51 protein-coding genes, 1 tRNA gene and 1 pseudogene (1 of these 53 running past the window's edge) are annotated in these 57,671 nt (G+C 45.5%); 34 read left to right on the top strand and 19 right to left on the bottom strand.

What is annotated here, in order from left to right; genetic code table 11:
- The 5 genes from H6G17_RS17975 to H6G17_RS17955 all read left to right on the top strand — a co-directional run.
- A protein-coding gene (locus H6G17_RS17975) for a nucleobase:cation symporter-2 family protein (protein ID WP_192159438.1) crosses the window boundary here: on the top strand, positions 1-46 show its 3' end. Its footprint begins 1,406 nt before the window's first position; 46 of the gene's 1,452 nt are visible here — the last part of the coding sequence; its start codon lies off the left edge, out of view; its stop codon occupies positions 44-46.
- A gap of 105 nt (positions 47-151) precedes the next feature.
- Positions 152-1,312 (top strand): FAD-dependent urate hydroxylase HpxO, encoded by a 1,161-nt coding sequence (gene hpxO, locus H6G17_RS17970; RefSeq protein ID WP_192159436.1) that lies wholly within the window; start codon positions 152-154, stop codon positions 1,310-1,312.
- Between the two features lie 99 nt (positions 1,313-1,411).
- Positions 1,412-2,821, top strand: a complete 1,410-nt coding sequence (locus tag H6G17_RS17965) for a nucleobase:cation symporter-2 family protein (RefSeq protein WP_192159434.1) — start codon at positions 1,412-1,414, stop codon at positions 2,819-2,821.
- A 79-nt stretch (positions 2,822-2,900) separates the two neighbouring features.
- A complete protein-coding gene (locus H6G17_RS17960; RefSeq protein WP_192159432.1) occupies positions 2,901-3,917 on the top strand; it encodes a gluconolaconase in 1,017 nt (338 codons plus the stop codon).
- 20 nt (positions 3,918-3,937) lie between these two features.
- A complete protein-coding gene (locus H6G17_RS17955) occupies positions 3,938-4,603 on the top strand; it encodes an SDR family oxidoreductase (RefSeq protein WP_192159431.1) in 666 nt (221 codons plus the stop codon).
- Between the two features lie 38 nt (positions 4,604-4,641).
- Here H6G17_RS17955 and H6G17_RS17950 read toward each other — a convergent pair whose 3' ends face one another.
- A complete protein-coding gene (locus H6G17_RS17950; RefSeq protein ID WP_192159430.1) occupies positions 4,642-5,892 on the bottom strand; it encodes a Zn-dependent hydrolase in 1,251 nt (416 codons plus the stop codon).
- Between the two features lie 369 nt (positions 5,893-6,261).
- On the opposite strand from H6G17_RS17950, the gene H6G17_RS17945 reads away from it, so the two are divergent.
- The gene (locus H6G17_RS17945) at positions 6,262-6,930 is read left to right on the top strand and encodes a response regulator transcription factor (protein WP_192159429.1); all 669 of its coding nucleotides are present in this window, start codon (positions 6,262-6,264) and stop codon (positions 6,928-6,930) included.
- Here H6G17_RS17945 and H6G17_RS17940 read toward each other — a convergent pair.
- Complete coding sequence (locus H6G17_RS17940) at positions 6,910-8,424, bottom strand: HAMP domain-containing sensor histidine kinase (protein WP_192159427.1); 1,515 nt, start codon at positions 8,422-8,424, stop codon at positions 6,910-6,912. The two genes, H6G17_RS17945 and H6G17_RS17940, sit on opposite strands and share 21 nt — an antisense overlap.
- A gap of 264 nt (positions 8,425-8,688) precedes the next feature.
- Between H6G17_RS17940 and H6G17_RS17935 the strand changes: the two genes are divergently transcribed.
- The 4 genes from H6G17_RS17935 (at position 8,689) to H6G17_RS17920 (ending at position 16,508) form a co-directional block, all read left to right on the top strand.
- On the top strand, positions 8,689-10,677 hold the full coding sequence (locus tag H6G17_RS17935) for a hypothetical protein (protein WP_192159425.1): 1,989 nt from the start codon (positions 8,689-8,691) through the stop codon (positions 10,675-10,677).
- Between the two features lie 512 nt (positions 10,678-11,189).
- Positions 11,190-11,921: a peptidylprolyl isomerase gene (locus H6G17_RS17930; RefSeq protein ID WP_192159423.1), complete on the top strand. Its 732-nt coding sequence runs from the start codon at positions 11,190-11,192 to the stop codon at positions 11,919-11,921.
- A 106-nt stretch (positions 11,922-12,027) separates the two neighbouring features.
- Entirely contained in the window at positions 12,028-14,961 is a 2,934-nt protein-coding gene (locus H6G17_RS17925) for a peptidase domain-containing ABC transporter (protein ID WP_192159534.1), read from the top strand.
- A 77-nt stretch (positions 14,962-15,038) separates the two neighbouring features.
- Positions 15,039-16,508 carry an HlyD family efflux transporter periplasmic adaptor subunit gene (locus H6G17_RS17920; RefSeq protein WP_192159421.1) on the top strand — a complete coding sequence of 490 codons (1,470 nt, stop codon included), beginning with the start codon at positions 15,039-15,041 and terminating at the stop codon, positions 16,506-16,508.
- A 28-nt stretch (positions 16,509-16,536) separates the two neighbouring features.
- On the opposite strand, the gene H6G17_RS17915 is transcribed toward H6G17_RS17920, so the two are convergent.
- Positions 16,537-16,609 (bottom strand) — tRNA-Ala (locus H6G17_RS17915).
- A 128-nt stretch (positions 16,610-16,737) separates the two neighbouring features.
- On the opposite strand from H6G17_RS17915, the gene H6G17_RS17910 reads away from it, so the two are divergent.
- Positions 16,738-17,604, top strand: a complete 867-nt coding sequence (locus H6G17_RS17910) for a rhodanese-related sulfurtransferase (RefSeq protein ID WP_192159420.1) — start codon at positions 16,738-16,740, stop codon at positions 17,602-17,604.
- A 32-nt stretch (positions 17,605-17,636) separates the two neighbouring features.
- On the opposite strand, the gene H6G17_RS17905 is transcribed toward H6G17_RS17910, so the two are convergent.
- Both H6G17_RS17905 and H6G17_RS17900 read right to left on the bottom strand, forming a co-directional pair.
- Positions 17,637-18,299 carry a class I SAM-dependent methyltransferase gene (locus tag H6G17_RS17905; RefSeq protein WP_192159418.1) on the bottom strand — a complete coding sequence of 221 codons (663 nt, stop codon included), beginning with the start codon at positions 18,297-18,299 and terminating at the stop codon, positions 17,637-17,639.
- 44 nt (positions 18,300-18,343) lie between these two features.
- Positions 18,344-18,811 (bottom strand): hypothetical protein, encoded by a 468-nt coding sequence (locus H6G17_RS17900; RefSeq protein WP_192159416.1) that lies wholly within the window; start codon positions 18,809-18,811, stop codon positions 18,344-18,346.
- Between the two features lie 449 nt (positions 18,812-19,260).
- Here H6G17_RS17900 and H6G17_RS17895 point away from each other — a divergent pair, with 449 nt between their 5' ends.
- Positions 19,261-20,868 (top strand): alkaline phosphatase D family protein, encoded by a 1,608-nt coding sequence (locus tag H6G17_RS17895; RefSeq protein ID WP_192159414.1) that lies wholly within the window; start codon positions 19,261-19,263, stop codon positions 20,866-20,868.
- Positions 20,869-21,093: 225 nt separating this feature from the next.
- Positions 21,094-21,792, top strand: coding sequence for a glutathione S-transferase N-terminal domain-containing protein (locus tag H6G17_RS17890; protein WP_192159412.1), 699 nt, complete (start codon positions 21,094-21,096; stop codon positions 21,790-21,792).
- On the opposite strand, the gene H6G17_RS17885 is transcribed toward H6G17_RS17890, so the two are convergent.
- The 3 genes from H6G17_RS17885 to H6G17_RS17875 form a co-directional block, all read right to left on the bottom strand.
- Positions 21,789-22,448: a hypothetical protein gene (locus tag H6G17_RS17885; protein ID WP_192159410.1), complete on the bottom strand. Its 660-nt coding sequence runs from the start codon at positions 22,446-22,448 to the stop codon at positions 21,789-21,791. The genes H6G17_RS17890 and H6G17_RS17885 overlap by 4 nt on opposite strands.
- 109 nt (positions 22,449-22,557) lie before the next feature.
- The gene (locus tag H6G17_RS17880; protein ID WP_192159408.1) at positions 22,558-23,247 is read right to left on the bottom strand and encodes a hypothetical protein; all 690 of its coding nucleotides are present in this window, start codon (positions 23,245-23,247) and stop codon (positions 22,558-22,560) included.
- 156 nt (positions 23,248-23,403) lie between these two features.
- A complete protein-coding gene (locus H6G17_RS17875; protein WP_192159406.1) occupies positions 23,404-25,089 on the bottom strand; it encodes a pitrilysin family protein in 1,686 nt (561 codons plus the stop codon).
- Positions 25,090-25,219: 130 nt separating this feature from the next.
- On the opposite strand from H6G17_RS17875, the gene H6G17_RS17870 reads away from it, so the two are divergent.
- The 3 genes from H6G17_RS17870 to H6G17_RS17860 all read left to right on the top strand — a co-directional run bounded on the left by H6G17_RS17870 (position 25,220) and on the right by H6G17_RS17860 (position 27,664).
- A complete protein-coding gene (locus H6G17_RS17870) occupies positions 25,220-25,837 on the top strand; it encodes a TetR/AcrR family transcriptional regulator (protein WP_015153035.1) in 618 nt (205 codons plus the stop codon).
- A gap of 127 nt (positions 25,838-25,964) precedes the next feature.
- Positions 25,965-26,189 carry a hypothetical protein gene (locus H6G17_RS17865; protein WP_192159404.1) on the top strand — a complete coding sequence of 75 codons (225 nt, stop codon included), beginning with the start codon at positions 25,965-25,967 and terminating at the stop codon, positions 26,187-26,189.
- Positions 26,190-26,263: 74 nt separating this feature from the next.
- Positions 26,264-27,664, top strand: a complete 1,401-nt coding sequence (locus tag H6G17_RS17860; RefSeq protein ID WP_192159402.1) for an aminopeptidase P family protein — start codon at positions 26,264-26,266, stop codon at positions 27,662-27,664.
- Positions 27,665-27,851: 187 nt separating this feature from the next.
- Here H6G17_RS17860 and H6G17_RS17855 read toward each other — a convergent pair whose 3' ends face one another.
- From H6G17_RS17855 to H6G17_RS17830, 6 genes are all read right to left on the bottom strand, one after another.
- Positions 27,852-28,604: an SDR family oxidoreductase gene (locus tag H6G17_RS17855; protein WP_192159400.1), complete on the bottom strand. Its 753-nt coding sequence runs from the start codon at positions 28,602-28,604 to the stop codon at positions 27,852-27,854.
- The gene (gene mgtE, locus H6G17_RS17850; protein ID WP_015153039.1) at positions 28,601-29,950 is read right to left on the bottom strand and encodes a magnesium transporter; all 1,350 of its coding nucleotides are present in this window, start codon (positions 29,948-29,950) and stop codon (positions 28,601-28,603) included. The genes H6G17_RS17855 and mgtE overlap by 4 nt, the downstream gene beginning before the upstream one ends.
- A 260-nt stretch (positions 29,951-30,210) precedes the next feature.
- Positions 30,211-31,026 (bottom strand): ABC transporter permease, encoded by an 816-nt coding sequence (locus H6G17_RS17845; RefSeq protein ID WP_192159398.1) that lies wholly within the window; start codon positions 31,024-31,026, stop codon positions 30,211-30,213.
- Positions 31,027-31,103: 77 nt separating this feature from the next.
- On the bottom strand, positions 31,104-31,958 hold the full coding sequence (locus H6G17_RS17840; RefSeq protein WP_192159396.1) for an ABC transporter permease: 855 nt from the start codon (positions 31,956-31,958) through the stop codon (positions 31,104-31,106).
- Positions 31,959-32,097: 139 nt separating this feature from the next.
- A complete protein-coding gene (locus tag H6G17_RS17835; protein WP_192159394.1) occupies positions 32,098-33,378 on the bottom strand; it encodes an extracellular solute-binding protein in 1,281 nt (426 codons plus the stop codon).
- A gap of 13 nt (positions 33,379-33,391) precedes the next feature.
- Entirely contained in the window at positions 33,392-34,573 is a 1,182-nt protein-coding gene (locus H6G17_RS17830) for an ABC transporter ATP-binding protein (RefSeq protein ID WP_192159392.1), read from the bottom strand.
- Positions 34,574-35,168: 595 nt separating this feature from the next.
- Between H6G17_RS17830 and H6G17_RS17825 the strand changes: the two genes are divergently transcribed.
- On the top strand, positions 35,169-35,924 hold the full coding sequence (locus H6G17_RS17825; RefSeq protein ID WP_192159390.1) for a GntR family transcriptional regulator: 756 nt from the start codon (positions 35,169-35,171) through the stop codon (positions 35,922-35,924).
- 37 nt (positions 35,925-35,961) lie between these two features.
- Positions 35,962-36,369, top strand: a complete 408-nt coding sequence (locus tag H6G17_RS17820) for a gamma-glutamylcyclotransferase (RefSeq protein WP_192159388.1) — start codon at positions 35,962-35,964, stop codon at positions 36,367-36,369.
- 12 nt (positions 36,370-36,381) lie between these two features.
- On the opposite strand, the gene H6G17_RS17815 is transcribed toward H6G17_RS17820, so the two are convergent.
- Positions 36,382-37,119 (bottom strand): aspartate/glutamate racemase family protein, encoded by a 738-nt coding sequence (locus H6G17_RS17815; RefSeq protein ID WP_192159386.1) that lies wholly within the window; start codon positions 37,117-37,119, stop codon positions 36,382-36,384.
- Between the two features lie 212 nt (positions 37,120-37,331).
- Between H6G17_RS17815 and H6G17_RS17810 the strand changes: the two genes are divergently transcribed.
- From H6G17_RS17810 to H6G17_RS17750, 14 genes are all read left to right on the top strand, one after another.
- Positions 37,332-37,949 carry a PAS domain-containing protein gene (locus H6G17_RS17810; RefSeq protein WP_192159384.1) on the top strand — a complete coding sequence of 206 codons (618 nt, stop codon included), beginning with the start codon at positions 37,332-37,334 and terminating at the stop codon, positions 37,947-37,949.
- A 187-nt stretch (positions 37,950-38,136) separates the two neighbouring features.
- Positions 38,137-39,321, top strand: coding sequence for an NAD(P)H-quinone oxidoreductase subunit H (locus tag H6G17_RS17805; protein WP_192159382.1), 1,185 nt, complete (start codon positions 38,137-38,139; stop codon positions 39,319-39,321).
- 111 nt (positions 39,322-39,432) lie between these two features.
- Complete coding sequence (locus H6G17_RS17800; protein ID WP_192159380.1) at positions 39,433-40,764, top strand: class I SAM-dependent methyltransferase; 1,332 nt, start codon at positions 39,433-39,435, stop codon at positions 40,762-40,764.
- 635 nt (positions 40,765-41,399) lie between these two features.
- Positions 41,400-42,461, top strand: a complete 1,062-nt coding sequence (locus H6G17_RS17795) for a response regulator (protein ID WP_192159378.1) — start codon at positions 41,400-41,402, stop codon at positions 42,459-42,461.
- A gap of 155 nt (positions 42,462-42,616) precedes the next feature.
- Positions 42,617-43,666, top strand: coding sequence for a hybrid sensor histidine kinase/response regulator (locus H6G17_RS17790; protein WP_199316818.1), 1,050 nt, complete (start codon positions 42,617-42,619; stop codon positions 43,664-43,666).
- Positions 43,663-43,902, top strand: coding sequence for an ATP-binding protein (locus tag H6G17_RS32720; RefSeq protein WP_199316817.1), 240 nt, complete (start codon positions 43,663-43,665; stop codon positions 43,900-43,902). Before H6G17_RS17790 ends, H6G17_RS32720 begins: the two co-directional genes overlap by 4 nt.
- A 2-nt stretch (positions 43,903-43,904) precedes the next feature.
- Entirely contained in the window at positions 43,905-44,333 is a 429-nt protein-coding gene (locus H6G17_RS17785) for a hypothetical protein (RefSeq protein ID WP_242038463.1), read from the top strand.
- A 366-nt stretch (positions 44,334-44,699) separates the two neighbouring features.
- Positions 44,700-45,668, top strand: coding sequence for a hypothetical protein (locus H6G17_RS17780; protein WP_192159376.1), 969 nt, complete (start codon positions 44,700-44,702; stop codon positions 45,666-45,668).
- A gap of 743 nt (positions 45,669-46,411) precedes the next feature.
- Positions 46,412-46,909 carry a DUF2231 domain-containing protein gene (locus tag H6G17_RS17775; protein ID WP_192159374.1) on the top strand — a complete coding sequence of 166 codons (498 nt, stop codon included), beginning with the start codon at positions 46,412-46,414 and terminating at the stop codon, positions 46,907-46,909.
- Entirely contained in the window at positions 46,906-47,502 is a 597-nt protein-coding gene (locus H6G17_RS17770; RefSeq protein ID WP_192159372.1) for a DUF2231 domain-containing protein, read from the top strand. Before H6G17_RS17775 ends, H6G17_RS17770 begins: the two co-directional genes overlap by 4 nt.
- Before the next feature lie 41 nt (positions 47,503-47,543).
- The gene (locus H6G17_RS17765) at positions 47,544-48,530 is read left to right on the top strand and encodes a cytochrome c oxidase subunit II (protein ID WP_192159370.1); all 987 of its coding nucleotides are present in this window, start codon (positions 47,544-47,546) and stop codon (positions 48,528-48,530) included.
- A 91-nt stretch (positions 48,531-48,621) separates the two neighbouring features.
- Positions 48,622-50,331, top strand: coding sequence for a cytochrome c oxidase subunit I (ctaD, locus tag H6G17_RS17760; RefSeq protein WP_192159368.1), 1,710 nt, complete (start codon positions 48,622-48,624; stop codon positions 50,329-50,331).
- Positions 50,328-50,936 (top strand): heme-copper oxidase subunit III, encoded by a 609-nt coding sequence (locus H6G17_RS17755; protein ID WP_192159366.1) that lies wholly within the window; start codon positions 50,328-50,330, stop codon positions 50,934-50,936. Before ctaD ends, H6G17_RS17755 begins: the two co-directional genes overlap by 4 nt.
- 9 nt (positions 50,937-50,945) lie before the next feature.
- Positions 50,946-52,448 carry a GMC family oxidoreductase gene (locus tag H6G17_RS17750; protein ID WP_192159364.1) on the top strand — a complete coding sequence of 501 codons (1,503 nt, stop codon included), beginning with the start codon at positions 50,946-50,948 and terminating at the stop codon, positions 52,446-52,448.
- A 164-nt stretch (positions 52,449-52,612) separates the two neighbouring features.
- Here H6G17_RS17750 and H6G17_RS17745 read toward each other — a convergent pair whose 3' ends face one another.
- Both H6G17_RS17745 and H6G17_RS17740 read right to left on the bottom strand, forming a co-directional pair.
- Positions 52,613-53,044: a universal stress protein gene (locus tag H6G17_RS17745; protein WP_192159362.1), complete on the bottom strand. Its 432-nt coding sequence runs from the start codon at positions 53,042-53,044 to the stop codon at positions 52,613-52,615.
- 86 nt (positions 53,045-53,130) lie between these two features.
- Positions 53,131-54,645: an alanine/glycine:cation symporter family protein gene (locus tag H6G17_RS17740; RefSeq protein ID WP_192159360.1), complete on the bottom strand. Its 1,515-nt coding sequence runs from the start codon at positions 54,643-54,645 to the stop codon at positions 53,131-53,133.
- A 337-nt stretch (positions 54,646-54,982) separates the two neighbouring features.
- Here H6G17_RS17740 and H6G17_RS17735 point away from each other — a divergent pair, with 337 nt between their 5' ends.
- A complete protein-coding gene (locus H6G17_RS17735; protein ID WP_192159358.1) occupies positions 54,983-55,762 on the top strand; it encodes an SDR family oxidoreductase in 780 nt (259 codons plus the stop codon).
- 5 nt (positions 55,763-55,767) lie between these two features.
- Here H6G17_RS17735 and H6G17_RS17730 read toward each other — a convergent pair whose 3' ends face one another.
- Entirely contained in the window at positions 55,768-56,547 is a 780-nt protein-coding gene (locus tag H6G17_RS17730; RefSeq protein WP_192159356.1) for a photosystem II S4 domain protein, read from the bottom strand.
- Between the two features lie 617 nt (positions 56,548-57,164).
- On the opposite strand from H6G17_RS17730, the gene H6G17_RS17725 reads away from it, so the two are divergent.
- Entirely contained in the window at positions 57,165-57,401 is a 237-nt protein-coding gene (locus H6G17_RS17725; RefSeq protein ID WP_192159354.1) for a hypothetical protein, read from the top strand.
- Between the two features lie 6 nt (positions 57,402-57,407).
- On the opposite strand, the pseudogene H6G17_RS17720 reads toward H6G17_RS17725, so the two are convergent.
- A pseudogene (locus H6G17_RS17720) lies at positions 57,408-57,671 on the bottom strand (IS701 family transposase); the annotation flags it as partial.

The raw sequence follows: 57,671 nt of genomic DNA, 5'->3' as shown, positions 1-57,671 counted from the left end.
GCAGGATGATAGTAATGCTGACGAACTTGCAGAGTTAGAAGCATGAGCAAAATGCAAAATTCAAAATTTTGAATTGTTTTGGTCGCTGAGTTGGGACAAGTTACGTAGAGGCAAGTTACATAGGGGCAAGTTACGCAGGGGCAAAGTTACAATGTATAACCTCAAGGTTGTCATCATCGGTGCGGGAATTGGCGGTTTAACCGCAGGTATCGCTCTGCGTCAGGCAGGGTATGAAGTCGAGATTTATGACAGGGTAAAAGAATTGCGTCCGGCGGGTGCGGGGATTTCATTGTGGTCGAACGGTGTAAAAGTCCTCAACCGCCTGGGGTTAGGGGAAAAGATGGCGGCGATCGGCGGCTTGATGGATCGGATGCAGTATCTTACCCTTAAGGGGGATGTATTAAGCGATATCGATCTGCATCCCTTAGTCGAGGAAGTCGGGCAGCGTCCCTATCCAGTCGCCCGTGCTGACTTGCAACAAATGCTCTTGGAGGCTTATCCCGGCGAAGTCAAGCTAGAACATAAATGTATCGCAGTCGAACAAGACGAGAATAGCGTTACGGCAATTTTTGAGAACGGACATCGTACCACAGGCGATCTACTTATAGCAGCAGACGGAGTGCGATCGCTTCTGCGCACGTATGTATTGGGACAAGAAGTGCAACCCAACTACGGTCATTACGTGAACTGGAATGGTTTAGTTCCCACCAGTGAAGATTTAGCCGCAAAAAATTCTTGGGTAATTTTTGTCGGCGAACACAAACGGGCTTCAATGATGCCAGTAGCAGGCGATCGCTTCTACTTCTTTTTTGACGTTCCTTTGCCTAAAGGTACTGTTTCTAGCCCCGAAAACTACCGCGCCGAATTGATAGAACACTTTCAAGGCTGGGCGCAACCCGTCCAAAATTTAATTCAGCGTCTCGATCCCCACAAAACAAATCGTTTAGAAATTCACGACGTGGGACCGATTGACCGGATGGTACGCGGTAGAGTTGCTTTACTCGGAGATGCCGCGCACGCTACCTGTCCAGATTTGGGACAGGGAGGTTGTCAAGCAATGGAAGATGGGTTGGTGTTAACTCAATACCTGCTCACAACAAATATTAGTATGGAATATGCCTTAAAACGCTACGAAGCAGACCGGAAAGAACGGACTAGCGCTGTAGTTGAAAAAGCCCGCAAACGCGCCGAAATGATTCACGGCAAAGAGCCAGAAATTACCCAAAAATGGTATCAGCAACTTGCACAAGAAGAACCAGCAGATGTTAGAGGTGCGATCGCTAAAGTGATTTTAGCTGGACCATTGCGTTGAGGGAATTCAGAATTCGGAATTCGGAATTCGGAATTAAAAAATCTCTTGCCAACTACCAATTACCAATTACCAATTATCTAATTCCTGATATCTGAACGCATGGCACAAATAGAATCACAAACGACTTTAGAAGACCAACAGTTAGAAGCAGTACAGCCCGAAGTTGCGGCGGAATTGATTTACGGCTTAAACGATCGCCCACCTGTCGGTGAAGCGGTTTTTGTAGCTTTCCAGCACGTATTGGCTGCATTTGTCGGTATTATTACACCACCACTGATTATTTCTACTACTTTAGGTCTGTCTCCGACCGAAACAAGTTACATCATCAGTATGTCGCTGTTTGTTTCCGGTATTGCTACTTTTCTTCAGGTAAAAAGATTTGGTCCAGTTGGTTCTGGATTGCTGAGTTTGCAAGGAACGAGTTTTGCTTTTTTAGGTTCGATTGTTGGCATTGGTACGGCAGTAGTACAAGCAGGCGGAACACCACAAGCAGCGCTAGCACGAATTTTTGGAGTCTGCTTTTTTGGCGCATTCGTGCAAATTATCTTCAGCCGTTTTTTGCATCTAGCTCAAAAAATCATTTCGCCGATTGTCTCCGGTACGGTAGTGATGATTATCGGTCTGAGTCTGATTAAAGCTGGAATTATTAGCATGGCGGGAGGATTGGCAGCGCAAAAGAATGGTACGTTTGGCAGCGTGCAGAATCTCGCGTTATCGGGATTGGTACTTGCTGTGATTGTCTTCTTCAGTGTCAGCAGCAATCGCTATTTGAGAATGGGGGCGATCGCAATTGGTTTGATAGTGGGTTATATCATCTCAATACTCTTAGGACTGGTAGATTTCAGTATTTTTGGCAAACTACCTTTAATTAGCGTGCCGATACCATTGCGTTACGGCATGAGTTTTGATTTTGCTTCTTTCATTCCTTTTATATTTCTCTACATCCTCACCTCAATTGAAACAATTGGTGACTTAACTGCAACTTCGGCAATTACGAAACAACCCGTTTCAGGTAGCCTGTACATGCGGCGGATCAAAGGCGGAATTTTGGGTGATGGAATTAATTGCGTGACTGCGGCAGTATTTAATACTTTCCCCGTAACCACATTTAGTCAGAACAACGGCGTGATTCAAATGACTGGGGTAGGTAGTCGTTATGTCGGCTTCTTCATTGCCGGAATTCTCGCTGTGTTGGGTTTATTACCAATTGTCGGCGGCTTGTTTCAATCGCTACCTCAGCCTGTTTTGGGCGGTGCTACCGTAGTCATGTTTGGCGCGATCGCAGTAGCGGGAATGGACATTATTACTTCTGTAAAATTGGATCGTCGCGCTTTAGTTATTGTTGCTGTTTCCCTCGTCTTGGGTTTGGGTGTGGTTTACGTCCCAGAAATTTTTGACGACAAGCCTGCTTTGGTGAAAAATATCTTTTCTTCTGCAACTTCAACTGGGGGACTGACAGCATTGTTACTCAATTGGCTGCTACCGCAGAAAGTTAATACTCAAGAGTAGAGGAGATCGAAATAGCTGGTAGACTTGGCATCAAAGCAACGATTTTGACTTTTGACTTTTGACTTGCTGATGCTTGGCTATGTTGAAAACGCTTTTCTACACAACTGCACTTGCTACTGTGCTGCTTTCTAATGCTAGGGCGATCGCATCTCCCGATCTAACCACTGCAAGCTTAACTCCAGCGCGCGAAATCACTCGCATTGGCTTACCGAATGGGTTTCAATACCCAAATGGCATTGCCCGCGCTAGTGACGGAACGCTATATGTCGGTTCAGTGACAAGCGGCAAAATCCTCCGAATTCAACCAAATGGCAGGATTGAAACTTTCTTCTCGGGAAATAATGAAATATTTGCCGCTAATAGTCTGCGGCTCGACGAGCAACGCGGTATTTTGTGGGGAGCCTCATCAGACTTTTTAGGCGTGCGCGGTGCTAATGGCGAAGTCACTCGCCGTCCCCATCGGATATTTGCACTCGATATTCGTACTGGTAAAGTGTTGCGGGTGATTTTGATGCCAAATGGCGGTTTCGGTAATGATATGGCGATCGATCCCAAGGGTGGAGTTTACCTCACCGATAGCAATCGTCCTCGCATTTACTATCTTGCACCTGGAGCCAAGCAACTTCAGGTCTGGGCTGAAGACGATCGCTTGCGCTCTCAACCAGTTGGTTTAGCTGGGATTGCCAGAGCCGCTAACGGTATCGTAGTTGTGGGGCTATTTTCCGGTGGCAAACTATTCAAAGTGACTCCATCACCACAAGGAACGCAAGTAGAAGCAATTTCACTGCAACGCTCGATTGAAAACCCTGATGGCATGGTAATTGCTCCAGACGGTTCGCTCTTAGTATTAGAAGGTGCGATCGCCAGTGGTAACGGTCGTTTGCTCCGCATCCGCGACATTCTTACACCTGCATCGCAACCAAAAGAGATCGAAGTCTTAGCGGACAAAATGGAATCGCCTGTTAATTTGACTTTAGCAGGTCGGCAAATTTGGGTTACAGAATCGCGCATTCGCCATCGTCTCATACCAGGAAAAGAAACTGCAATTCCCGATCGCTTTTTCATCCGCCGTTTTACGTTACCGTCTTCTAAGTAAAGAATGACGAGGAGAAAAACATGGCAACATATTTAGTCACGGGGGCAAATCGCGGGATTGGTTACGAATATTGCCGTCAGTTGCAAGCACGAGGAGAGAACGTAATTGCGGTCTGTCGTGGTGTTTCGGATGAATTAAAGGAATTAGGCGTACAAATCGAAGCTGGTATCGATATTACCTTAGATGCGTCTGTTATCGAACTACGCGATCGCCTGCAACAAATGCCGATTGATGTGTTAATTAACAATGCGGCGATCGTCGAGCGCGTCACGTTAGAAAATTTAGATTTTGATAGTATCCGAAAACAATTTGAAGTCAATGCCCTCGGTGCTTTACGTGTGACGCATAAGCTACTACCCCATCTCAAAGCGGGTTCCAAAGTCGTGATGATGACTAGCCGCATGGGATCGATTGGCGATAATACTTCTGGCGGTTCCTATGGCTACCGGATGTCCAAAGCTGCATTATCGATGGCAGGTAAGTCTTTAGCACACGATCTCAAACCGATGGGAATTGCAGTTGCTATTCTCCATCCAGGGTTAGTCCAAACCCGCATGACAAACTTTAGTACCTCTGGCATTACCCCGGAAGAATCGGTGCAAGGATTGCTAGCCCGAATTGATGAGTTGTCGTTAGATGATACGGGGACTTTTTGGCACAGCAATGGTGAAGTGCTGCCTTGGTAAACTCACTCGTGATGCCACCAATGACTAATGACCAATGACTAATGACAGCGATATTGCCGATCCAACTCTAAAAACGTATGCAATAAAACATTCGTTCCTTCAGCACACTGTTGTGGCGAAGTAAATTCCGTTTCAGCATGACTGACACCCGCTTTACTAGGAACAAAAATCATCCCCATATCGGTGAAAGTGGCGAGTTCTTGAGCGTCATGGCTGGCGCGACTGGGTAGATGGGTGTAACTCAGCCTTAAATCTTCGCACACTTGCGCGATCGCCTGTTGGATCTGCGGTTTTGCTAAGGCTGGCTCGTTCCGCAAACGAGGTTGTAAATCGATATAAGTCTGAGTTTCAACGGCGATCGTTTCTATCTCTGCTTGCAGTTGTGCCATTAAATTATCGAGATGCTGGCTGGATAAATCCCGAATATCTAAGCTCATCTTCACTAACCCAGGAATGACATTCGCAGCATTAGGTAAAACTTCCATCCAGCCTACGGTTGCTACCTGCTGCCCCCCTGGGGTATGCGCAATTTTATTCACTGCCAGTACAACTCTTGAGGCAGCTACCAAGGCATCTTGTCGCATCTGCATTGGTGTAGAACCCGCGTGGCTGGAACTACCTTTAACGGTAATAATGTAGCGTCTTTGTCCGACAATTCCTTCCACAACACCGATCTGCTTGCCAAGGCATTCTAAAACGGGTCCTTGCTCGACGTGCAACTCGACAAAAGCTGCGATGTCTGCGGCGGTGCGACGTGCTTCTGTCAGTCGCCTCCAATCGCCGCCAACCCGCGTCAAACAAGTTTGAATGTCGATGCCATCAACACGGGGATATGTCGCCGGATCGAGAATGACTCTACCGGACATTGCTTTACTGCCAATCATCGTCCCCTCTTCATCGGTGAAGACAATGACTTCTAGAGAGTGATTCAGTTGAATTTGCTGTTCTTGCAGGACTCTTACCACTTCCAAGCCTGCCAAGACTCCAAACGCACCATCGTAGCGTCCGCCATTCGGTACGGTATCGATGTGGGAACCCGTTGCTAAGGCTGCTGCGTCGGGATATTTGCCGGGATATTTACCGACAATATTGCCAGCCGGATCGATCTTGACGCTCATCCCTGCGGCTTGCATCCATTGTTGCACCCGATCGCGAGCTTGCATATCCGTAGCGCTGTAGGCAATCCGACGCACTCCTCCACCAGGCAAAGCGCCAATTTGCGCTAACTGTTCGATGCTCTGGATGAGGCGATCGCTGTTTATCGACAGTTGGGATAAAGTATCTACCATTGGCACTATCTCAGACTAGAGTATTTATTCCCGACATCTTTGTATACAGTATACTCTACTTTTTAATTGAGATTGTTAATTCAGGTACAAAATTGAGGAAATTCCAATATCGCTCTCCGTTTTTTCTCCTAATCCTTTCAAAATTTAAATGAGATTGCTATAGTATTGATTGTTTACCAAACAATCGAACAAAATTTAGATTAAAAATCCTTGAATTTATTTTTAGAGAGTTCTACGTTACAAGGATTTAATAAAAATAAAAGATGTTTTTTCAGACGGATTTGATGTAAGAAATTGTCTTGTACTATCTCTCCGGTTAGCCAAAGTCATTGCTTAATTTGCTCGGTAGGCGATAATTGATTCTTGCTCATGCCCCCTTCAACAAATACTTTTAGCCTTCAACTTTCCGCTCTACACGTCTTAATTGTGGAAGATGACCCAGTAATGCGTTTGGGTTTAGAGCATCTTTTGGAAGAATATCCTCAATTGCTAATTGTCGGTCAAGTGGAAGATGGTTATTCTGCTATTGAGGCAGCGCTTGAACTGAAGCCAGATTTAGTGATTATGGATATTGGCTTGCCAGAGTTGGATGGCATTGCGGCTACTCAGAAAATTAAAGCTAGCTTGCCAATGGTACGGGTAATGATGCTCACTTCGCATAAATCAGAACAGGAAATTATCGCGGCTCTGTCGAGCGGGGCAGATGGATATTGTGTCAAAGGCTTAGGATTAGAAAAGCTGGTAATGGCGATCGCCTGCATTCGAGATGGAGCCACCTATCTCGATCCTCAAATTGCTCAGTGCGTCGTTAAACACTTGCAGCCTGCGGCTCGTGCTAAACTGGCGAATCCGCTGAGTGAAAGAGAGCGTATGGTGTTAGAGCTAATTGTGGAAGGGCGTAGCAACCCTGAAATTGCATCTACACTGCACATTAGCCTCAGCACTGTAAAAGCCCATATTCGCAGCATTATGAACAAGTTAGCAGTTGATGACCGAGTGCGAGCAGCGGTTGTGGCGCTACGATCGGGTTGGGTATAAGGGCAAGGTGAACCAAAATGTCGATCCTTCACCCAGACGACTAACAACGCCAATTTTGCCACCATGCGCCTCTACAATTCGCTTGCAGAGATACAGCCCTAATCCTAATCCTGGCGTGTATCGTGCCTTTGTCCCACGGGCGTAGAGTTCAAATAAGTGCTGGCATTGCTCTAAAGCAATACCGATGCCGCTATCTTGCACCACACAAAGTAGCATTGGAGCTTGAGGTTGAACGAGTTTCACGCTTTCCACTTCGTTACTCTGCCATACTCTTACCTGCCTCTGGATCTGCCTAGATTCCACCACTTTCGCATCCAACGTTAACTGAATTTCATGAGGGTTGTGCTTAAGTGCATTCCCGATCAGGTTACTAAACACTCGCCAAAGCTGGTTGGTGTCGGCGTTCACAATAGGCAGATCGTCCGTGATGCGATCGATCAGTTGAATGCGTTTTTTGGTTAAATTGTGGTTTAAATTAATGAGGACTGAATCTACTAACGGCTTTAGTTGAGTCGGTTCGCAATGGAGAATAACACCTTGTGTTTCAGCAGTGTGAGCTTCGAGAAGAGAATTAATTAAGGCGAGCTGGCGATCGCTTCCTTGCAATAACCGTTCGATCGTCGATCGCTTGACTATCAGCTTATCGTCTAATTCATTCGTAGCTTTATTCAATAAGCTTTTCAACACGATTGAGCTGCCCACAACTGGAGTTTGTAGATCGTGCGATACAGAATGCAGAAATATTCGTAGTTGGCGATTGGCTTCAAACTCCGATCGCTTCAAGCGTTCGTATAGGTACACTGACAGAATACTAATCGAGCAAGCACAGGCGAGTTGGATAATAAGTTCTCTTGAGTAAAGATCGCGGATTTTTGCATACTCAAGGGTAGCCAGACCAGTTATGGGATAAAAAACCGCATAATAGGCAATGGCTACGGCTTGATAGATGAAATGCAATCTCCAATGCACTGGAACCAGCACTGCAAAAATGAGAAATAACAGGGATGGTGGTGTTTCAGGAAGACTGACGAAAGTGAAAATAATATGTGTAAGACTGCTCAAGGAACAGGCAAAAAGTAGAAATAGCGCTTCGGGATACCGTCGTCCCCAGGTTGTTTTTTGTCCGATCGCACAAGCCAATAAAATGACAACAGCGCTGAGGTAGTAAACAATGGATGCAACTCTCCATCGCTCCGCGATCGATGCATCTCCATAGGTACTGAAGGCAACTGCTCTCAATCTCTCAAACTCAAACAAAACAGAGTAAAGACCTTCAGCCGATACGAGCGACTGCCAAAACAACGCTAACCATAGTCCTAATCGCAATCGCTTTTGTAAAAATTGATGCCGCCAAGTCAAGTAGTCCGCTGAGTCTGGGCGTGATTTAAGGCGGGTCAACCAGTATTGAGCGTGTCGGCTGAGCCAGTGCCAAATTAAGTGCCAAATTAATTGAATAAATTGCAACCATTGACCTGACTTGAGCGATCGCCCCATAAATAAATTTTAGAGATATTCAACTCCATGATGCTATATCACAATCTTCAGATTTGGAATTGACCGATCGGTTAGATCGGGCATCGATGCAAAGGCTGTCATCTAAAGACCCTGACCGATTGGATAAATTCAAGACTAACCGATTGGTTTTACCAATTTGACTGGGCGACCGATTTGCACGCAGTCACTCCATTCGTAGGATAAACACCAACACAGATAGCCCTAGAACAGGTCGTCCAAAATACGAACCAGGATATTACTGCTATGGAAACAAATACAACTCAAGCGCCTTCGTTCCCAACTCCAACTGGTAATTATGCCGTGGGAACAACCTCTCTTGACTTTGCCGATCCAGAGCGAGAAGAACCTTTCACAGAAGAGCCTAATGATAAGCGGGAAATAACGGCAAAAATTTGGTATCCCAGTGAAAAAGTTCCAGGAGCTACGACCGCACCTTACATGAGTGAAGAATTGAGTCGTGCGCTTGCATCTGGGTTTGGAGTACCGCCGCAAGATTTTGTCAACCTTATTCAATCTATTTCTACTCATAGTGTCGAGAACGCTCCAGTTGCAGCAACAGAATCGGAATATCCAGTCCTATTTTTGTCTCACGGCGGTGGCGATCTACCTGAATTTAACACCGTCAGGGCAGAAGAATTAGCTAGTCAAGGTTATATCGTTGTTGCGATTAACCATACTTACGAATCAGCCCTGAATATACTTCCCGATGGGCGAGTTGCTTCCCACTCTCCCCTACCTGATGCAGCCCAAAACGTCGCTGCTAGAGCCAGAGATATCCAATTTGTCTTGGACGAGCTGGAAAAATTCAATACAGGAAACGATCCAACAGGATTGTTTAACGGGAGATTAGATTTGGATCGAGTCGGTGTCTTAGGAGTGTCTACGGGTGGTGCAACTGCCGCTGAGATTTTGTCAATCGATCCTCGTTTCAAAGCAGGGGCAAATTTAGATGGCACGTTGCGGGGTGATACGCCTAATGCTAGCCTCTCTCAACCCTATCTACAGTTCAACAACGTGGCTTTTGGTACAGAAATCAGTTCCGATGAAATATCAAGAGAACCCGACGATAAAGCCTTATTCAATAATCTTCAAAATGAAGGATATGAAGTGACCACTAAGGGGACAACCCACTTGCACTATACCAGTGATGTCCCCTTTCTATTTCCGCTTTTGCGAGATTCTGGCATGGAGCTAGGCGCTCTAACAGAATTCTTGAATTACTTTTTCAATCCTCAAGCGGCTATTGAAACTTACGAACATGAGAACTTTGAACTAATCGATCCCAATCGAGTTACGCAGATTACTAATGACTATCTCACTGCTTTTTTCGATCGCTATCTAAAAAATCGAGAAAGTCCTCTGTTTGCTGATAGTTCCTTTCCGCTTCCAGAAGCCTATCCAGAAGTCATTGCCCAATCTTATAAAGGAGACAATACTCTACCTGACAAAACTGGGGATGATGAGATCTATGGCGGGCAAGAGAATGACTCACTCTATGGCGGTGGAGGTAACGATCTCTTAAAAGGAGGCGATGGCAGCGATGCCTTACACGGAGGTGGAGGGGATAATTCCCTATACGGTGAGAGCGGAAATGATTATTTATTTGGTCATGACGGCAACGATTCTTTACATGGAGGTGAAGCGAATGATTTTCTGCATGGGGATGGAGGCGACGATGTATTAGAAGGGGACAACGGCGACGATTCCCTAATCGGTGCTAATGGCGATGATACGATCGGCGGCGGCAAAGGCAACGATACTCTCAGTGGTGGTGCGGGTAACGATCGCTTAAAAGACACTCAAGGCAACAACATTCTCTACGGCGACGCTGGCGATGATGAGTTGCGTGCAGGTCATGGAGATGACAAACTTGATGGCGATTCGGGTAACGATATCTTGATTGCTGGAGCAGGTGACGATCGCTTGAATGGGGGTACGGGCGACGATGTACTCCAAGGTGGTTCCGGGGTCGATCGCTTCTATTTGAGTAGCGATCGCGATATCATCCAAGACTTTCAGGATGGTCGAGATTTATTGGGGCTACTGACAACGATCGATGGTCCTCCTTTCAGTTTCAGCGACCTTGATATTGTTCAAGTTGGGCAGAATATTGAAATTCGCTGGAAGCTTGAAGGGTTGAACGATGTAGGAAGTCAGACGCACGTAACTATTCTCGAAGGGATTCAAGCTAGTCAAATTACAGTTGATGATTTTGTGCAAATAACACCCTAACCCTCTCGTAGATCTCAAGCAAAGCGCACAAGCGGAGTAACTTCAGCTTACTCCACTTGTTCTAGCCTAGCGCGATCGCACTCGCTACGAGATTCCCTCGATCCCTGCTCCCTGCTCTATGCAAATAAACTTTTATCAAGAAATCCGAAATTCTTGTAACTTTAGTTGTTTTGTCATTTAATTTTCCATAGTTGGAGTATAACGTCATAAGAAAAATCAAAGATTGCCAAAGAAAAGCTAATTCCGCTAAAGGTGACATGGATAAGATGAGATGGGAGTAAATTTAGTATGCAGCTAATGTGGGGAATTTTTACCTATACAGCGCTAATCAAAAGTTAGTAGGGAAGCCAATTGAGTAAAGAATAAAGACTTTTTACCTTTTCCCGCGAGATCGGCTAAATCAAGATTAGTATTAGTATTCGCAAGGACAATTATGAGCAACCCTAGTCGAACACAAATTATGTTATGCATTTTTCAGCTAGGGTTGTAAATTTATATATCTGTATATTGATATGGCACAAGAGTTTCAATTAAACAGCATCATTCCCACTCAAGAAATTCCGTCTCTATTGAGTCGCTATCAATTGCTACCGCAGTTGATGCGGGGAATTGCGATCGATCGCGCGATCGCTCCTTATTTTTGTACCGAAGCCGAACGCCAACAAGCAATCGAGCATTTTGAGAGACAGTATCACATAAACGCTCCAGAGTCAAGAGCAGCTTGGTTAAAAAGAGCTGGCATGAGTGAGGCACAGATGGCAGAAGTCGCCGTGCGATCGCTCCTGATTGAGAAGTTCAAACAAGATACTTGGAGTGCAAAGGTCGAGTCTTATTTTATGAGTCGCAAAGCAGCTTTCGACCAAGCTATTTTTTCCTTACTGCGGACAACAGACGGTTTGCTGGCACAAGAAATTTACTTTCGCATCCTCGAAGGGGAGCAAACCTTTGCTGAAATGGCACAACAATACTCCAAAGGATCGGAGGCAAATACAGCCGGAGTCATCGGACCAGTGCCATTAAGTCAACTCAATCCAACTCTTGCCAAAATTCTCTCCATCGGTCAACCAGGGCAGCTTTGGCGACCGACTCGGATCGAAAACTGGTTTACGATCGTCCGACTGGAAAAGTTGCTACCAGCTCAATTAGATGCAAATATGCGGCAGCGTTTGCTCAACGAAATGTTTGAAACCTGGCTGAACGAACAAATTCAACAGCTCGAACCATTGCAATTTTCTTGGTCTTAGCGTTTGCCCGTAGCCAAGTCAGACCCCGCACAGTATCAAGCCGATCGAGCTGCAAATTCTGATTTTGGCATATTTTGACTTTTAACTTTTGAATTCTGAATTCGTCATGACAGCTACTATTTCTAGCTCTCAATTTCAGGCATTTCTCGCTCAAACAAATTTATTCCATCCGCTGCCAGCAACGACTTTACAGGAATTAGCAACGAAATGTCAATTGTGGCGCTATCGGATCGGGCAACCGCTACTCGTGCGGGAAAAAATGCCGACGCAGGTGTTAGTTATCTACCAAGGTACTGCTAGATTAATAGGCTACGATCGCCGCCAGCAAAGCCCCGTAAGTTTGGGTTTAGTCGAACCGAAAACCGTCTTAGGTTGGGCGGGTTTGATTCGCAACATTCCCTGTGAAACCGCGATCGCCTCTACGGAAGTCATTTGTATCGCAATTCCCGCCGCCGACTTTTTAGCAAGTCTTTCAGCCGAACCGACTTTTGCCCAACACATCAAAGCGCAATTTTCTCATGCGGAATTGTGCGAACTCTTGAGTTTAGAACTCCAACGTCGCGCCGACAGTGCCACGAAACTGAAAGACTTGGTATTTCAACTGAGTCCGTCCGTCGAGGTACTAAATTTAGCCCCAGGGCAAGCAGATGGGACGCGATTGCGTGGCGATCGCACTTGGCTGATTAGTAGTGGAGCGGAGGCGATTGTCGGCAACCGTTTCGAGCTGAACGGTTCAGCCCCCACAATTACAGAGCCAGGGGTGCGGCTGCTGGGCGTGAAATTACCCCAGGAAATCGAACGAACTATGCCCGTCGTACTTGCTCCTACCGATCTAGAAGTTCCCTACGCCCCAGAACAACCCCCAGTAGCCCCAGCAACCAACACCAAATCTGTAAAATATCCCTTCGTGCGCGGACAGGGAGAAATCGGTGCGTCAATGGCTTGCTTCCAAATGTTGTGTCAATATTTGGGCGTATCGTGGCGACGGGACACGGTGCGGCGGGTATTGGAAAATCAGCAGAAATCTCTCGGGACAATTTCTTTGCAAAGCTGCGGCGCGATCGCCGAGATGTTGGGCATGAGCGCCCAATTAATTCAAGTCCCCAGCAAAGCGATCGCGCGGATCAAAACTCCTGCTTTAATCCGCTATCACGATAGCTTGGCAATTCTCTACGCCTGCGACGACAAAGAACTGACGCTTGCCGTTCCCGAAATCGGGATTCACCGTCAAACCCCTGCCGATTTTGCCCGTGCTTGGGGCGAGGGAGGGCAAGTATTGCTGTTACAAGCGCGTCCGGGGGAAACGACGGAAAGATTTAGCTTGCGCTGGTTTCTTCCGGCGATCGCCCACCATCGCGGCGTGTTGATCGAAGTTTTGATCGCGTCATTTTTCGTGCAGCTATTTGGTTTAGCCAATCCCCTCGTTACCCAAGTCATCATCGACCAAGTTTTAGTTAACGGCGCTTTGGATACGTTAAATGTCTTAGGCATTCTGTTGCTTGGAGTAGCGCTATTTGAAGCCTTGCTCACGGGAGTCAGAACTTATTTATTTGTCGATACCACCAACCGCATTGACATTGCTTTAGGTTCGGAAGTGATCGATCGCCTGCTACGTCTACCTTTAAGTTATTTCGATCGCCGTCGTGTCGGAGAATTAGCCTCAAGGATCAACGAGTTAGAAAATATTCGGCAATTCCTCACGGGTACTGCTCTGACGGTAGTATTAGATGCCGTGTTCTCGGTGATCTACATCGCCGTGATGCTCTTTTACAGTTGGATACTGACACTTGTAGCCCTGGCAACAGTCCCAGTCTTTGCCCTGTTGACAATTTTCGTCGCGCCCATCGTCCGCAAGCAACTGCGGGTGAAAGCAGAACGCTACGCCGATACTCAGTCGTATTTAGTGGAAGTTGTTTCGGGAATTCAAACAGTCAAAGCGCAAAACATCGAACTTAAATCGCGCTGGCATTGGCACGAACGCTACGCCCGTTACATCAGCGCTGGGTTTAATACCGTGGTGACTTCCACTACGGCAAGTTCGGTGAGCGGATTTTTCAATAAGTTTTCTGGGCTATTACTGTTGTGGGTTGGGGCATATCTGGTGATTTCCCAACAATTAACCCTGGGACAATTAATCGCCTTTCGGATCATTTCTAGCTACACCACCAGTCCCTTGTTGCGGTTGATTCAACTGTGGCAAAACTTCCAAGAAACTGCTTTATCGATCGAGCGTTTGGGTGATATTCTCGACGCACACCCAGAAGTAGACGAGGCAAACCGGGCGCAACTGCCAATGCCTGAAATTGAAGGGGCAGTCAAATTTGATGGCGTGTCTTTCCGCTTTGGCAACAGCGGTGTGTTTCAACTGACTAATGTAAATCTAGAATTTCCTGCGGGTACGTTTGTTGGGATTGTCGGGCAGAGTGGTTCGGGTAAGAGTACCCTAACGAAGTTGTTACCGCGTCTGTACGAACCGACGACAGGGACGATTCAAATTGACAATTACGATATTAGCAAAGTTGAGTTGTATTCCCTGCGGCGACAAATCGGCATGGTGTTACAGGACACGTTGTTATTTAACGGCACAGTGCAAGAAAATATTGCCCTAACGAATCCAGAGGCGAGTTCAGAGCAAATTATTGCCGCTGCGAAAATTGCCGTCGCCCACGACTTTATTATGTCTTTACCCAACGGTTACAACACCAACGTTGGGGAACGGGGTTCGGCGCTGTCGGGAGGACAGAGACAAAGGATTGCGATCGCCCGTACGGTACTGCAAAATCCCAAATTGCTGATTTTGGACGAAGCCACCAGCGCCCTCGATTACGATTCGGAACGGCAGGTTTGTCAGAATTTGGCAGAAGCATTTCACTCGCGCACCGTATTTTTCATTACCCACCGCCTCGCCACGGTAAAAAATGCCGATGCGATCTTGGTAATGGATAAAGGAGTCGTGGTAGAACAAGGCACTCATCAACAATTAATGGCTTTGAGAGGACGTTATTTCTGTCTCTACCAACAACAGGAATCGCAACTGTAAATATTCCCCTCGTGTAGGGGCGCACAGCTGTGCGCCCCTACATACGGATACCGCCATCGACAACAGGAATCGCAACTATGAATACCGAACCGTTAGCCAAATCTGAGGAACAATTCCTAAATTCATCAGTAGTACTTAACCGTCCTGCTTTGTGGTCGCATTTGTTTATTTGGTTGATTGTCGGTGCGACAACTTCGGCGATCGCCTGGGCGACATTTGCTAAACTCGATCAAACTGTAGTTGCAACGGGCAAATTAGAGCCGCTAGGGGCAGTTAAAGAAATTCAAGCTCCCACGGGGGGAGTGGTGCGAGAAATTCACGTTCAAGACGGTCAGAGCGTGAAAAAAGATCAGCTTTTAGTCACTTTAGACCCGACTTCACCTCAAGCTGACTTAGATTCTCTCACAAAAGTTCGCTCTAGTTTAGTCCAAGAAAATCAGTTTTACGACCAGGCAATTAATAGTAGTAAACCTGTAATTTCTGGAAGTGCCGATCTGGTTTCTCTGTTGAAGTTGCGTGCCGATTTGATGTCGGAAAATCGCTATTTTCAAAATGTTCTAAAGGGTGGTAATATTGCCTCTGGAGAAACAACAGATTTTGCGAATAATCAAAGTCAATTATTGACAGCCAGTCAAAATGAAATTCAATCGAGAGTTCAGGCAGCGCGGAAGCAAGTTCAAGAATTAGAAAAACAGCGATCGCAGACTGCAAAAGAACTAGCAACGGCAAAGCAAATTCTCAAGGTCAACAACCAAATTTTAAAGCGAATTACTCCCTTGGCAACTGGAGAAGGGGCAATTTCTCAAATTCAATACGAACGCCAGCAACAGGAAGTTATTACCAAACAAGGAGAGGTCGATCGCCTAGCAGCCGAACAACAAAAGTTAGCAATTTCTATCGATCGAGCTAAGGAAGAATTACAAAATACAATTGCCACCTCAGCGAAAGAAGTTCATAGTAAAATCGCCGAAAATCACAAAAAAATAGCGGAGATTGATAGTCAATTAAGCCAAAAGCGATTGGAAAATAAGACAAAATTAGCAGAAATTGACGCGCAAATTAGTAAAGCCGTACAATCTGTCAAATATCAGCAGCTTAAATCTCCAGTGAATGGAACTGTATTTGATTTACAACCCCGTGCGGCGGGTTTTGTGATAGGTGATACAAAACCAATTTTAAAAATCGTTCCCAACGATAATTTGGTTGCTTCAGTATATCTGACAAATCGGGACATCGGCTTCGTGCGCGAGGGAATGAAAGTGGAAGTGCGAGTCGATTCTTTTCCTTCTACTGAATTCGGTACACTCAAAGGAAAAATCGTATGGGTTGGTTCCGATGCTTTAGCACCAACTCAAGAGCGACAATACTACGCTTTCCCTGCCAAAATTCAACTAGAATCGCAGAATTTATCGGTGAATGGCAGACCAATTTCCTTACAATCTGGGATGGGAGTCAATGCTGGGATTATTATCCGCAAGCGATCGGTTATGAGTATTTTGACCGATTTATTTGACAAGCAAGTCAGAAGTGTAGAGTCGATTCGGTAGTTGGGATTAAATAATTAGTCATTGAATATGGAGGTTAGCGGACTCGAACCGCTGACATCCTGCTTGCAAAGCAGGCGCTCTACCAACTGAGCTAAACCCCCGCGAGTCATGAACTTGCTGTCGTTTTTTCGACAACTTTGTTATTATAGCTACTCTAAAACAATATGGTCAAGAGCTAAACGAGCAAAATCATCAAAAATATTCCAGAAATTTCTACCAGTTCAGAGCCATGACTCAGGTTGTTGCCACGTTTTACAAGTTTGTCAGCTTACCAGACTGCGCCGAAAAACGCGAATCGTTACTGTCTTACTGCCTTTCTCAAGGGGTGAAAGGGACGATTCTCTTAGCACAGGAGGGAATTAACGGTACAATTGCGGCTGCTTCCCAAATGGCGATTGACTCCGTATTTGCTTTTCTTGGCTCCGATCCGCGATTGGCAGATTTAGAGTATAAGTTATCTCATGCGGAAACACCCCCATTCGAGCGGATGAAGGTGAAGTTGAAGCGGGAAATTGTCACCATTGGAATACCGGAAGCAGATCCGAGTCAGCAAGTCGGTACTTATGTCAATCCTCAAGACTGGAACGCAATTATTAGCGATCCTGAAGTCGTTGTGATTGACACCCGCAATGATTATGAAGTAAAAATTGGGAGTTTTCAAAGAGCGCAAAATCCACAAACTCAGTCATTTCGACAATTTCCTGAATACGTGCGTCAACATCTCAACCCCGACAAACATAAGAAGGTAGCAATGTTTTGTACGGGAGGAATTCGCTGTGAAAAAGCTTCATCGTTCATGCTGTCTCAAGGATTTCAGGAAGTTTATCATCTCAAAGGTGGAATTTTGAAATATCTAGAGGAAGTTCCATCTGAAGAAAATTTGTGGCAAGGAGAGTGTTTTGTATTTGACGAACGGGTAGCTGTACAACAAGGTTTAGCACCAGGTAATCATGAAATGTGTCGTAGTTGCGGACACCCAATTTCAGAATTAGATAAACAATCGGAAAAGTACGAAGAAGGAATTTCCTGTCCTGATTGCTTTGATATTCTTACGGAAGAGAAAAGAAGCCGCCAGCAGGCAAGACTAAACAAGTGAGTAGCAACTAATGACAAATGACAAATGACTAATTACACCTTTCTTGCCAAAGTTAAACCGTCTCCAATTGGTACAAGGCTAAGAGTAATCCGCCGATCTTGATGAAGTTTTTGATTTAAAGAACGTAATTTCTTAGTGCGATTATCTTGGATTTGTGGATCGGCAACTCGTCCCGACCATAAAACATTATCAATGGCAATTAATCCGCCTGGACGTATAAGCTGAAGTGCTTGTTCGTAGTAACTATCGTAATTGCTCTTGTCGGCATCAATTAAAGCAAAATCAAATGTTTCAGATGCACCTGTTTCTATGAGATGATGAAGGGTTTCCTTTGCAGGTGCAACGTGCAAGTCAATTTTATTTGCTACGCCTGCCTGCTGCCACCAGTGACGCGCGATCGCAGCATATTCTTCACTTTTTTCACACGCTACTACTATACCATCAATGGGTAGCGTTAGTGCCATGAATAAAGAACTATAGCCCATAAATACACCAATATCTAAAGCTTTCTTTGCTCCGATTAATTGCAATAATAAGGCAATAAATTGTCCCTGTTCGGGTGCAATTTGCATTTTACCTAATGGGTGTCGAGCAGTTTCTTGACGTAGTTGCGTCAAAATTTCTGGTTCTCGCAATGAAACGGATAATAAGTAATCATATAAATATTGCTCTAATCCAAGAGTTTGCCAAGTCATTGTAGAGTGAGTAGCGAGCAGTGAGTAGTGAGTAGTTACAATAACTAACTAATCTGAAATAATTGTTGAACGTGTTTTTGAAAATCTAATAATCCTGAATCTGAATTCCGATTTTCTTGGAAGATATTCATATTTTCTAAATTGATAACTCTTTCATCTCTCGGAAAAAAGATTTTTTGACCAAATACTTGCTCGTAAGTTGGAGGGTTATGCCAATCAGCAGCCATCCAAACTGCTTTTACCATTCGATAAAGACTAAATTCCGTTGCTGTCAACTCTTTGTACAATTCGTTATCTAAAACTCGAACCACATGAGTTACCCTAGCGTGTTGTCTTAAAATAATGAAATCGTCTTTTTGAGGCTTGCAAGCATTTTCATATTGATTGTACTTCCAGTTTAAACCAAAAATATTTTCTGCTGGTTCAATATATTCAGCTTTGTCTTTGTAAGCCCAATATCTACCATCTTGGTCTTTAACATTTTTCGTCCATTTCAATCCAGTCAAATTCATGTTAAATTCCTCTGAGTAATTTTGCTTAAATGGATAAATTCTCAGGAGTATGAGAAAGCTTATATAAAGCTAGTACGAGCGATTGGTATAGCTTCTATAGTTAAGATGCCCGCCAGCATGGATAAATTTACAACAAATGCAAAATTTCTAATCGTAGGTAATTGTTCTTAAAATTTGGTCTGAGCGATCGCGAATACGACTAACATCATCAACTAGTTAAGTCAAGGTTAATTTTTGCTGCTTGACTGTGGATCGAGATTTGTTTAAATTACTGCCGTAAACTCTTTTTTCTCAAGATTACTTTCACATCATTAACTACTAGCAGGAGAGCGATCGCGCTAAATCGAAGCGCGTAAATTGAGCTTTTTGGTAGTCTATTTTGACTTGTCAAAAATTAAGATTTTCGATATTTTTTCAATTTTTCCCTTACCAAACTAAAGGAAATACTTATGAATTTCAACTTGCGACAAATTAACCGTCGCTCATTTCTGCTCGGTTCGGCTTTCACCAGCGGGGCTGTAGCTGCCAGTTTGTTGTCGCCATCTCGACAAGTGAAGGCGCAAGCCCTAGGAATTGTGACTTCAGACAAAATGCGCCCGACAATCCCTTATGGAGTTGCTAGTGGTGATATCACGGGGAATCGCGCCGTAGTTTGGAGCCGTTGCGATCGCCCCGCACGAGCGATCGTAGAATATAGTACGAGTGAAAATTTTCGCCATGTCCGACGAATTATCGGAGCGCCAGCTTTAGAAGCAACTGACTTTACAGTCCGCGTTGACCTATCAGGACTGCCAACCGACGAGCAAATCTTCTACCGATTTACTTTTCAGGATTTGGACAACTCTAGTATTTCTAGCGTTCCTGTCACGGGAACTTTTCGCACTCCTTCAGCTAAAAAGCGCGACATTAAATTTGTTTGGGGAGGAGACACAGCCGGACAAGGCTGGGGAATTAATCCAGAGTTTGGTGGCATGAAAATCTATGAAACCATGCGACAACTCAATCCAGATTTCTTCATCCACTCAGGCGATACGATTTATGCTGATAACCCGATCTTGGCTGAAGTCAAGCTCGACGATGGTAGCATTTGGAAAAACATCACCACACCAGAAAAAGCAAAAGTAGCAGAAACACTGACTGAGTTTCGCGGCAACTATATTTACAACCTACTCGATGAAAACGTTCGCCGCTTCAATGCCGAAGTTCCTCAACTCGTCCAGTGGGACGACCATGAAACTACAAATAATTGGTATCCAGGCGAGATCCTCACAGATGTCGGTACAGATGCCCGTTATCAGGTTAAAGATGTGGATCTTCTGGCAGAACGGGCAAGACAAGCATTTCTAGAATACCAGCCAATTCGCTTCGATCCTAACGACCCAGAGCGGATTTATCGTTCGTTTCAGTACGGAGCGATGTTAGACATTTTCATGCTCGACAAGCGCAGCTATCGAGGCGCAAACTCGGCAAATCGTCAAACTGAGGCAAGCGACGAGACAGCATTTTTAGGTAAAGCTCAGCTGAGTTGGTTAAAGCAACAATTACTCACTTCAACCGCCACCTGGAAAGTCATTGCTAGCGATATGCCAATTGGACTAGTAATTCCAGATGGGACAACAGCTTATGAAGCGCTATCAAATGGGGATAACGGCGTTCCTCTAGGGCGAGAACTAGAGTTTGCAGATTTGTTTCAGTTCATCCAACGGCAAAATATCCGCAATGTCGTTTGGTTGACAGCGGACGTACATTATGCTGCCGCTCATTACTACGACCCTAGCAAAGCTCAATTTACTGATTTCAAACCCTTTTGGGAGTTTGTCGCGGGTCCTCTAAACTCAGGCACGTTTGGACCTAACGAGCTAGATAATACTTTTGGACCGCAGGTAAAGTTTAACAGCTTACCAGAGGGAACTAAACCAAATCGTCCCCCTTCAGAAGGGTTACAGTTTTTTGGTATGGTCAAAATCGATCGCGACAGTGAAGTAATGACCGTCACTCTACACAATTTAGCCGGGGACACCCTCTACAGCGTGGATTTGCCTCCTGAAGAGAGCTGAGGGAGCTGAGAGAGCTGAGGGAGTGAAAAGAGCAGGGGAGCAGAGGGGCGGGGGAGCAGAGGAGATAAAATAACTAACTGGTCAGGAGTCACCCCACACCCCACACCCTATCAACACGCACCACGCACCACCCGATTACCAATTACCAATTACCAACTACCAACTACCAACAACTCACTAATTCCAGTTACGATCGAAGAGTTTATGCATCCCGAGTGAATTGCCATGACGATCGAACTCTACTACTGGACAACTCCAAACGGACATAAAATTACTATCTTTCTTGAGGAAGCAGAGCTACCTTACGAAATCAAACCCGTCAATATTGCTAAGGGCGAACAGTTCGACCCAGAATTTCTCAAGATCTCACCTAATAATAAAATTCCGGCGATTATCGATCGCGACCCCCCTGACGGTGGCGAACCGATAAGCGTATTTGAGTCGGGGGCAATTCTGCAATATTTGGCAGAAAAAACTGGAAAATTCTTACCAGAAAATTTACGCGATCGCGTCGAGACAATGCAATGGCTGTTCTGGCAAATGGGTGGATTGGGTCCAATGCTGGGACAAAACCACCACTTTGTCACTTACGCACCGGAGAAAATTCCTTATGCGATCGATCGCTATGTAAAAGAAACCGAGCGATTGTATGGCGTACTTGACGAACGGTTGACGAATCTACCTTTTATCACGGGTAGTTATTCGATCGCAGATATGGCAGCTTATCCCTGGATCGTACCCTACGAAACGCAGCAACAAAATTTGGATGACTTTCCCAATCTTAAACGTTGGTTTGAGAGCATAAAAGCACGTCCCGCCGTGCAACGTGCCTATGCTAAGGCTGACGAAATTAGTACTGCGCCATCTGTCACTGAAGAATCTAAAGCGATTTTATTCGGTCAAGGGCGGCGGCGATCGTCTTAAGTGTTTTTGGTCAACTTTTGGCGTTGGCGATGCAGCAGTAAGCCAGCGCCAATCGCACCGACACCAGCCAGCGTTCCTACTCCTCCTGGTTCTGGGACTGTCTCTATTGAGCCAGTAATGACAGCATCACCCTCAAGCGAAAGAACGTTTGGATCTGGGTTGAGTCGATCGACTTGAGTAAAATCTAGCGTTCCAGTCGCGCCTGTGAATATGCCTTCGCCACCTGTAATTGTCAGCGTACCGGAACCAGATCCCGTCAGATTTTCCCGGTCAAGTGTAGCCGTAGCCGTGGCAGTTCCTCGCAATTTGTTATCCGTGCCTTCTCCCTCAAATACAATGTAACCTGGTGGCAGATCTGGTAAGCCAAACGTAGCGGGATTGGTATCAAAGTTAAGCGCACCAGTTGCAGGATCGGTTCGTGCGTAGATTAATCCTTCATACTGAGTTAGACCATAAGGGGCTTTAGGGTCAGAACTCGTAGCTAACTCAATCGATTGAGATAGCTCCTCGTCAATCGGTACGATCTCGATTTTTGTATCGTAGTTACCGTTGAATGGATATATCGTCTGCGCGATCGCTCTTGTCGTATCCAGTCCCACGCTAGCCAATGCGAAAGCGACTGAAATCAGCTTTACTGTACATGAGTGAAGAGTCATTTGCATCCTGGCTTACAGCTATGCAAACAATCCTACAGCGCTAAATTTACAGTTTCTTGTGCTAATTTTTGGGAACATTTGCCGAATCTTTAGCAAATGGATCTTGACTCTAAGTTGCCTTTCTTCGCCTTGCAGCTGTCCGAAGCGGAGTGCGCCTTGCTTTGTGTCTGGTAGCTGGTTTAGCTGGTTTAGCTGGGGGTGGGGCTGTTTCTAGTTCCGGTGCGGGTTCTGGCGCGGGTTCTGGTTCTGGCGCTGGAGATTTAGCAGTTGTCCGAGTTGAAGTTTTCCCCTGAGCTTTAGGCTTAGTAGTCGATTTAGCTGAGGGTTTAGCTGTTTCTGGTTCCGGTGCGGGTTCCGGTGCGGGTTCCGGTTCTGGTGCGGGAGATTTAGAAGTTGTCCGAGTTGAAGTTTTCCCCTTGGCTTTAGACTTGGTAGTAGTTGATTTAGCTGTGGGTGCAGCTGTTTCGGGTTTGACGGTTTCTGGTTCTGGTGCTGGTGGGGGTGTAGACGACACCTCTACAGTTAGAGTACCTTTCGTCTCTGGCGTAACAACAGCTACCACCATTTGAGTTTGGCGATCGTGTGCTTCAAATTGTGCGACTAGATCGGCTAATCCCATTTGTCTTGAATATTTGGGAACAACACTTGCTTTGAGAAATTTTGCCTCCATTTGAGCGATCGCATCATTAGGGTAGTAATTGACGAGTAATACCCCATCTCCCTGTACCGCTGTCATGTCTAAAAAGTATGTACCTAAGCGAGGAAGGTCATCTTGCAGTAATTTTTGTAGTTTGTCCATGTGAATTGGAAATTGGTAATGGGTAATGGGTAATGGGTAGTTGGTAGTTGGTAGTTGTTGATGGGTAAGAGATAATTCAAGAAATTAAAAGTATTTTCATGCACGACTTCCGACCCCTGTACGGGCGGGTTTGGAAACCCGTCCCTACCGACTCCCTCAAGAAGATAATAACCGCCCAACCGTGCGATTTTCGGGGATGAAAGTTTGTCGTGCAACTCGTTGAATATCGGCTGACGACACCTGAGAAATCGCTTCTAGTTCTTTAAATAAATTTTGCCAGGAACCTGTTTTGACTTCGTACTCTAACAATAACTGTGCCATCCCCATATTTGAGTCGAGCGATCGCAATAAATCTGCTTTAGCCTGTGTTTTGACTCGCTCCAATTCCATCGCTGAAACTGGTTCGGTTTTGAGGCGCTCGATTTCTTTTCTCATTGCTGTTCCCACTTCATCAACTGTATGCCCTGGAGCCGTCAAAGCATAAAATAGCATTAAATTTTCATATTTATTCCCCGGAAATCCACTACTACCTTGAGCTGCTAAAGCTAGGCGTTGCTTTTCTACTAAAGATTGATAGAGTCGCGATGTCCGTCCGTTACTCAACAATCTACCAATCGTTTCATAAACTACATAATCTGGATCGTTAATTGCCGGACAGTGATAGCCTTCTAAATACCAAGGTTGAGTTGGTAATTTGAGCGTCACTTCCCTCGTTTTTTGCTGTTTTGGTTCTACTGTTGTCAACTTAGGAGGAGCAGCTTTAGCGCGATAGCGTCCAAAATAAACTTGAGCTAGCTGTTTTACCTGTTGGGGATTAACATCACCGACAATGGCGATCGTTAATTGACTCGGTATGTAATAAGTATCGAAAAACTGCTGCACGTCAGCCCGCGTTAAGTTGCGGATATCTTGTTCGTAACCGATAACGGGACGCTTGTAAGGATGGACTTGATAAGCAGTATCGAGGAACTTTTCCACCATTTGTCCGATGGGTGAATTTTCTACCCGCAGCCGTCGTTCTTCTAAAATTACATCTTTTTCTTTGTAAAATTCTCGAAACACGGGTTCGAGAAAACGTTCTGACTCCAACGACATCCACATTTCTAGTTTGTTAGCGGGAAAGCTGTAAAAATACCGCGTTGCTTCTGTAGAAGTATTGGCATTTAAACCTACACCACCAGCTTGTTCGACAATTTGCCCTAACTCATTTTGTTTGACTAACTGAGCTGCTTCAGCTTCTACTCGCTCAAATTGCGCTTGTAATTTGGTAACTTCTGCCTCTTTTTTCGCTGCTTTAGCTGCGGTAATTTCTGCTGCTAATTTGTCTAATTGTTCTAACAACGGTTTTTCTACGGTATAGTCTCGCGTACCGATCCGCGCCGTGCCTTTAAATGCTAAATGCTCCAAAAAGTGAGCCACACCCGTCTTACCTACTGGTTCGTTAACTCCGCCCACATCAGCATAGGTCAGAAAAGATACAACTGGTGCTTGATGGCGTTCCAAGACAATAAACTTCATCCCATTACTGAGACGAAATTCAGTTAAATCCTGGCTCACCCGTTTGTAGTACGGTTGGATTGACTTCGATGGAGCAGAATTCGGAATTCGACGCGGCTTTAATGACGAGGAAACCTCGTCATCCGCCTGCTTGACTTCGGAATTCGGAATTAAAGCTTCCCTACTCCCTGCTCCCTGCTCCCTGCTCCCTATTTCAGCTAAAGCTGTTTCCGAACAGACAACCCAAAACAAGATAGTTACAATTGTTAATATGGCAAGCAAGCGTTGCCAGATCTTAAATGTGGATAAAATTGAGCGGATAAAACGTACGATCTGATGCATCATAGATTGGAATCAATTGTGCGTTCGAGATAGATCTATTAACGATCTATTAAAGTTTGCCAGTTGTGCAGATGGATGTAAGAGAATGTCCCTACAAGTTGTATTAACATCGATACAACCATAAATACCTTCTATGCAAGTTTTTAACCGTGCTTCACAGCCTGCAGATTCTTCTCGCGATCGCATTTTACAAGCGGCGCAGCGATTGTTCGCGCGTCAAGGGTTCGATGGGACGACGACCCGCGACTTAGCACAAGCTGCTGGTGTGGCGGAAGGTACGCTGTTTCGTCACTTTTCTAATAAAAAAGCAATTTTGGTCGAGGTAGCAACCCAAGGTTGGGTAGAAATTCTCACCGATCTGCTGACAGAATTGAGCGAAATGGGTAGCTATAAAGCTGTAGCACAAGTCATGCAGCGGCGAATGTGGAATTTTCAGAAAAATGCCGATTTGATGCGGGTTTGCTTCATGGAAGCCCAATTTCACCCAGATTTGCGCGATCGCGTTCAATCTGAGGTGATCGGCAAAATGACAGATGTAGCCGAGGCTTTCTTTCAAACTGCAATGGAACGCGGCATTTACCGTCCGATGAATCCGCGCATTGTCGCCCAAGTATTCTTAGGCATGTTTGCCATCTCTGGTTTCAGCCACAACACGTTAATGGAACCCAACGCCTCCCCACAACAAATGAAAGAGATGGCGGAAGGATTGGCAGATATTTTTCTCAATGGGGTTCTAGTAAAAAGTCATTAGTCATTGGTCGTGCGTCATTTGTTGTTGCCAATGACAGATGACGAATAACTATTCATAGATGAACGCAAGATATTAAAATCTTGTTAATAATTAAATATTGATGTGTTCTGCGCCTCGGAGGTTGCGAATGAAAGACCTAAGTAAATGGTTGAACCCTAGAGCGGCGATCGGAAGTTTACTAAGTGTAATCGTTCTGTTGAGCGTAGCAGGCGGACTTGTTAGCTGTACTCCTAGTGGAGATGAAAGGGTCAGAGACACGAACGAAAATGTAGAAGAAGATAACGAGAACGAAGCAGACGACGAGGATGATGGCAACGAAGCACCTAACCAAAATAATCAAGATGACGATTAAATTGGTCATTTGTCCGTAGCTAGTCACCAGCCACTAGTCACCAGTCACTCTTCACTACTCATTACTCCTTTTTAATGACTCATGACATTGATGTGGAAACTCTGCGGCAGCGGCGACAGCATCTAGCGGATCTCCTTGATGTACCAGTTGTACTATGGTCGGGACGCAGTAGCGCGCGTAATTTTCCTGCTAATTGCTTTCCCTTTCGTTCCAGCAGTCACTTTCTCTATTTTGCTGGTCTTCCCCTGGAAATGGCTGCGATTTGCTTAGAAGGGGGGAAAATGACGTTGTTTGTAGACGATCCGAAACCAGAAAGCGCTCTCTGGCACGGAGAAATGCCTAGTAGAGCGGAAATTGCAATTCAGATTGGTGCAGATGCAGCTTTACCCATGAGCGAGTTGGAATCTCATGCTGTGGGGGCAGCTACTATTGCCGCACAGGATACCATGACCGCTCTCCAACAGTCTCGCATCCTTAACCGACCAGTTTCACCAGCTAAGGTATTGCAAGGCATCGATTTGGATTTAGCTCAAGCAATTGTAGCGCTGCGGCTCAGCCACGATCGCGCTGCTTTATCTCAATTACGGCAGGCTGCTGACGTGACGGTACAAGCTCATATTGCTGGTATGGCAGTTACAACTAACGCTTCATGGGAGGCAGATGTGCGCGCCACGATGGAACACGTCATTCTTGCCAATAACATGAGCTGTGCTTATAGCAGTATCGTGACGGTGCATGGAGAGGTGTTGCATAACGATCGCTATCATCACCCGATGCAGTTGGGAGACTTGTTACTGGTGGATGTAGGGGCAGAAACATCAACAGGTTGGGCGGCGGATGTCACCCGCACTTGGGCTGTATCTGGGCAATTCTCAGCCACTCAACGGGCGATTTACGATGTCGTGTTAGCAGCGCACGATGCTTGTATTGCGAAGATTCGTCCCGGCGTAGAGTATCAAGATATACATTTATTAGCGGCGACGGTCATTGCTCAAGGTTTGGTCAATTTAGGCATTTTGCACGGTCAACCCGAAGATTTAGTCGAAATGGATGCTCATGCCCTATTTTTTCCCCACGGGATCGGGCATTTATTGGGTTTAGATGTCCACGATATGGAAGATTTAGGGGATATTGCTGGATATGAGGAAGGGCGCAAACGCAGCGATCGCTTTGGGTTAAATTATTTACGGTTGAATCGTCCCCTCCGTCCTGGAATGTTGGTGACGATTGAACCAGGATTTTATCAAGTTCCGGCAATTCTAAACGATCGCGATCGGCGGGAAAAGTATCGCGATGTCGTCAATTGGGAACGTTTAGCTCAATTTGCCGACGTGCGCGGAATTCGGATCGAAGATGACGTGTTAGTAACGGATAGTGGCAGAGAAGTCTTGACAGCAGCATTACCAACTAAAGCGGAAGCGGTTGAGGCTTTGGTACAGGGCGACTTATCCTCTTTAGAAGCGGCTTATAGTTAAAAATAATTTACGCTTCGGTACAACTTTCTCTTGTCCCCCCCTTTCATAAGGGGAGCCACTTACGTGCGGAGGTGTCCTCCGTTGAGTAAAGTGGCGTGGGTTAGGGGGGATCTTTGAGTCAGTGGCGTAGTTTTTCGATCCCCCAACCCCCTGATTAAGGGGGCTAAGAAAAAAGTTCGCATAGAAATTAATTTAACTGAGCAAACAGCGCTTCCCAATCAGTGATTTCCGGTCTTGCACCAGAATTCACAATTTCAAATGTCTTGCCTACGGTTGCGGGGTAAGATATACACTCTACGCAGGCTGTGGCTACATCTATTCGGCTAGTATCTCCTACCAACGTATCACCCATACCAACAACAACAGCTAATTTGCCGTCAGTTGTCGCCTTTAACAATGTATTCAGGTCGTAAGAAGTATAAGGACCATCAATTAAGCGTCCTGGGCGAACAATCGTGTAAGGCAAACCTGAAGTCGCGATCGCCTCTTCTCCTTCCTGCTTGGCATCGAGTACGCCAAAGGCATTGAGAATACTAAAAGGAAATTGCTTTTTGCGTAAGATACCACAAGAAGAGACAAAAACAAACCTTTGCAAATCTCTCGGTGCGGCTGCAACCAAATTTTTCACACTCATAGCATCAACCTGCTGCGGACTATTTTGGGGTGAGAAGAAGTTTTGAAAATCCCACTTGGCAGAAGGAAAGGCAGTCGTACCAGTACAGCAGATAATGTGCGTCACGTTCTGTACTGCTGCTGGTAGGGTATTGGGTTGACGAATATCGCCTACAGCAACCTCGACGCGATCGCCAAACATCTGTTTTGCTTTGTCAGCTTGACGGGTGAGGACGCGCACGCTAAAACCTTTTTCTAGTGCTTTAGCGACTGCTAGTTGTCCGACTCCGCCTGTTGCACCAGCTACGAGGATTAATGCTGCTGTCATTTTGCCACCATCCGTAAAGCTAAAGAAATTAATGAGAGGAAAGTTAAAAACCCAACGGCATCCAAAATAGTTGTGAGTAGAGGACCGCTGATCAATGCCGGATCGAGTTTCAATCGCTTTAATCCCATCGGTAGCATTGTCCCTAAACTTGCCGCTACAAATACGTTAATTGCCATTACCGAAGCAGCAACAATTGCTACCCAGCGTTCTTGGGGTGGCGACCAAATTAAGGAAAGAATTCCCAAAGCGATCGCCAAAGCTAAGGCTGTTCCTAGCCCAGCTAAGATTTCTTTGCGGAGAATTTTTAACGTATCCAGGGGCGTAACTTCACCCACGCCTAACCCGCGTACCGTCACCGACAAAGCTTGTATGGCAACATTGCCACTCGTGTTAGATAAAATCGGCATAATTACGGCTAACACAGGGACAACAGAAATCACCTGTTGAAAAGGTGCGATCGCGCTAGCTGCCCCAACATACAACCCAATATTTGCTAACAGCCAAGGCAATCGCTTGCGGATCGTTACCTGGGGAGGTGACAAAGCCGCTTCGTCACCACCACTGACCCCTGCTAATTTTTGAATATCTGCCGTGGCTTCTTCTTCTAAAATATCTACCACGTCGTCAACGGTGATGATTCCTACCAAACGATCCTCCCGATCTACGACTGGGATGGCGATCAAGTCGTAGCGTTTCATCAACTGGGCGGCTTCTGCTTGGGGTGTGTCGGTTCTGACTCGCACGACACGTTGACTGGCAATTTCGCGAATTAGGACATCGGGGATAGTAAATAATAATTGCCGCAAGGAAACCACGCTCACCAGTTTGCGATTATCATCGGTGACATAGGCATAGTAAATCGTCTCTTTATCTTCGTCATTGCGTCGAATTTTATTTAAGGCTTCGCCTACAGTTAAACCCTGACGCAAGCGGACGTATTCCGTCGTCATCACCCGCCCCGCCGTACCTTCGGGATAGCCTAAAATCGTTGCTGTTGCCTGTCGTTCTTCCGCACTGAGTTGCTGTAACAACCGCTTGACAACACCAGCAGGTAACTCGTCAAACAACTCTGCCCTGTCGTCAGGACTCATCGATTCTACCAGGTGAAATACCTGGGCATCGTGCAGAGAACCGATTAATTCTTCCTGCACTTCTTGAGGTAGGTATTCAAATACCGCGATCGCCTGATTTTTATTCAGCAAGCGAAAGGCGATCGCTTGTTGCTGGGGAGAAAGTTCCGCAATATAATCCCCTGCATCTACAGGGGGCAGACGGTTTAATTCTGCTTTGAGTAGGTTGAGATCGGTAATATCGGTTAGGGCAATACGTCCTTCTTGAGTGAGCATAAACGCCTCCTAAGTCTCCCCTACTCTGAGAGACTAGTTCGCTCAGCTCAGAGGAGAATGCTACTGTGGGGGGATGGACTTCGATCCGTGTCCATAAAGTTCGAGCAATTCAACATCGATACCCGTTGTGGGAATCGCTACGTTTAATCGTAACCTGCAAGTGTTGTTTTCGGAAGTCCAAAATAAAAATGACCGAAACATTTGTGTATCTCGCTGGTTGTAATATTATCTTGCCCGATTTGCGTTCGAATGAAACATCTTCATCTTGTTTGCTGTCGCGATAGGGAATTAATTGCCACTAATGCGATCGCAATCAAAACAAAAGAAAATAAAGTTGTCAATGTTCCCAAGGCATAGAGTGCGGGAGAAGTGACGTTTGTTGTCATGCCAAAAATTTCTAGTGGCAAGGTGTTAGTTTCCCCTGAAATTAATGACGTGCGGGTAAACTCATCGTAGGAAAGTGTAAATCCTAGCAACCCTACACCAATGACACTAGAGGCAATTAGAGGAAAGACGATTTGCCAAAATGTTGTCGTGTCGCTCGCTCCCAAATCGCGGGCAGCTTCTTCATAAGCAGGGTTAAAACGACCGAATATCCCTAGCATAATTAAGAAGGCAAAAGGTAGAGTCCAGGTTAAATGTCCGGCAAGCGCCGAAGAATACCACTGATTATCTAACCCAACTATACTAAACAAAATTCCAATCCCTAATGAGACTAGAATGCTAGGGACTATTAAGCTAGAAATTGTCAGGTAAAAAATCAAATTCGAGCCGAAAAACTTCCGACGAAATGCTAGCCCTGCCATCACGCTAAAGACAACTGTAATTAGCATGACAATTAACCCTAGCCAAAGCGATCGCCCAAATCCATCCACAAAGTTTCCTACTCGCTGCGGCTCAAACACTGCTTTGAGCCAATGAAAACTAAAACCCCGCATCGGGAAAGTTAATTGTCCTTCGGGTCCCTGCAACGATAAGAGAAAAATAGCAGACATTGGACCGTAAAGAAATAAAACAAATAATCCAAAAAATCCTGCTAGTAGATAGTAAGAAATGGATCGTTTTTTTGCTGTCATGTTAATTAGGGGAGTCGGGAGTCGGGAGTCGGGAAAGAGAGATTACTCCTAATCTTTAACTTTTAACTTTTGAATTTTTACAATTCTTTGCGAATATCAACTACGCGCAAGATGGCAAATACAATTATCAGCGTAACAATCAACAACACGACTGCATTTGCTGCTGCTAGTGGATACTGTAAGCTATCGAGTTGGTTCTTAATTAAATAGCCCACAGAAGAAGACTTACCACCACTCATAATCCGCATCGTGGCAAATTCTCCCATCACCAACGTCACTACAAAAATCGAACCGATCGCAATTCCCGAAGCAGATAAAGGTAGGATAATTTCTTTTTGAATTTGCAATGGAGAAGATCCTAAATCCTCAGCAGCCGTCACCAAAGAGCGATCGATCCGCATCATGCTATTAAATATCGGTGCAACCATAAATAAACAATAGAGATGCACCATCGCTAGAATTACAGAAAAATCAGAAAATAGAAAAATTTCCACTGGCTGATTAGTTATACCTAATCCCATTAATGCCTGATTAATTAACCCCTCTCTACCCAAAAACGGAATCCAAGAAATCATCCGAATAATATTTGATGTGAGAAAAGGCACGGTACAGATTAAAAATAATATTGTTTGCCATTTCGGACTTTTAACGTGAAAAGCCAAAAAGTAAGCAACCGGATAGCTAATCAACAAGCAAATCAACCAAACGAGAAAAGCAAACTTAAAGGTATTGAGATAAGTTGACAAGTAAACTCTCGAACTAAAAATTCCCAAGTAGTTATTTAAAGTGAATCCTGGGGTCATCGCAAAGCCATTAAAATTCCAAAAACTGACAATTGCGATCGCGATAATTGGCAACACCAAAAACAGTAGAAAAACCAATGTCTGTGGAGCTACCAACAAATAATTGCGTAAAGTTTTTGAGTTGTTCATCTGAAAGTGAGGAGTCGTAGGGGCGGGTTTTGAACAAAAATTGAAGGCTATGGTTGTCAATCTCTTTGCTAAACCCGCCCGTACTGGAGTCGGGAGTAGTAAAAATACAAATTACCAATTACCAATTACCAATTACCAACTAAGCCACAATAAACTCAGTCCACTTATAAACGAGATAAACTTGCTGCTGCATAAAAGAGTTCCAACACACGACATTACCCATCCGTTCTGTAAACGAACCGCCATCGCGTACTGCACCTTTAGACTCGATCTTTTTACCAAAAGGATCGATAATATCGATCGCGGCAGGTTTGCCCTCATACCAAAAGTCCCATTCTTCCGGCTTCATGAACTTTCTGGCATTTTGGGGAGCAGCACTGTAGTAACCTTGACGCGAAAGAAATCCGCCTACCCAGCCATCTAACATCCAGTTGAGGTACTCGTAAGCAGCGTCTAGTTTTATTCCCGAAAGATTCTTCGACAAACCCAAACCACCACCCCAACCGCGATAGCCTTCCTTCAAGGGTGCATAAACGCAAGGGATTCCCCTTGCTCTCACAGCAGTTACCGCAGGCGACCACATCGATTGCAGCACCACTTCCCCAGATGACATCAGGTTGACAGACTCATCAAAGGTTTTCCAAAAGGCTCGAAATTGACCTGCTTGCTTTTGCTCGATTAAAAGGTTTGTCACCTTGTCGAGTTCTTCTCTGGTCATGTTACCTTTATCGCCAAACTTCATCTGTCCCGTTGCTTCCATCACCATTGCTGCATCCATAATGCCAATGGAAGGAATATCAAGCAGAGATGTTTTGCCTTTAAATTGAGGGTCAAATAAATCTGCCCAAGATTCAATTTTCTTACCTACTAAATCAGGACGATATCCCAGCGTATCGGCGTTGTACTGAAATGGAATCATCGTCGTCCAGTCAGTCGGTTCTGAAGCAAATTCAGTTGAATCCTTGCCTTTCAGAAACATGACTTTGCGTGGAGCCGTTCCCTGAGAGGTGTTAACTCTTGCGCCTGGATATAATTCTCCAGTCGTGAAGATCGGCGTAATTTTATCGAATTCTTTGATTTTTCTAGTATCAATTGCCTGAAGATTGCCAGAAGGAGCGACTAATGGCAGGGCAAAATATTCACCGTCAAAAATATCGTATTGCTTGGGTTGAGTAATAGCAATTTGAATATTTTCTGCCGTACTCAACGCCCGCATTTGAATTTTGAAACCCAAATCTTTCTCTGCTTGGACGCGAATATCGTTAATTTGTGCCGCACCCGTGCCAATTAATCGCAGCGTCACATCTTGAAGTTTATTAGTAAGAACTGTTGGACCACGGTTGGAACAACTAGCAGCGATCGCAGTTCCCCCTGCTGCCAAACCTGTTTTAAGCAGCTTGCGCCGACTTATTTTTCCCATGATTTTGACTTTTTCATGCGGCTAAGAAAACACAGTTATCTTTCGACCAACTAAGTACGACTAATTGCCCTTCTGCAAGTGCATTTGCATCCCAATCAGTTGTACGGGCTTTATACAATATTTCTTGCCCTGTAGCTTCTGCCATCAAGGAAACTCGCGTTACAAAACCCGTCATTTCTACAGCAACAATTCGAGCTGTAATTTGATTGGCAGCGAGAGAAGACTGGACGGGAACCATAGGTGAATGAGGCTCGACCTGCATTAAATCGGGACGGATCGAACACGCTGCTGTAGATCCTACTGGTGCAGCGTAGCCGCGACAAAATAGCGAGCCAATGCTTTCTACTTCCAGTTGAATTAAATCCAAACTCGTATCGGCAACGCTGTTGATAACTTTACCTGTAAAAATATTGTTGTCTCCCATGAATTTGGCTACAAACTGGGAAGCAGGAGTGTTGAAAAGTTCTGAAGGTGTAGCAACTTGATCGATACGTCCGTGGGTCATCACCACCACCATATCAGAAAGAGAAAAAGCTTCCTCAACGTGATGAGTTACCTGAATGAATGTCATACCAAATTGTTTCTGAATTCGGCGTAACTCTGTCCGCATCCTGACTCTTAAGTTTTCATCCAAGGCGCTTAAAGGTTCATCTAACATCAACACCTGGGGACGGGTAGCTAAAGCTCTCGCTAAGGCGATCCGCTGCTGTTGTCCGCCGCTGAGCATATTCGGTTTGCGCTCGGCAACATGGCTCAAACCTACCATTTCTAGCATTTCTCCCACTCTGGTACGGCGTTCCTGTTCTGCGAGTTTACGCATTTTTAAGCCAAACTCGACGTTTTCCCAAATGCTTTTATGTGGAAATAAAGCATAGCTTTGGAACATCATCGAAGTATTGCGTTTGGCTGCTGGAATATCATTGACGCGGCGATCGCCAATTAAAATATCTCCGCTAGTGACTTCTTCGTGTCCCGCGATCGTTCTCAGTGCTGTTGTTTTGCCGCATCCACTCGGACCTAATAAACAGCAGTAGTTTCCGGCGGGAATATCTAAGGTCAAATTTTCAACTGCTGTAAACGAGCCGTATTTCTTCGTCACCGATCGCAACGATACGCCAGCCGCCGCATCAGCTAAGGCTTGTTGCGTTGCTGAACTCGTTTGGAGGAATTCTTGTCTAACTCCAGTTGTTGTCATGATTAGTTCTGTAGTGCAATTGCTAGCTTGACTCAAACCTGCTGCGAACGGACGATGCTAGAAAGCTGTAATAGTAGTTTGCTCTTGTCTTTGCGCTTTACTCATCAGCAGGTATGCACGTTTGGACTCAGAAGTCGAGCTGAAAACTGTGTATGCTGTATACGATGATATATAAGAATAAATCGAAAAAATAAACTGTATGTTGGACTACAATCTCCCCCGATAGAAAGAGCATGTCTATCTCAGGCGAGGGATCTCGATGGGTAAGAATGTCTATTTATAGCGGTTTTCAATTGGGTAAACACACGATCTGTAGGGGCGCACAGCTGTGCGCCCCTACAAATGTCACGCACGCAATCGAGAATTGCTCTTAATAAATGGAGGTGGCGATCGCTAGCAAAAACTCACGCTCGTCCAGAGAAAAAATGTATACTGTATGCAAAGCCTCTGAAGAGGTCAGGAGCTAGCAGCACAAAATTTATTCTGGCTCCAATCGCCTGACTTCTTCCTCAATAACACGTACAAATACAGTTAAGGGAGATCGTGCCGTCAAAAACATAAAATAAGAATAGCTCAAATATCCCTCTTCAGACAGATGCTAAGGAGTCTCGCTTTGTCCCTGTCTCCTCAGTCGCTCCAGCGACAGCGATCGCTACAAGAACAAGCATATCAGGCATTGCGGAATGCCATACTCTCAGGGGAACTAGCACCAGGAGAGCGGCTAGTAGAAACCAAGTTAGCGAACAAGCTTCAGGTAAGTCGAACGCCGATCCGAGAAGCAATTCGCTTACTTCAGCATGAAAATCTAGCTACAAGCGACCTAGATGGAGTCTTGCGGGTTGCGACGATTTCAATTGTGGATGCAATGCAATTGTACGATTGTCGAATTGCTTTAGAGGAATTATCTGTCCGGGGAGCCTGTCACCATGCGACAGAAATGCAACTGCAAGAACTTGAAAGCATGGTTGAGCAAGCAGAAAAGATAGTGAATAGTAAACCTACACAACTGACTAGCTTTCGCTTATTAGATATTGACTACCGCTTTCATCGGTTATTAGCGCAGAGTTCCGGCAATCCCTGGCTTGTCTCCCTGTTAGATCGAGTCTTCGATCAAATGCAACTGTTAAGGATTCAGACAACCAAACACAATCCTAATGTATTGGAAATTCGTACAGAACATCGACAAATTTATCAACCCATACAGCAGCGAGATGAAAAAGCGGCAGTCGAGGCAATGGTTGCCCACTTAAGAGCAAGTAAAGCGCGAGTCGTACAAGAAGTCGAGCAATTACAGCAAACGAAAGTGAGCCGGGAGTCGGGAGTCGGGAGTCGGGAAAGTTTGGATTTTTGACTTTTAACTTTTAACTTTTGACTTACCAATTACCAATATGACAACAACCAACTCAGGTATGAAGAAAGTTTTTATTTGTGGTTCGGCATTGCGGGGACAACCAGATCATCAGAATCTTCAGTCAGCAAAATTTGTCAAAACAGCAGCAACTCAACCCCGCTATCGCCTTCACGCTGCTGATGACGGTTGGCATCCGGCGATTTATGAAGTAGCAGAAGGTGGAATTTCTATTCCTGGGGAAGTCTATGAAATGACGAAAGAGCAGTTTGAATATTTGTCGGCAAACGAGCCACCAAATATGTATGCAAGCGATATTGTTCTAGAGGATGGAGAAGTCTTGACAGCATTTCTTTATCCGAAAGAATTAATTGAAAAATACAATTGGACTGATATTTCGCATCTTGGTGGGTGGGCTGCTTACAAAACCAGTTCGATCGAAAGTTAAAGGCGATCGCTGTTACTTTTTGGGAGCAAAAGGGGCAAGCATACCAGTATAGGGTTTAGGAATGGGATATGCTAAATCGCCAACTTTGCTAGTACTTAAACCCAAACTTACCAAAGCTTCTACAAATTTGACAGCAGCAGTAACACCATCAATGACGGGAATACCAATCTCGCCGCTAATTTCAGCAGATAAATCAGCCATACCACCACATCCTAAAACGATCGCCCCACAGTCATCTTCAGCTGGGGCAGATTTACACTCTTGAATAATTGCCTTGCGAGCTGGAGATCCTGCAATCTCCAGTTCCAACACGGGGAGATCGATCGCGCGAATATTACGACAAAAGCGACTCATACCGTAGTTTTCTACTAATTGCCGAGCAATGACTTGCGTGCGTTTGAGGGTGGTAACGATGGAAAATCCAGTAGCCACAAAACTCGCAGCGTGCATCGCCGCTTCCGCAATACCGAGAACGGGACCCCGCGCCAGTTCTCGGGCAGCCAGCAAGCCAGGATCGCCAAAACAAGCGATGACATAACCATCTACCCCCGTCGCTTCTCCTTGGTGAATTTCTTCAAGTAAGCCAACTACGCTAAGTGCTTCATCGTAATGTCCTTCGATCGAAACTGGTCCCATAGTTGGATTGCAAGCAATAATCTCAGTGTCAGGACTTGCAACGGCTTTTGCTGCTAACCCGATTTTTTGGGTCATGCTAGCTGTGGTATTGGGGTTGATGACTTGGATTTTCATGGTTTTGCTGGATGGAAAGGGTGGATTTCTGGAGATTTTTGTTTAATGTGCAACTTTCTCTCGTTCTCCCTTTATAAGGCAGGGTTAGGGGGGATCTTGCCTTAACCGAAAAGTATTGAGATAGGAGGTCAGAAGTTGTTTTTTTGTTTTCTATAGCGAATGTCATACTTGCGAGTTAAAGTGTTGTAGAAAAATTGCTATTTTCGCAGACTATGCCAATCAATTCAAATAAGTTTGCTGAGAACACGAGCGAGCTAACGATTCAGTTAGAAGCAATGTGCCGTCGCTTAGAAAATTTGTATATTCGTGCAAAAGAGCCAGCTTGGTCGCCAGCCGAGTTACTGGCAGAATCTTTTAGAGAACTCAGTTGTTCTCTAGAAGAGATTTATGTTGCTATTGAGGAGTTGCGGCAGCAAAATGAAGAATTGGCAGCAGCTAGATTTTTGGTCGAGCAGGAGCGCCAACGCTACCAAGATTTATTTGAATTGGCTCCAGATGGCTATTTTGTCACCAATGCTGCGGGAGTTATTCTCGAAGCTAACCGTGCTGCTGTTAATCTACTGAATGCAGCACCAGAATATTTAGTTGGCAAACCACTTGTCTTGTTTGTCGAACGAGGCGATCGCTCATCCTTTCGTTCTCAACTCAATCGACTATGCTATCAAATTGACCGACTGCAAAACTGGCAAGTCCGCATCCAACCCCACAAATGGGAACCCTATGACGCACTCTTGACGGCAACCGTCGTGCGCGATCGCCAAGGAGCGGCAAGTCATTTACGAATTTGCCTGCGACAGACCGACGAGCAGCAAGTGGTGATCGGCAGCTAAACCATCTATACCAGCAGTTGCCAAAGTTTATGAATATCAGTGGTTTATAAAACTTTTTCGGAGCCGTCAATTCTTATAATTATTAAAGAAACGCAATAAAACTGGTTAGTGGTTAGTAGTTAGCGGTCACAGATAACTGATAACTGATAACTGATAACTGATTGGTCAAGGAGCGATCGCTAAACATATGGCAAGGATAGAAACCAGAACAGAACCCATGGTACTCAACATGGGACCGCATCACCCCTCCATGCATGGCGTGATGCGGTTGATCGTGACTCTGGATGGCGAAGATGTGGTCGATTGCGAACCCGTCATCGGCTACCTGCATCGAGGAATGGAAAAAATTGCCGAAAACCGCACCAACATCATGTACGTTCCTTACGTGAGTCGGTGGGATTATGCGGCGGGGATGTTCAATGAGGCTGTTACTGTCAACGCCCCCGAAAAATTAGCCGATATTCCCGTTCCCAAACGCGCCAGCTACATCCGCGTCATCATGCTGGAACTGAACCGGATTGCCAACCACTTACTCTGGTTGGGTCCGTTTATGGCTGATGTCGGCGCTCAAACTCCTTTCTTTTACATCTTCCGCGAACGCGAGATGATCTACGACCTCTGGGAAGCAGCTACAGGCTACCGGATGGTGAATAACAACTATTTCCGCATTGGTGGTGTCGCCGTCGATCTACCTTACGGCTGGATCGATAAGTGCCTCGATTTTTGCGACTACTTCATGCCCAAAGTAGACGAATACGAGCGCCTGATCACCAACAACCCGATTTTCCGTCGTCGTGTCGAGGGTGTAGGCACGATTACAAGAGAAGAAGCCATTAACTGGGGGCTTTCCGGTCCTATGCTGCGGGCAAGTGGCGTAAAGTGGGACTTGCGGAAAGTTGACCACTACGAATGCTACGACGACTTCGACTGGGACGTTCACTGGGAAACCGTCGGGGATTGCTTTGCGCGTTACTTAGTGCGAATTCGGGAAATGCGCGAATCGGTAAAAATTCTCCGCCAAGCCATTGCCGGACTACCAGGTGGACCCTACGAAAACCTAGAAGCCAAGCGGATGCAAGCTGGTCCAAAATCTGAATGGAGTGGTTTTGATTACCAATACATTAGTAAGAAAGTTGCCCCCACATTCAAGATTCCCAAAGGCGAACACTACGTCCGTGTCGAAAGTGGCAAAGGGGAATTAGGCATTTATATTATCGGCGATGATAATGTCTTCCCTTGGCGGTGGAAAATCCGTGCAGCTGATTTCAACAACGTGCAAATTCTGCCTCACATCCTCCGAGGCGTGAAAGTTGCTGATATCGTCACGATCCTAGGTAGTATTGACATCATCATGGGATCGGTCGATCGGTAAATCGTAAGTCGTAGGGGCGGGTTTACCTAAAATATTTGTCAAAGTTAGAGCAAACTAGTGAACCCGCCCGTACAAAAGTCGTCAGTCAAAAATAATCAATACAAATGACAAATGACAGATGACTCGAATTTAGAGTTGATTAGGGAGATTTTACGTGCGATCGCCTCAAGTTCTCAGCAGCGAATCACTTTTGCTGAGTATATGGAATTAGCGCTATATCACCCGACTTGCGGCTATTACACGACTAAAGCCGTCCAAATGGGCAAGCAGGGTGATTTTTTTACGTCTACTCATCTGGGTGCTGATTTTGGCGAGTTGCTCGCAGAGCAGTTCGTCCAAATGTGGGAAATTTTAGGAAAACCTCAGCCCTTTACTTTAGTAGAAATGGGAGCAGGACAAGGTTTTCTGGCTTTAGATCTGATCCAATACGTCCATCTGAATTATCCAGAGTTTTTCGCTGCACTGGACTACATCATTGTCGAACGATCGCCCGCAATGAAGCAACTTCAGCAGCAGCAGATCTCCAAAATACTCCTTGAGCAGGAGGGCAAAACGATCCCCCCAACCCCCCTTTTCAAGGGGGGCAATGTTCTCTCTACAACCCCTTTTTTAAGGGGGTCGCCGTCGGCGGGGGGATCTATCCGCTGGTGCAGTCTAGAAGAAATCCCAGATAATTCGATCGCTGGCTGTTTCTTTTCCAACGAACTCATAGACGCACTACCCGTACATCAAATTGCGATCGAACGAGATGTGCTGCAAGAGGTGTACGTTGGACAAGGGAGACAAGGGGGACAAGGAAGCAGCAATTCCAGCCACCAGCCACTAGCCACTAGCCACTCTCCTTTTACAGAAATTACAGAGAAACTTTCTACACCCAGATTGCAAGAATATTTCGACTTGGTTGGCATCGATATAACTTCTTCTAATTATCCAGATGGATATCGCAGCGAGGTAAATTTGGCTGCTTTAGACTGGTTGGAATCAGTAGCTCAGAAGTTGCAGCGCGGATATGTATTGACAATTGATTATGGTTATCCTGCAAGTCGATACTACAATCCAGGGCGATCGCAAGGGACTTTACAATGTTACTATCAACACCATCACCACAACGATCCGTATATTAATATCGGACAACAAGATATCACAGCTCACGTTGATTTTACAGCTCTACAACGATGGGGCGATCGCTGCGGATTGCCAACAGTCGGGTTCACCCAACAAGGCTTATTTTTGATGGCGTTAGGATTGGGCGATCGCATTGCGGCACTATCTCAAGCCACAAGCCAATCGCTCCAACAAGTCCTATGGCGGCGTGATGCCCTACATCAACTGCTCGATCCTATGGGTTTAGGCGGGTTTGGCGTTTTGATTCAAAGCCGGGGACTCACTGAGGCAGAAGCACAACAGTCATTAAAGGGACTAGAAGAATTCGGAATTCGGTAGTAAGTGACAACTGACATGAAATCTTAAATCAATAGCTCTTACAATGGCGAGAATTCAATTTTCCCCCACAATGATTAGAGTAGTAAAGTAAGGCTATCAAACAGCAAAATCATGAACGCCCACGATCTATTAACACTAGTAATGCTTTTGACTCCTGGGATTTTGCTTTCAGTAATAATTCTGGTTACATTTGCTGCTGGAGGCTGAATCAGTGACCAGTGACCAGTGACCAGTGACCAGTTATTTTTCTCCCGAGCGCGACCTTGCGCAACCTTGCGCTCTCTTCTTCCCGACTCCCTGCGATCCTTGATAAGGTAATAAAATTGTATCCCCCATAACATAGAGTGGATGACGTGGCTGTCCTTGTAGGGTGACTCCTAGACAATGCAAGATTCGACCCTGACATCATCTGCCTTTTTTAGAAACAATTGTAAGAGATGAGAGCAAGGCAGAGGAAAGGGTTAAACTAAGCCGCCCCCCCACCAGAGCGACTTGGGTTTAACATACTCCTAGATTAGAAGTCGCAATTTTTAACTGCTGAAGTTCTTTTGTACTGCTACGATCGGAGTAAGAATTTTGGGAAACTGTATGAGGCATGGAAGTCAGGTAGGCAGGGGGGAGCCAAGATCTAATTCATGAGCGACGAGAACTTTAGAGGATATATTCAACTGATTCATCAGCAGATGGCAGTTCTGCATAGTTACATAACGCACTTATCTCCTTTGCCACAAAAACAGGTGGCTCAAGTTATCGAGGAGATTACTGCTGCTCTAGGCAATCTCCAACTGATCTATGAGGAGATGGAGACAAGTTTGGAAGCATCAGCCCTTGTTGAGGAGGAGTTGTGTCGGCAAAATCAACAAGCGATGCAAGAGCATCAGCATTATTATGATTTGTTTCAATCATCTCCAGACGCTTACCTAGTCACCGATGCCAATGGATTAATCCTAGAAGCAAATCGGGCGATCGCTACACTACTAAATGTTCCACAAAGCTACCTACCTGGTAAACCACTCGCTATTTATATTACACAGAGCGATCGTCAAACCTTTCGCACTCGTCTGAACCAGCTACCTTTAGTTAGTGGCGTACAAAATTGGGAAATGAATTTATGTCCAAGACATGGTAAGCCGTTTGCGGCTGGGTTGAAAGTTGCTGTTGTCCGCGATAACTCTGGTTTCGTCGAGGCATTGCGAATCGGCGTGCATGACATTAGTGAGTACAAGCAGGTTGTGACTCAACCCGCCTTTGCACTTAACTCTGAGGATATGCCAGCCCAAGTAACTACTCCTATGCCTTCACTACCACAAGCCCTTGATGGCTTACAGGTTCTTGTAGTGGATGACGAAGCCGATGTCCGCGAATTTATTACCGCTGTTTTGGAGTCGCAGGGAATTCGCGTGACGGCAGTAGAAAGCGCAGCAGCAGCATTGGAAGCACTGGAACGATTCCATCCTGATGTTTTGATTTGCGACATTCGGATGCCGGATCGGGATGGGTATAGCTTGATTCGCCAGGTGCGAGAATTGGAGGCACAGCAAGGATGGCATATTCCGGCAGCCGCGCTCACTGCTTATTTAGCAGAGGCTCGAGAGAAAGCAATAGCAGCCGGATTTGAGTCGCATCTGCACAAATTGGCTCAACCCACCCAGATAATTGAAATGGTAACTCAGTTGTCTAGACGTTCACCTACCTAGCCAGCGCGATCTCCCGTTACCTGGTCGAATTGCACTACTGTACAATTAAAGCTAGCTAGCAATGGAGAAGAGTGCAGCGCAACTTTTACCATACTGCTGCCGTTAGCTGCTGCCGAATTGAACGATAATGCCTCAGAGGGAGAGCAGTAAGGACGATGCAGCGACCTCGACGACCGGAGACAGTGACGCTAGATGACGTTGTGATTACCCAGGAGTTATCGCAGCGATCGCCTCGTCCCCCAAACTTGCTCTTAGAAAATCAGGCGTTGCATACATTAGTACGGCAGCTAGTGAATCAGCCGGAAGCGATGCTCCACAATCTAGTTGACATTTCGCTAGACTTATGCTGTGCAGGAACCGTAGGAGTTAGTTTACTCGAAGTGCTGCCCAGTGGGGAAGAAGTCTTTCGCTGGAATGTGATGATGTCCCACCTAGACGGCTTTGGGTTGCTCCAAGCATTACGTGCCGACCCACAAACTAGAGAGATTCCCATCATCCTGCTTTCTGCCCGTGCTGGAGAAGAATCGGTAGTGTCAGGGCTAGAAGCAGGGGCGGATGACTACTTGATCAAGCCCTTCTCTGCTGCTGAGCTGGTGTCTCGTGTCAACGCTCATCTCCAGATGGCACAACTGCGCTCTGTCGCACTGAGTCAGGAAAGAACGATCGATCGCCGGAAAGACGAGTTGCTGTCAACCGTTTCCCACGAACTGAATACACCCTTGGTTGCTATTCTTGGTTGGACGCGGTTACTCCGCAGCTCACCACCTAGTCAATCGATGTTGATGAAGTCGCTAGAGACGATCGAGCGTAATGCTACGCTGCAAGCCAAGCTAATTCAGGACTTGCTGGATATTTCCCGCATTGAGGCAGGTAAACTGCGCTTGAGTCTTGAGCCAGTTGAGTTAACATCAGTCATAGAAGTGGCGATCGCCGCAGTCAAGACTGCGGCGATCGCCAAAGATATTCACCTGGAATGGAAGCGATCGTCGGTTCAAGAAGCCTCTGAGATTAACATTTTGGGCGATCGCGAAAGGCTTCAACAGGTCGTTTGCAATCTTTTGACTAATGCGATTAAATTTACCCCCCAAGGAGGAACGGTAGAGATTTCGCTTCAAAGAGTTGAAGAGGGACAAGGGGACAAAGGGGACAAGGGAGAACAACTACCAACTATCAACCACCAATTACCAATTACCAATTACCGATGACTCAACTTGCCCAGATCGTCATCACCGATACTGGTATCGGCATCAGCCCTGATTTTCTTTCCCATGTGTTCGATCGCTTCCGTCAAGCCGAAGGGGAAAATTCAGCTAAAGGATTGGGATTAGGACTGGCGATCGCCCGTCACCTAGTCGAACTCCACAATGGTACGCTCCACGCCGCCAGTTTAGGAGTTGGGCAAGGCGCAACCTTTACCGTTGGGTTGCCAATTTTTAAATAATTATGAATTTTTCGTTATCAGCTGAAGTTAGCAGGCAAACCTCAAACCATTCGATGAATCTGCTCCCAGCCGAGCCAGAATTTGAAGCCTTATTAGACTACCTCAAGCACAATCGCGGCTGTGACTTGACTGGCTATAAACGCTATAGCTTGGTGCGGCGATTACGAGTGCGAATGCAGAGCATCAACATTGGTAGCTATCAGGACTACTTAAAGTATTTGCAAAGCCATGACTCTGAGTGGATGGCGCTTTTAGATCCAGTTTCGATCGACATCACTGGTTTTTTTCGCGATCGCGACGCTTGGGACTATTTAGCACATGAGATCGTTCCCAAAATCTTTGCCAGCAAGCAACCTGATGAATCAATTCGCGTCTGGCGTAGTTTTAAAGAAATGGGATCGGAACGACAGTTAACTCCTACACTTTCCTGAACTTTTTGGGATTGACAAAGCGTGAGATTACTTCTGAATTGACAAGTTTTTATTATGAGTCGAGAATAAGCCGAAAGTAAAGATGTAGGAAGTCATACTCGCTCACCTATATCTCTATTAGTAGTGATAGGAGTACAAGTTTAGCTATTATGGTTTGAGTTCTTTCTGGACTAGCCGCCTCGGAGCAGTAAATTGCTGCTATACTCAACTAGATTTTTCCATCATCATCGTTTGTCAATACCTTACTTAAATATGTGAATTGTAAAGGGGGAGACTAATGTTAGCTGACACTTGTGATATTTTTCGTCCGATTGCCTGATTTTGACTTTCTGCCAAATACTAATTTTAGGTGTGAGCAAAATGCTGATGCGCGAGCAAAATCTGCTGCTAATAACTCGACTAAAAAGCTGTAGCTACTACTATATTGGCGTACTCAAAAAATATTTATCTAGAACTCCTCAATGGTTATTTATGTATGTATTTGGTCGCTTTAGCTCGATCCAAATCATGATGCTAAATTACTATCAGCGCCAACGAACCGCTAAAGTCTACGAGGAAAAGGATTCGGTGTTTAGTCACCTCAATACTGATGAAGTAGTTGAATCTTTAATCACTGATGGATTGTACTTGGGGATTCATCTACCAGATAGTTGGGTGAGAGAAATCCGTGAGTTTGCAGAGCGTAATAATTGCTACGGAGACGGGAATTTAGGCTTGAGTTTTGCTTATCAAGAAAGGCTAGCGGCGCAGAGTTCATACGGTCAATCTTTTCGATTAGGGAAATATTACAATGCCAGCTTGCTATGTCCAGCAATTGAGAAACTGGCTCGCGACCCAAAGCTATTAAATATTGCTGCGAAATATTTAAAAGTAGAATCGGTTCATGCTGGTAGTTGGCTGTGGTGGAGTTTTCCCCCAACAGCAGCAATTTATGAATCTACTGCTGCGATTGGGCAAGTCTTTCATCACGACCTTGAGGATTACCGTTGTCTTAGATTTTACTTCTACTTAAGTGACACTAACTTAGCTAATGGACCGCATGTATGTATTCGTGGCAGTCATCGTCAGAAAAAACTTGCCTATCTTCTCAGCTTATGGCGGTTGCGTTCCGAGCAAGATGTGATTGATTACTACGGTACTTCTAGGATTGTGACAATTTGTGGTTCGGCGGGGTTTGGCTTTGTGGAAGATCCATTTTGCGTTCACAAAGGATTGCCACCAACGAAGGGAGATCGGCTGATTTTAGCGATACATTTCTCTATTAACGACTACGGGGTGTTAGGCGATCGGGATGACTCTTTGTTGTTGAACTCTAGCCAGCTGACTTCAAAATAGTCTCTACTTTGATGCGACCATACTTAACTTCACGTCTAGAACGAAGATATAAAAGATACATTAAATCGGGAATATTTGAATACAGAATCTATTGCTGGCAATTCTTCCAACTTGAACTTTCTTGCTGCTCAATTATTTATCCGACTATCTATAGGTAATAACAATCCTAAAATTTCTCCTGTTGATATAGCAGTCCTATTTGATTCGTGAAAAAATTTAAGTACAGTAGGGTGTGTTATCGCACCGCGTAACGCACTCCTATACGAATAAGTGGTGCGTTACGCCATCATGCTAACGCACCCTACGTAGATTTCAAAAATCAAATATGAGTCCTATAGTAGTAAATTAATCTTACTTAAGCAGTAAGCTCATGAGTTTTGTCATTGGCTATTCCACTTGTGTGAAGACAAGAGACTACGAATCGAGGCATTCTGATAGGAAGGCTATTCACTCGTTCAAGTGGCAACAATCTCAAGTGCGAAATTATACTGCTGGGCCGGCGTTGGGATTTGAGATATTCACTGTCGTACAGAAACCTAAACAATTAAATTAGAAAGGGATAAGTGTCTGGAGTTGCAAAAGGGGATACTTTAGAAGTAAGTCAAAATTATTGCTCAAATTTTTGGCGTTACTGCCTACTCTGCTTCTACACCAGTAGTTATTCTGCCTTCGATAATTTCTAGCAATACAATTCTTTCATTTAACTATAACTGCTCGCTGTCACTGTATTACTCTGAAAATCTGTGTTTAAGTATCTTCCGCCTCTCAACGAGCATAACCTTCCTTATCCCGATACCATTCACCCAATCGTGGTGCATTTCGCGATCGCTATGGTGCTGTTTGCAGTATTTTGCGATCTCCTGGGGTACTTTACCAAAAATTCCAAATTGTATGAAGTCAGTTGGTGGAATCTGACCTTCGCAACAGTTTCGATCTTCATTGCAATTATTTTTGGACAGATTGAGGCAGGTCTGGCAGAACCTTACGCTGCATCTGTTTCAACGCTGAATGCTCATACAATTTTGGGCTGGTCGCTCTCAGGAATTCTAGCAGTCGTCACCGCATGGCGCTACGTGATCCGGTTGCAGGAAAGACCACAGCTACCCCTTCCTTATCTCGCAGCGAGCGTGCTGCTAGTTGGGCTAGTTTGTCTTCAGACATACCTGGGCAGCTTACTCGTGTGGGTCTATGGCTTGCATACGATTCCTGTCGTAGAGGCAATCAGAGGAGGTATATTATGAATCCAGACTTGCTGGAACAGTGGGGTAGTTTGGGAGTAAATGGGTTGCCCTACCCAATTCCCATCCATCCCAACCTGGTGCATCTAACGCTAGGGTTATTTATTGTAGCGATCGCCTTTGACATTGTAGGGGTGCTGTTTCCCGTCGAGAAAGCAGTTTTTAAGTTTCTAGCAATTCCCGTTACCCGCTCGACGCTGTTTGATGTCGGTTGGTATAACCTGTTGGCATCGGCGATCGTCACCTTTTTTACGGTGATGGCTGGTGTGTTTGAAGTTGCTTTGGCTGTACCACTGGCGGATGTCACCAGCGCCTGGGGGCTTCATGCTCTGGAAACGATGATTCTACACGGTGTAGGGGGGGTGATAATTTTGAGCTTAATTGTGGGAATGACCGTTTGGCGCGGCTTTCAACGCTATCAGTGGCGCAAAGACATGGCAAGACAGGTACAGTTGAGTTATCTTGCTGCTGGTTTATTTGTTTTTGCTCTGATGTTTGTGCAGGGAACGCTGGGCGCACATCTGGGTGCTGAATTTGGCGTTCACATTACGGCGGATCAAATGCTGCGCTTAGGCGAAAATCCCAATCAACTATAGTTCGGATCGGTTAGTTCCTTATTTATTTGGCGATCGCTGTCATGATGAAACTCCGTGCAATTCTAATAATGACGGTCTATGCCATCTTGGTCGCTATGACAAGCTTATGGATGGCGAAGCAATCCTATTCTTGGTTTCCGCCAGAAGCAGCAGCAGAAGCAAAGTTGCTGGACGATCTATTCAGTCTCTTCACTGGGTTAGGCACATTTATTTACTTAGGTGTAATTGGACCTTTCCTCTACTCGTTGGTCTTTCATCGAGCTAGTAAGTACGACATGAGCGATGGTCCCCCGATTGAAGGCAATACCTGGCTGGAAATTGTCTGGACGGCAGTACCATTAGTTTTGGTGTTAACGCTTTCCTTTGTGAGCTATCGGACTTACGAAAAAATGGCGGTGCGGGGTCCGATGGAACTGGTACACTTGCATCTGCCTCAGATGATGCAGCCTGCTTACGCCGAACCCTTTGACAGCAAGCCTCAGCAGGAAATTCAGAATGCAGTAGAAACCGCTCCCATCGAGCAGATTAACGTGACCGCTAAGCAATGGGCATGGATTTTCCATTATCCAAAACAGGATATCACCAGCACTGAGTTACATTTACCCGTCGATCGCCGCGTGCGATTTACCTTGCGATCGCAGGATGTGTTACATGGCTTTTATATTCCAGCATTTCGCCTGAAGCAAGATGTCGTTCCTAACCACGAAATCGATTTTGAACTGACTCCTGTGAAAACTGGAACCTATCGCCTGCGCGATTCGATGTTTAGCGGGACTTACTTTGCCGCAAATCAAGCAGATGTCGTCGTTCAGCCATTCAACGAATATCAACAATGGCTCGCCGATGCTGCTGCTGGGTCGCCCACTCCTGCTTTTAATCGGGCTGCTTTCGAGTACAGCCAAGCAAACGATCGCTCTGGGACAACGAAAGACAAGGTAGCCGTTCGCGGTTGGGACACTATCCCACCTGCATCGCCACCTGTGGTGAATTATGCCCCTAAGCACGAACCTAATAGTCCGCCTGCCTGATGTGACCAAATAATTCGTAATTTGTAATTCATAATTCGCGATCGTGAGTTTTGCAATTTTAACTTTTGACTTTTAACTTGCTTGGGAACTTATGACAAACATCTCGATCGAGGCTCCAGAAGTCGTTCGCGGACAGCCATACCCAGGTGCGCCCGATAACTGGAAGCGATTCTTCACCTTCAGCACCGATCACAAAGTCATCGGCATTCAATACATCGTCACGTCGTTCTTCTTTTTCCTGGTCGGTGGCACGTTGTCGATGATTATGCGGGGCGAACTGATTACCCCCGATGCCGATCTGGTCGATCGCACTGTTTATAACGCGCTGTTCACAATGCATGGCTCGATCATGCTGTTTATGTGGACATTCCCCGTTTTAGTGGGATTGGGAAATTATCTTGTGCCGCTGATGATTGGAGCGCGAGATATGGCATTTCCTCGGCTTAATGCGGTTTCGTTTTGGATGGTTCCTGTAGTAGGCATTCTGATGCTAGCCAGTTTTCTAGTACCAGGAGGTCCATCGCAGTCGGGATGGTGGGCATATCCGCCCGTAAGTTTGCAAAACCCGACTGGCAATCTGCTAAACGGACAGGTGTTATGGATTTTGGCAGTAGCAATTTCGGGGGTATCTTCCATCATGGGTGGGGTGAATTTCGTCACTACCATCTTCAAAATGCGTGCGCCAGGAATGACCTGGTTTAGAACCCCTGCCTTTGTCTGGTCGGTGCTGGCAGCACAGTTAATTCAACTGTATGGACTGCCCGCCCTGACTGGAGGGGCAATCATGTTGTTACTCGATCTCACGATCGGCACTAGTTTTTTTGCTCCAGAACGGGGCGGTAATCCGATCCTATATCAACACTTTTTCTGGTTTTACTCCCATCCGGCAGTCTATGTGATGATTCTGCCAGCATTTGGGATGTTTTCCGAAATTCTGCCCGTTCATGCCCGCAAACCCCTATTTGGCTATCGGGTGATTGCGGCATCATCGATTTTAATTACGGTTGTCAGCGGTTTGGTGTGGGTGCATCACATGTTTGCCAGTGCCACCCCCAGTTGGATGCGGATACTTTTCATGGTGACATCGATGCTGGTTGCCATTCCTTCTGGCATTAAAGTCTTTGGCTGGGTGGCAACGATTTGGGGTGGCAAGATCCGCTTCACCACGCCGATGCTATTTGCGCTCGGTGGCATTAGTAATTGGTTGTTTGCGGGAATTACCGGAATTTTTCTGGCTTCTGTGCCAATCGATATTCACGTCAACAACACTTATTTTGTGGTCGGACATTTCCATTACGTGCTGTATGGCGCGATCGTCATGGGCATTTATGCCGGAATCTATCACTGGTTTCCTAAAATGACCGGACGCATGTATTATGAAGGGCTGGGTAAACTGCACTTTGCCTTGACCTACCTGGGAACGGCGTTAACCTTCCTACCGATGCACCCCCTTGGATTGATGGGAATGCCCCGCCGTGTTGCATCCTACGACCTGGAATTTGCCTACTGGAATGTCATAGCAAGTATTGGCGGTTTTCTATTGGGGCTGTCTACGCTACCATTTATTCTCAACATGGTGAGTTCTTGGATTCGGGGCGAGAAAGTAGGCAACAATCCCTGGCGGGCATACGGTTTAGAGTGGCTTACCTCTTCACCACCAACCGTGGAAAACTTTGAAGAAACACCGCTTGTGGTTTCGGGTCCCTACGGCTACGGTAGGAACCAACCCTTGGTAGGGAACATTCCCAATCCAGGCTTGACTCAATTTCCTGAATCTCTGACGCAGCAGCAAACATCATGACAGCAGAAAGAGCGATCGCACAAGATACTGAAGCTAACGTTCGACAGCACCAGGAGCATGACGCAGCAGGCAATAGTAAGTTTGGCTTTATCGTGTTTCTGCTGTCGGAAAGTGTCATTTTCCTGAGCTTCTTTACGGGTTACATTGTCTACAAAACCACTACCCTAGACTGGTATCCACCAGGTGTGACTGGCTTGGAAACCAGAGAGCCATTCATTAATACGCTCGTGCTGGTATCCAGCAGTTTTGTCATCTACGTAGCCGAGCGTTATTTACACGATAAAAAACTGTGGGGCTTTCGCCTATTTCTATTAATTACTATGGCGATGGGCAGTTATTTCCTCTTTGGGCAAGCTGTGGAATGGCGCAGTTTACCATTTAGCTACCAGTCGGGTTTGTTCGGTGGTACGTTCTTTTTATTAACTGGATTTCATGGCTTGCACGTTCTCACCGGAATTCTGCTGCAAACATTAATGTTGGGGCGATCGTTTATCCCTGGTAACTACGACAACGGTTATTTTGGTGTGGAAGCAACGTCCTTATTCTGGCACTTTGTCGATGTCATTTGGATCGTGTTGTACACGCTCATTTATGTTTGGCAGTAGGAGAGTCCTATGATAATTGACGACCAATACTATGACGTAATTATTGTTGGTACGGGTGCAGGCGGCGGAACGCTGGCGCGAAAGCTGGCATCAACTGGTAAAAAGATCTTGCTGCTCGATCGCGGAGAACTGATCCATCGTGAAAGTTCCGAGTTGGTCGATACAGAAGTTTTTAAGAAAGAGCAATTTCACGCGCCTGAACCCTGGTACGACAATACAGGAGAGCCGTTTTATCCGCAAACATATTACGCCGTTGGTGGCAATACAAAAATCTGGAGTGGCGTTTTGCAGCGAATGCGCGAACGTGACTTTGAGCAAGTGCAGCATCAGGGTGGGGTTTCTCCGGCATGGACGCTGAAATATCAGGACTTTGAGCCTTACTACACCGAAGCCGAGAAGTTGTATCAAGTACACGGTAAAGTCGCAGATGACCCTACCGAGCCGCCCCATAGCGCAGCCTATCCTTTTGGGGAAGTTGCTCATGAGCCGATGGTGCAACATATTGGTGACACTCTTGCTCAGCAGGGGTTGCATCCCGTTCATTTGCCGCTAGGGTTGGGCAATCGCGGTAGAACCGATGCTGAAGACACCGGAATTAGTCCCATCCTCAACAGCGAAAACGTGACGCTTAAAACCTCTGCTCAGGTTGTTTGTCTGCATACCAACCCCTCAGGATCTCAGATCAAAGCAGTTCAAGCAAAAATTGGGGAACAGTCTTATTTATTTTTAGGCAATATTGTAGTGCTTGCGTGTGGTGCTGTGAACTCAGCAGCATTGCTACTGCGGTCTGCCAACGAAAAACACCCTAACGGGATTGCGAATGGCTCTGGTCTGGTAGGGCGAAATTTGATGAAACAACTGCTGTCGGTTGTGGTGCAGTTAACCTCTACCGCTAATTCTGGGTCATTTTCCCGCACGTTAGGGCTAAATGATTTTTATTGGGGAGATAAGGATTTTCCGTATCCGATGGGTCACGTACAAAACTCTGGTGGTATTTTTCAAGATGTCATTTTTGCCGAAGCACCACCAATTTTATCGGCATTGTCTAGGCTGATGCCAAATTTTGGCTTGCGGCAGTTGGCAACCCATTCAATCGGTTGGTGGCTGAAAACGGAAGACTTACCCGATTCCAACAATCGCGTCCGCTATGTGGGAGACAAACTGCGAATTGATTACACGGCGAATAATGTAGAAGCGCACGATCGCCTGGTATATCGTTGGGTTGATGTGTTAAAAAGCGTCGAGCAGTCTCAGCCCAATATATTTAACCGCACAACCCATCCGCGCAGCGATATGCCCGTACAAGTTGTAGCTCATCAGTGCGGCACTTGTCGGTTTGGAGAAGATCCGGCAACATCGGTGTTGGATCTGAATTGTCGTACCCACGATGTGCAAAATCTCTATGTCGTAGACAGCAGTTTTTTCCCTTCTCACGCCAGCGTTAGTCCTGGCTTGACTGTCATTGCCAATGCTTTGCGGGTGGGCGATCGCTTAATCGAGCAGTTGCAGTAAGGCGTTGCTGCATGAAAAATATAGCCTTTTTCAATTCGATGAAATACAAGATCTGTAGGGGCGCACAGCTGTGCGCCCCTACGAATGTATCGCATCATAACGAGAATTGCTATAAAGCAGTTGAGGCTAATCTCTTAGCAAAGTATTAGCCTCAATTGATTGACCTAATTTTTTTTCAACACCACCACAGGACAATGAGCATAGCGAATCACTCGTTCTGCTACCGAACCGAGAAAAAATCGACTCAAGCCAGTTTTGCCATGCGATGGAATCATAATTAAATCGGCATTAATCTCCTTAGCATAGTCGAGAATCTCCGAACTGGGGTCGCCAACAGCAACGCCAATATGAACTCCTTCAAACTCCGAAGCTTGAAATCGTTTGTTCAAAGTCTCTTTTACGTGCTGCTGGCGCGAGCGATCGTCTAAAGTATTCCACATCGCTCCAGGTTCAGCTGGATGCGGGTGAGATAGAACGTGCAGAACATACAAATGACTTGCATCCTTCACAAATTCTCGCGCTGGAGATAGTGCCGCAAAAGACTCTTCTGAAAAATCGATCGGCACTAAAACTCGGTCTTTCTGTAACCAACTCATGATTTTAAATTGGTAATTGGTAATTGGTAATTGGTAGTTGCTCCCTGCTCCCTGCACCGAAGCGCTCCCTGCTCCCTAGTAACTGCTCACTTAAACACGGGCATCTTTCCAGTTTGGAGGCGCTGCATGTAATCTTGTAAATCGGCGGCGACTTTGTTTGACAATAGGAAGCAGCCTAAGATGTTAGGGAAAGCCATTGACAAAATCATCATATCGCTGAATTCTAAGACTGCACCGAGGTTGACGACAGCGCCGACAAACACGAAAAAAACAAACAGTGCCTTGTAAACTAAAGTGGTGCGATCGCCAAACAAGTATTCCCAACTGCGTTCGCCGTAGTAACTCCAAGAAATCATTGTGGAGAAAGCAAATAAGAATACTGCCAGCGCTAGTACGATTGGAAACCAGCTAATCGCGGAAGCAAACGCAGCATTTGTGAGTTGCGCCCCGTCTGCCTTTGTGTCGGTGTAAACACCTGTAATCACCACTACCAGGGCTGTCATGTTACAAATCACGACAGTATCGATGAAAGGTTCGAGTAATGCCACAATCCCCTCGCGAATCGGTTCTTCGGTACGGGCGGCGGAATGGGCGATCGCTGCCGAACCGACTCCTGCTTCATTCGAGAAAGAGGCACGGCGAAATCCTTGCACTAATACCCCAATAAATCCTCCGGCGAGCGCTTGTGGGAAAAAGGCTTCTCGGAGAATTGTGCCAACTGCACTGGGAATCTGAGGTATGTTCGTCAAAATAATGAATAAAGAGGCGAGGATGTAGATCAAGCACATTGCTGGAACCAGTTTCTCCGCCACCGAACCAATCCGCTTGATGCCACCAATAATCACTAAAGCAACTAATACAGCCATGACTAAACCGTAGAGCCAGTTTCGCCCCTGCAACAAGGGTATGACTCCCGATACCGCAGCAAAGGACTGGTTTGCCTGGAACATATTGCCACCACCGAAAGACCCACCAATGCAAAATACTGCAAATAGTGGTGCTAGCACTTTACCCAAAGGACGCAGCCCCAGTTCGCCCAAGCCACGCGATAGGTAGTACATCGCCCCGCCGGAAATGCTACCATCCGGCTTGACAATGCGATACTTCTGTCCCAAAGTACACTCAACGAACTTACTGGACATCCCTAACAACCCTGCGACAGTCATCCAAAACATTGCCCCAGGACCGCCTAACTGAATGGCGATCGCTACCCCAGCAATATTTCCTAAGCCCACTGTTGCCGATAGTGCCGCTGATAGCGCTTGAAAATGAGTGACTTCTCCTGCTTCTGCTGGATTATCGTAATGTCCTTGCACGACAGAAATCGCGTGACCGAAAGCACGGAAGTTGATGAAACTCATGCGGATCGTAAAAAATACCGCACCAATAATCAACCACAGGACGATAAACGGCATTCCGCCAATGCTAAAGAACAGAATTTGAGACAGCGCTGCTACTAGATAGGAAAAGATAGCATCAATTGCCCCTAAGATTCCTGTCGGCTTACCGTCAGCAGCGTAAGCCGTGCTAGGTATGGCTAGTAACGCTAAACAAAGCCAAGGATATTTTCTCAGCCAATTTAAAAGCTTATGGTGATTCATCAGCGTTTCTTAATTGTGAGTGTTAGCAAAAAATCCTTAATTTTAAGAAAATATAACTTTAGGTCGCAATTAAACTGTTCCTAAGACACAATTTTTTAGCATTTATCAAAAATAAGCTGTAGTATATACTTCCAAAGATAGATATATTGCGATGTTTGGGAATTAGTCACTGGTAGTTGGTAACTGATAGTCAAGCGTTAGAATTACTTAAGAACTTGACTGATAGATCGCTCTCACAATTCACTCGTACGGGCGGGTTTCACCGCAGAATTTCCAGTCCTAGACTCGGTATTCTCAACATTAAACCCGCCCCTACAACTCACGACTCACTTTTAATATGCCAACAGCTTTGATTACTGGTGCTTCTGCGGGAATTGGTGCTACTTTTGCCCATGAGTTAGCTTCTCGACAAATGGATTTAGTTTTAGTAGCTCGTTCTGCTGACAAATTGCAACAGCTGGCAGCTCAGTTACAAGCACAAAATCAAATTCAAGTCTACGTCCTCGTCCACGACCTAACTGTACCAGAAGCAGCTACAGCTATCTACAATACGGTAACGGAAAAGGGATTAGAGATCGATCTATTAATCAATAACGCTGGCTTTGGAGATTATGGCGATTTTGCCGAACGAGATGGCGATCGCCAAGTCAGAATGGTACAGTTGAATGTTTTAGCGTTGGTAGACTTAACTCACAAATTTTTACCAGGAATGCGCCAGCGTCGCTCTGGAGGCATTATCAATCTTGCTTCTACTGCTGCATTCCAACCGATTCCCTACTTTTCTGTTTACGCAGCCAGTAAAGCTTTTGTACTCAATTTTAGCGAGGCATTGTGGGCAGAAAATCGCAAGTATGGGGTACGAATTTTAGCTGTTTGTCCTGGTCCCACTGAAACGAAATTTTTCCAAGAGGCTGATTTTCCCTCCACTTTTGCTGAGACAGTATCGAACAACTATACATCTCCTCAGCAAGTTGTCAAAGAATCACTTCAAGCTTTGAAAAAAAACCGTTCTTCGATCGTTCCGGGGCTGACAAATAAAGTCAGTGCTAACGCTTATCGATTTTTGCCGCGCCAAGTTTTAGTTAGTTTGATTGGGAAAGTATTTAAACAAGGATAATTTTCTTACATATATCGCGTTAATTGGACGCGATATCTTTCTTTTTTTGTGACAGCAACTTCTCCTACTTCCAAGCGTCCTTTGCCGCGAATAGCGATTAAATCTCCAGTTTTGACTTGAGTGCTGGATTGGCTAATTTCTTTCCAGTTAACGCGCACGTCTCCACCTTCGATCAAATCTACCATTTTGCTGCGGGACATCCCAAACCCAGCAGAGGCGATCGCATCTAATCGTAAAGAGGCTTCTACTGTTGTTAATTCCTTTTTTTTCGGTTCTTTAATTCTTAATTCGCTCAGCTCGATCTGCTGAATTTTGACGGGAACGGAACGCACTTGCTTTAAATGTATTGCTAAGAACTCTACTAATTCTGGTACAACAATTGCTTGCGCTCCCCGTTCTCCTAACACAATAATATCGCCAGTTTTGTCCCGCACAATCCCCGTACCTAGCATCGCTCCTAAAAAGTCGCGATGGGTAGCAGTGTCAAATAGAAAGTTCCCGGCAATATCTATTGCTGCTACTGTCACTTGGGATGAATCGAGAGGGACTTCCACACGAGCGATCGCTAATCGTTGCCGTTCTGCTTGAGGATAACCGCCCCAAGCTACTAATTGTACGTCAGTCAAACGACTAAAAATTTGCTGACTCTCAGCTAACTCTGGGGGCGATAAAAAATCAGTGAGTACTACTTCCCAAGTTTTGATTGCTTGCTCTGCTAGATCGATAACACGAACGATAGTTTCTCGATTTTCTACACCTTTTAATAAGTCTTCTCTCGGCAACATCTTAATTTTCTAACTTTTAGTTGGCTATATATGTTCTATATTGTTTGACACTTATTGTTATCCGCATAAAATCCAACTGCTGTCATTTCTTGTATTTTTGGTGCATGTGTTAGCAGCATAGACGTTGCGAGAGGCTCAAACCCGATCGTGTTTCGATCTCCAGCCCGTTTTCCTATGCAGATATCCTAGCACTAGTCATCTGTTACCAACATTGCATTTGCTCCTTACCTTCGCGAACAGCACAGATCCACTCTTTTCGCCCAGACAGTTCTATGTTATATTTTACACAAATATTTCTTCCGTAAAAAATAGATGTCAACAGCAAAAAACTCAATTCTATTCTGTATCTAGAAATACTTTTATCCCAAGATAAAGAATATGATAATTGGACTGTTTGCAGTATAAAATATTTCTCAAGTCTTTCTAAGATTAAGTAATTATGGCGTTGGTGTTCTCCAGCGATCGCCATCTGGGTGCAGCTCATCGCGTCCAAAGATGCAGACCTTGAAGCGGCGAGCATCATTTGACATGGACTGATTATCGATCTTCTGAGTGCTAGCACTCAGAAGTGAGTTGAGTTTGTCTTGATTTTCTGACAATTCTACTGAATCAAAAAGATGAAAAGAATACTATTTTACGATGATGGCTCCGGCTTTGGCGGTCATAGTATTTCTGCTATAGATGCAGTTAAATACTTACTAGAAAATACCAACCTCAAGGTTGGATTTATGTTTTATCAAGAAAATCAAAGACTTTACGATCGCTTAACTTTACTAGTGCGAGAATTTAAGCACCTCGAACTTTATCCAATGGAGTTCAAAGCAGCAAGATTTAGAAACTTAGTGGGACTTTAAAGTTTTCTATGCCCAAATGAAGCCAGATTTAGCTCTATGAGCGGCAAATACATCGAAATGAGTCATCAGCCATCGCACCAGACGAAACTCTACTGCGGTGCGGAATGCCGTCAAAGCTTCTGTGAACGTTTGCAAAGGTTTGGTAGCCCAACGCCTGCGAAACCCGCCAGTTAACTGATGCCAAAGGATAAAGGTGTAGGCGGTAAAGACCAAAATCCAGTGCCGCTTCATGCTGATTGCGTCTCGGACCTGATACTCACTCAAACCCAG

This window comes from Chroococcidiopsis sp. [FACHB-1243] (assembly GCF_014696895.1).
In the GTDB taxonomy this organism is placed as follows: Bacteria; Cyanobacteriota; Cyanobacteriia; order Cyanobacteriales; family Chroococcidiopsidaceae; genus Chroococcidiopsis.
The sequence above is the reverse complement of the archived record's forward strand: the minus strand, read 5'-3'. Positions and strand labels throughout refer to the sequence as shown.

Excerpts from the sequence above, each read along its gene's own strand:
- H6G17_RS17830 (WP_192159392.1), bottom strand. The coding sequence starts at position 34,573 with ATGACAACAACTGGAGTTAGACAAGAATTCCTCCAAACGAGTTCAGCA.
- H6G17_RS17790 (WP_199316818.1), top strand. The coding sequence starts at position 42,617 with ATGCAGCGACCTCGACGACCGGAGACAGTGACGCTAGATGACGTTGTG.
- H6G17_RS17955 (WP_192159431.1), top strand. The coding sequence starts at position 3,938 with ATGGCAACATATTTAGTCACGGGGGCAAATCGCGGGATTGGTTACGAA.
- H6G17_RS17745 (WP_192159362.1), bottom strand. The coding sequence starts at position 53,044 with ATGAGTTGGTTACAGAAAGACCGAGTTTTAGTGCCGATCGATTTTTCA.
- H6G17_RS17755 (WP_192159366.1), top strand. The coding sequence starts at position 50,328 with ATGACAGCAGAAAGAGCGATCGCACAAGATACTGAAGCTAACGTTCGA.
- H6G17_RS17740 (WP_192159360.1), bottom strand. The coding sequence starts at position 54,645 with ATGAATCACCATAAGCTTTTAAATTGGCTGAGAAAATATCCTTGGCTT.
- H6G17_RS17910 (WP_192159420.1), top strand. The coding sequence starts at position 16,738 with ATGACTCAGGTTGTTGCCACGTTTTACAAGTTTGTCAGCTTACCAGAC.
- H6G17_RS17940 (WP_192159427.1), bottom strand. The coding sequence starts at position 8,424 with ATGGGGCGATCGCTCAAGTCAGGTCAATGGTTGCAATTTATTCAATTA.
- H6G17_RS17885 (WP_192159410.1), bottom strand. The coding sequence starts at position 22,448 with ATGACTCTTCACTCATGTACAGTAAAGCTGATTTCAGTCGCTTTCGCA.
- H6G17_RS17875 (WP_192159406.1), bottom strand. The coding sequence starts at position 25,089 with ATGATGCATCAGATCGTACGTTTTATCCGCTCAATTTTATCCACATTT.
- H6G17_RS17925 (WP_192159534.1), top strand. The coding sequence starts at position 12,028 with ATGACAGCTACTATTTCTAGCTCTCAATTTCAGGCATTTCTCGCTCAA.
- H6G17_RS17945 (WP_192159429.1), top strand. The coding sequence starts at position 6,262 with ATGCCCCCTTCAACAAATACTTTTAGCCTTCAACTTTCCGCTCTACAC.
- H6G17_RS17890 (WP_192159412.1), top strand. The coding sequence starts at position 21,094 with ATGACGATCGAACTCTACTACTGGACAACTCCAAACGGACATAAAATT.
- H6G17_RS17800 (WP_192159380.1), top strand. The coding sequence starts at position 39,433 with ATGACAGATGACTCGAATTTAGAGTTGATTAGGGAGATTTTACGTGCG.
- H6G17_RS17805 (WP_192159382.1), top strand. The coding sequence starts at position 38,137 with ATGGCAAGGATAGAAACCAGAACAGAACCCATGGTACTCAACATGGGA.
- H6G17_RS17920 (WP_192159421.1), top strand. The coding sequence starts at position 15,039 with ATGAATACCGAACCGTTAGCCAAATCTGAGGAACAATTCCTAAATTCA.
- H6G17_RS17865 (WP_192159404.1), top strand. The coding sequence starts at position 25,965 with ATGAAAGACCTAAGTAAATGGTTGAACCCTAGAGCGGCGATCGGAAGT.
- H6G17_RS17930 (WP_192159423.1), top strand. The coding sequence starts at position 11,190 with ATGGCACAAGAGTTTCAATTAAACAGCATCATTCCCACTCAAGAAATT.
- H6G17_RS17735 (WP_192159358.1), top strand. The coding sequence starts at position 54,983 with ATGCCAACAGCTTTGATTACTGGTGCTTCTGCGGGAATTGGTGCTACT.
- H6G17_RS17810 (WP_192159384.1), top strand. The coding sequence starts at position 37,332 with ATGCCAATCAATTCAAATAAGTTTGCTGAGAACACGAGCGAGCTAACG.
- H6G17_RS17780 (WP_192159376.1), top strand. The coding sequence starts at position 44,700 with ATGCGCGAGCAAAATCTGCTGCTAATAACTCGACTAAAAAGCTGTAGC.
- H6G17_RS17950 (WP_192159430.1), bottom strand. The coding sequence starts at position 5,892 with ATGGTAGATACTTTATCCCAACTGTCGATAAACAGCGATCGCCTCATC.
- H6G17_RS17935 (WP_192159425.1), top strand. The coding sequence starts at position 8,689 with ATGGAAACAAATACAACTCAAGCGCCTTCGTTCCCAACTCCAACTGGT.
- H6G17_RS17905 (WP_192159418.1), bottom strand. The coding sequence starts at position 18,299 with ATGACTTGGCAAACTCTTGGATTAGAGCAATATTTATATGATTACTTA.
- H6G17_RS17820 (WP_192159388.1), top strand. The coding sequence starts at position 35,962 with ATGACAACAACCAACTCAGGTATGAAGAAAGTTTTTATTTGTGGTTCG.
- H6G17_RS17765 (WP_192159370.1), top strand. The coding sequence starts at position 47,544 with ATGATGAAACTCCGTGCAATTCTAATAATGACGGTCTATGCCATCTTG.
- hpxO (WP_192159436.1), top strand. The coding sequence starts at position 152 with ATGTATAACCTCAAGGTTGTCATCATCGGTGCGGGAATTGGCGGTTTA.
- H6G17_RS17960 (WP_192159432.1), top strand. The coding sequence starts at position 2,901 with ATGTTGAAAACGCTTTTCTACACAACTGCACTTGCTACTGTGCTGCTT.
- mgtE (WP_015153039.1), bottom strand. The coding sequence starts at position 29,950 with ATGCTCACTCAAGAAGGACGTATTGCCCTAACCGATATTACCGATCTC.
- H6G17_RS32720 (WP_199316817.1), top strand. The coding sequence starts at position 43,663 with ATGACTCAACTTGCCCAGATCGTCATCACCGATACTGGTATCGGCATC.
- H6G17_RS17725 (WP_192159354.1), top strand. The coding sequence starts at position 57,165 with ATGAAAAGAATACTATTTTACGATGATGGCTCCGGCTTTGGCGGTCAT.
- H6G17_RS17825 (WP_192159390.1), top strand. The coding sequence starts at position 35,169 with ATGCTAAGGAGTCTCGCTTTGTCCCTGTCTCCTCAGTCGCTCCAGCGA.
- H6G17_RS17845 (WP_192159398.1), bottom strand. The coding sequence starts at position 31,026 with ATGACAGCAAAAAAACGATCCATTTCTTACTATCTACTAGCAGGATTT.
- H6G17_RS17870 (WP_015153035.1), top strand. The coding sequence starts at position 25,220 with ATGCAAGTTTTTAACCGTGCTTCACAGCCTGCAGATTCTTCTCGCGAT.
- H6G17_RS17965 (WP_192159434.1), top strand. The coding sequence starts at position 1,412 with ATGGCACAAATAGAATCACAAACGACTTTAGAAGACCAACAGTTAGAA.
- H6G17_RS17770 (WP_192159372.1), top strand. The coding sequence starts at position 46,906 with ATGAATCCAGACTTGCTGGAACAGTGGGGTAGTTTGGGAGTAAATGGG.
- H6G17_RS17795 (WP_192159378.1), top strand. The coding sequence starts at position 41,400 with ATGAGCGACGAGAACTTTAGAGGATATATTCAACTGATTCATCAGCAG.
- H6G17_RS17900 (WP_192159416.1), bottom strand. The coding sequence starts at position 18,811 with ATGAATTTGACTGGATTGAAATGGACGAAAAATGTTAAAGACCAAGAT.
- H6G17_RS17785 (WP_242038463.1), top strand. The coding sequence starts at position 43,905 with ATGAATTTTTCGTTATCAGCTGAAGTTAGCAGGCAAACCTCAAACCAT.
- H6G17_RS17730 (WP_192159356.1), bottom strand. The coding sequence starts at position 56,547 with ATGTTGCCGAGAGAAGACTTATTAAAAGGTGTAGAAAATCGAGAAACT.
- H6G17_RS17815 (WP_192159386.1), bottom strand. The coding sequence starts at position 37,119 with ATGAAAATCCAAGTCATCAACCCCAATACCACAGCTAGCATGACCCAA.
- H6G17_RS17855 (WP_192159400.1), bottom strand. The coding sequence starts at position 28,604 with ATGACAGCAGCATTAATCCTCGTAGCTGGTGCAACAGGCGGAGTCGGA.
- H6G17_RS17835 (WP_192159394.1), bottom strand. The coding sequence starts at position 33,378 with ATGGGAAAAATAAGTCGGCGCAAGCTGCTTAAAACAGGTTTGGCAGCA.
- ctaD (WP_192159368.1), top strand. The coding sequence starts at position 48,622 with ATGACAAACATCTCGATCGAGGCTCCAGAAGTCGTTCGCGGACAGCCA.
- H6G17_RS17840 (WP_192159396.1), bottom strand. The coding sequence starts at position 31,958 with ATGAACAACTCAAAAACTTTACGCAATTATTTGTTGGTAGCTCCACAG.
- H6G17_RS17880 (WP_192159408.1), bottom strand. The coding sequence starts at position 23,247 with ATGGACAAACTACAAAAATTACTGCAAGATGACCTTCCTCGCTTAGGT.
- H6G17_RS17860 (WP_192159402.1), top strand. The coding sequence starts at position 26,264 with ATGACTCATGACATTGATGTGGAAACTCTGCGGCAGCGGCGACAGCAT.
- H6G17_RS17750 (WP_192159364.1), top strand. The coding sequence starts at position 50,946 with ATGATAATTGACGACCAATACTATGACGTAATTATTGTTGGTACGGGT.
- H6G17_RS17895 (WP_192159414.1), top strand. The coding sequence starts at position 19,261 with ATGAATTTCAACTTGCGACAAATTAACCGTCGCTCATTTCTGCTCGGT.